The following is a 57,671-nucleotide window of genomic DNA, read 5'->3' on the forward strand; positions in this document are numbered from 1 at the left end:
GTCCTCCCAGAGCCAGTCCTTGTCGAGGCCCGAGTCGAGGTGGTCCCAGGGCAGGACCTCCTCGTAGGTGCGCTCGCGGGTGGTGTACCAGTCGACGTCCACGCCGAAGTCGGGGAGGGTCTTCTCGGCGCAGCGCATCCAGCGCTGGTACGAGAAGTGCTCGCGCCAGCCGTCGAAGCGGCCGCCGTCCTCGTAGACGGCGCGGATGACGGAACCGATGCGCCGGTCGCCGCGGCTGAGCAGGCCCTCGACGATGCCGGGCTTGCCGTCGTGGTAGCGGAAGCCGATCGAGCGGCCGTACTTCTTGTCGCCGCGGATCTTGTCGCGGAGCTTCGTGAGGCGGGCGTCCGTGTCCTCTGCGGAGAGCTGCGGCGCCCACTGGAAGGGGGTGTGGGGCTTGGGGACGAAGCCGCCGATGGACACCGTGCAGCGGATGTCGTTCTGGCCGGAGACCTTGCGGCCCTCGGCGATCACGTTCATCGCCATGTCGGCGATCTGCATGACGTCGTCGTCCGTCTCCGTCGGCAGGCCGCACATGAAGTACAGCTTCACCTGGCGCCAGCCGTTGCCGTAGGCGGTGGAGACGGTCCGGATGAGGTCCTCTTCGGAGACCATCTTGTTGATGACCTTGCGCATGCGCTCGGAGCCGCCCTCGGGGGCGAACGTCAGGCCCGAGCGCCGGCCGTTGCGGGTCAGCTCGTTGGCCAGGTCGACGTTGAAGGCGTCCACGCGGGTGGAGGGCAGGGAGAGGCCGATCTTGTCCTCTTCGTACCGGTCGGCCAGGCCCTTGGCGATGTCGCCGATCTCCGAGTGGTCCGCGGAGGACAGCGAGAGCAGGCCGACCTCCTCGAAGCCCGTCGCCTTGAGGCCCTTCTCCACCATCTCGCCGATGCCCGTGATGGAGCGCTCGCGCACCGGGCGGGTGATCATGCCCGCCTGGCAGAAGCGGCAGCCGCGCGTACAGCCGCGGAAGATCTCCACCGACATGCGCTCGTGGACGGTCTCCGCGAGGGGCACCAGGGGCTGCTTGGGGTACGGCCACTCGTCGAGGTCCATGACGGTGTGCTTGGACACGCGCCACGGGACGCCCGACTTGTTCGGGACCACGCGGGCGATCCGGCCGTCGGGGAGGTACTCGACGTCGTAGAAGGCCGGGATGTAGACGTTGCCCGTCTTCGCCAGGCGGAAGAGGACCTCTTCGCGGCCTCCGGGGCGGCCCTCCGCCTTCCAGGCGCGGATGATCTCCGTCATGTCGAGCACGGCCTGCTCGCCGTCGCCGATGATCGCCGCGTCGATGAAGTCGGCGATCGGCTCGGGGTTGAAGGCCGCGTGACCGCCGGCCAGCACGATCGGGTCGTCGAGCGTGCGGTCCTTGGACTCCAGCGGGATACCCGCCAGGTCGAGGGCGGTCAGCATGTTCGTGTAGCCCAGCTCCGTGGAGAAGGACAGGCCGAACACGTCGAAGGCCTTCACCGGGCGGTGGCTGTCCACCGTGAACTGGGGGACCCGGTGCTCGCGCATCAGCGCTTCGAGGTCCGGCCAGACGCTGTAGGTGCGCTCGGCGAGGACGCCCTCGCGCTCGTTCAGTACCTCGTAGAGGATCATGACGCCCTGGTTGGGCAGGCCGACCTCGTAGGCGTCGGGGTACATGAGCGCCCAGCGGACGTCACAGGCGTCCCAGGGCTTGACCGTGGAATTGAGCTCTCCGCCGACGTACTGGATCGGCTTCTGCACATGCGGGAGCAGAGCTTCGAGCTGTGGGAAGACCGACACGGCGGTTTCGGCAGGCATCTCGCGAACCTTCGTGAGCTGATGGGGGTGACCATCTAGCGTAACGCGACCGGAGCCACCCGCCGCACCGCCGGACGGACATCGGGCCCCGGCCGCCTCCCGGCCCACGGCAGCCCCGTCGGCCCCATGAGCCCCGTCAGTGCCCGTCAGTGCCTGTCGGACCCGTGGAACCTGCCGGACGTGTCGGACCTGTAGACCTGTCGGACCCGTCAGACCGCCGCCTGTGCCTCGATCGCCTCCCAGGCTCCCGGGAGCGCCGCCTCGGCCACCGCCGCGCGCTGTTCCTCGCGGCCGTAGAGCACCCCGTAGGTGAACGAGCTCTCCCCCGCCGCGTGCGCCAGCGCCGAGAGTTCCCGCAAGGCCTCGCGGGTCATCACGCTGTCCTGGTGGTCGCCGAGCAGGCTTTGCAGGGACTTCATCGACTTGACCAGGCCGGCGGCCGGTCCGCCCAGGGCGGGGGCGGCGGCCTCGGCGGCGTAGCGGGTGCGCTTGGCCTTCTTACGGGCCTCGTGCATCGCGTGGTCGCGGTCGGCGCCCGGCGGGCGGTCGAGGGCCTGGACGACGAGGTCGGAGACCTTGCCGAAGTCCTTGCGGACGGCTGTCGCGATCACCTTCGCGGGGTCGCCCGCGGCCGCCTTGAGCAGGGGCGGGTCGCTCACGAGCGCGTCGACCGCGGTCAGCAGCGCCATATAGCGCTTTCCGTCCAGGACGGCGATCAGGCGGCGCCGGGAGCCGCCGTGGCGGGCGTGCGCCCAGGTGCGCAGCCGGGTGCGGACGGGTCCGGAGAGCAGGGTGCGGGGCAGATGGCCGAGGGCCTCGGTGAGCCGCTCGGTGAGGACTTCCTGGTCGCGGTCGACGCCGAGCTCGCCTGCCAGCCATTTCAGCTCGTCGCCGATCGGGTCGGTGACGGCGCGGTCGAGGATCTTCCCGTACGAGCGGAAGGTGCTGCGCATCCGGCGGGTGGCGACGCGCATGCTGTGCACGGAGTCGTGGACGTCGCGGCGGACGGCCGGATCGAGTTCGACCATGGCGTCGTACTGGGCACGGAGGTAGGCGAGGACGTGGTCGCCCGCGGTGACCGGATCCTTCTCGGGGGCGGGCTTCTTGGCGCGCTTCCCGGTCTCGCCCAGCGCCTTCGCCAGTTTGGAGGGGGAGGCGGAGCGGTTCAGGCCGGCTCTGCGGAGTTTCTTCTCGACCTTGTCGAGGAAGGCGGGGTCGCCGTCGTCCGCGAGTTCCACCTCGATCTCGGTCCATACGGCGGTGCCCTTGCCGCCGCTGAGCCGCTCCGCGCGGACCCGGTCGAGGCTGACCTCGGCGAGCAGGGCGCCGGAGCCGTCGACGAGGTGGCGGATGTCGCGGGCCGACCGCAGGCGTACGAGGGGGACGAGCTCGGCTTCGCGCACGCGGGAGCGGACGAGGCCGGACAGTGCGCGGGGCACGGTGTCGGAGAGGGGGGCCTGGATCTCGTCGCGTACGCCCTCGGAGACGGGGAGCTTGAGGTGCCAGCCCGCGTCGGAGCCACCGGTGCGGCGGCGCAGGGTGAGGGAGGCGGCGGCGAGGCGCTGGTCGGGTGTGTCGTAGTAGGTCGCGTCGAGTTCGGCGACGCCCTTGTCGACGACGCCCGCGACTCCGGGGACGCCGCTCAGGTCCGGCAGGTCGGTGTCGCCTTCGGCCGCGGAACCTTCGTACTTACGCTCGATCTCGCGCTTCGTGTCCGCCATGACCCGAATCTAGACGCGTTTGCGGGCCGTGGGCAGTACCCGATCGGCCCCGGCTTGGCCGGAGGCCGTCTTTTCCCGTTGGGCCGGGTGTCACCTCGTGTTCTCCGAGGCGGCACCCGGCCATCGGCGCTCCAAGGCGGTCCTAGGCGGACATCGGGCGTTGCACTCTGATCGACTGCAGGAGGCCGATCGCCACCCAGACCGCGAACATGGAGGATCCCCCATAGGACACGAACGGGAGGGGCAGACCGGCGACCGGCATGATCCCCAGGGTCATGCCGATGTTCTCGAAGGCCTGGAAGGCGAACCAGGCGATGATCCCGGCGGCGACGATCGTGCCGTAGAGCTCGGTCGTCTCGCGGGCGATGCGGCAGGCGCGCCACAGGACCACGCCGAGGAGGAGCAGGATCAGGCCCGCGCCCACGAAGCCCAGTTCCTCGCCGGCGACCGTGAAGACGAAGTCCGTCTGCTGCTCGGGCACGAACTGGCCGGTCGTCTGCGAGCCGTGGCCGAGGCCGGTGCCGAAGAGGCCGCCGGAGCCGATGGCGATACGGGCCTGGTTGGTGTTGTAGCCGACGCCGGCCGGGTCGAGGTCGGGGTTGGCGAAGGCCGCGAAGCGGTTGATCTGGTACTCGTCGAGGACGTGCAGCCGCCAGGCGGCGACGGCCCCGAGGGCGCCCGCGCCGATGAGGCCGAACACCCAGCGGTTGGAGGCGCCGGAGGAGAGCAGCACACCGAGCACGATCACGACCGCGACCATGATGGTGCCGAGGTCGGGCATGAGCATCACGATCATCATCGGAACGGCGGCGAGGCCCAGTGCCTGTACCACCGTGCGGTGGTCGGGGTACGGCTTGTCGCCCGCGTCCACCCGTGAGGCGAGCAGCATCGCCATGCCCAGGATGATCGTGATCTTGATGAACTCGGCGGGCTGGAGCGAGAGACCGCCCGCGACGAGCCAGTTGCGCTGGCCGTTGATCGTCGCGCCGAGCGGGGTCAGGACCAGCAGGATCATGAAGACCGAGAAGCCGTACAGGATCGGCACGGCCGTGCGCAGGGTGCGGTGGCCGAGCCAGATCGTGCCGATCATCAGGCCGATGCCGATGCCGGTGTTCATCAGATGGCGGATGAGGAAGTAGTACGGGTCGCCCTGGTTGATCTCGGTGCGGTTGCGGGTCGCCGAGTAGACGAGGGCCGAGCCGATCAGCGAGAGCGCGACGGCCGACAGCAGTATCGGCCAGTCGAGCCGGCGGGCGAGCGAGTCGCGGGCGAGCAGACGGGTCCAGCCCGCGCGCTCGGGTCCGTACCCGGAGACGGAGAAGTTGTTGGCTCCGGTCATGTCAGGATCCTCAGCACCTTGGTCGCCGCCGTCGTCATGTCAGGATCCTCTTCCCCCGCCTCTTGGGCGGGTGGGCCGTCCGCCTTCGGGTGACGCGGTTGCCGGCGCTGGGTGAGGCGGTGGTGCCGGCGGGCAGGTTCGGGTCGGTGGTGCCGTTCTTGGGGGCCTGGCTGGCCTGCTGGTCCTTCGCCGGGTCCTTGGAGATGGCCGGGGCGTCGATCGAGCCGTCGGTCTGGATCTTCGGCAGGCTCTTCTGCGGGGTCGGCAGGAGGGCGGCCTTCTTGTCGATGGCTCCGTCGGCGGAGACTCCGTAGAGGGCGTTGTAGATCTTGCGCACGGCCTCACCGGACGCTCCCGAACCCGTACCGGCCTGGGAGATCGTCATGATGATCGTGTAGTCCTTGGAGTATGTGGCGAGCCAGGACGTCGTCTGCTTGCCGTAGACCTCGGCGGTACCGGTCTTGGCGTGCAGCGGGATCTTGTCCTGCGGCCAGCCGCCGAACTTCCAGGCGGCGGTACCCCGGGTGACGACACCCGCGAAGGCCTCGTTCATGCCCTTGAGGGTCGCCTTGCTGACCGGCAGCTTGCCGTTCACCTTCGGCTTGATCTCCTGGACGCTCTTGCCGTCGGCGCTGACGATCGCCTTGCCGATGGTCGGGGCGTACAGGGTGCCTCCGTTGGAGACCGCGGAGTAGATGGCGGCTTCCTGGACCGGGGTGACGAGGGTGTCACCCTGTCCGATGGAGTAGTTGATCGAGTCGCCCTCGCGCATCTTGTTGCCTTCGAGGCAGTTCTCGTACTCGATCCGCTGGACGTAGGTGCCGCCCTTCTTGCCGTTCTTGCACCAGGCGTCCTTGTTGGCCTTCCAGTAGTTCAGCTTCCACTTGCGGTCCGGGACGCGGCCGGTGACCTCGTTGGGGAGGTCGATGCCGGTCTCCTGGCCGAGTCCGAACTGGTGGGCCGTCTTGTAGAAGAAGTCCTTGGGGGTCTTCTTCGGGTTGATGCCGCCGTCCTTCTTCCACTCGTTGTCGGCGAGTCCGTAGAAGACGGTGTCGCAGGAGACCTCCAGCGCCCGGCCGAGCGAGATCGGGCCGAAGCTCTCTCCCTCGAAGTTCTTGAAGACCTGGCTGCCGACGGAGTACGAGCTGGTGCACGGGTAGTGCCCGTCGAAGGCGTATCCGGCCTGGACCGCGGCGGCGGTGGAGACCACCTTGAACGTCGAACCGGGCGCCGACTGGCCCTGGGTGGCCCGGTTCAGCAGCGGGTAGTTGGACTTCTTGCCGGTGAGCGCGGTGTAGTCCTTGCCGGAGATGCCGCCGACCCAGGCGTTCGGGTCGTACGTCGGCTGGGAGGCCATGGCGACGACTCGGCCGGTCTTGGCCTCCATCACCACGACCGCGCCCGAGTCGGCCTTGTAGTTCTCGCCGGTGATCTTGTCGAACTGGGTCCGGGCGACCTTCATCGCGTCGTTCAGTTCGTATTCGGCCACGCGCTGGACGCGGGCGTCGATGCTGGTGACGAGGTTGGCGCCGGGCTCGGCCTTGTCGCTCTTGGCCTTGCCGATGACGCGGCCGAGGTTGTCGACCTCGTAGCGGGTGACACCGGCCTTGCCGCGCAGCGCCTTGTCGTACTCGCGCTCCAGGCCGGAGCGGCCGACCTGGTCGGAGCGCAGGTAGGGCGAGTCGGTGTCCTTGGCCTTGGTGATCTCGTCGTCGGTGACGGGCGAGAGGTAGCCGAGCACCTGCGCGGAGTTGGCCTTGCCGGGGGCCGCGTAGCGGCGGACCGCCTCCGGCTCGGCGGTGATGCCGGGGAAGTCCTCGGAGCGCTCACGGATCTGCAGGGCCTGGCGCGGGGTGGCCTTGTCGGTGATGGGGATCGGCTGGTAGGGCGAGCCGTTCCAGCAGGGCTGCGGCGTCCTGGCGTCGCAGAGGCGGACCTTCTGGATGACGTCCGCGGCCTTGAGGCCCAGCACGCCGGCGAGCTTGGTGAGGACGGCCTTCCCGTCGTCCGCCATCTTCAGCAGGTCGGTGCGCGAGGCGGAGACCACGAGCCGGGTCTCGTTGTCGGCGATCGGAACGCCCCGCGCGTCCAGGATCGAGCCCCGTACGGCGGGCTGGACGACCTGCTGGACGTGGTTGCCGGACGCTTCCTTGGCGTACTGGTCGCCGTTGCGGATCTGGAGGAACCAGAGGCGTCCGCCGAGGGTGCCGAGGAGGGAGAGTACGAGAATCTGGATGACGACGAGCCGGATCTGGACCCGTGGGGTCCGACCGGTCTCGGGGATGTTGGTCATGGGCGCAGCCCATCCGCTGGAAGGGTGGTGGTGGGCGACGGGTGGGCGTTGGTCACTGGTGCTGCCTCCCCCTCTCAGTGTGCGTACGAGTCATACGAGTACACGGCGAACCTGTGCGCCCTGACACCGCCGTCGGTCAAGTCCCGCGATCCGTGCGGCGCTTGAGCCGTCGGCCGGACGGCGCTCGTCGCTGTCGTCACAGCCGCTTGACCCCCTTGATGCGTCCGGCGCGGGCGACCCGCGCCTTGGCCGCCTTCGCTCGCAGACCGCCGCGCTGGCTGCCGATGCGCAGACCGGTGCCGCCGGAGGACAGCCAGCCCGACGCGACGTCGGCCGCCTTGGACGCCGAACCGCCGTCGGCGAGCGGATCGTTCTCGGCGCGCCGGGCCAGCGCCATCAGCACCGGGACGACGAAGGGCGCGAGCAGCAGGTCGTAGACGGCCGCCGTGAGGAGCAGACTGCCGAGCCCGACATGGCGCGCTGCGGTGTCGCCGACGAGGGCGCCGACACTCGCGTACAGCAGGGTGGAGCCGATCGCGGCGGCGACGACCACGGCCATCGGTCCGGTCGCCGATTTGAGGCGGCCGTTGTCCGGTTTGGCCAGGCCGGCGAGATAGCCGATGACACAGAGCACCAGGGCGTAGCGCCCGGCGGCGTGGTCGGCCGGCGGTGCGAGGTCGGAGAGCAGACCGGCGCCGAAGCCGATGAGCGCGCCGCCGACATGGCCGTAGACCAGGGCGAGGGCGAGCACGGTCAGCAGCACCAGGTCCGGGACGGCGCCCGGGAGATGAAGTCGGGCAAGAACGCTCACCTGGATCACCAGGGCGACGACCACCAGGGTGACGGAGAGCAGCATCCGGTTGAAACGCATGGGATTCGGCTCCTCCTGCTACTGCTGCTGGCCGAGGACGGGGGCGCTCGCCGAGGGGGTGACCGTCACGGTCACGGTCGGCGTGGGCGTCGGTCGGGGTTTCGGTGGCAGCACGGTGTCGCGCGGGTCGCTCTTGGGTGCCGCGACGACGACACCGACGATGTCGAGCCGGGTGAACGAGACGAACGGTGTCACGTAGATCGTGCGGGTCAGGTCGCCGCCGGACGGGTCGACCCGGGAGACGACACCGACGGGCACGCCGGGCACGAACGGCTTGTCGGCCTGCGAGCCGAAGGTGACCAGCCGGTCGCCCTTCTTGATCTTCGCCTTGGCGTTGAGGAGTTCGACGCGCAGCGGGCGGTCGCCCTGGCCGGAGGCGAAGCCGAGTTCGTCGGTCGACTCCATGCGCGTGCCGACGGTGAAGTCGGGGTCGTTGGCGAGCAGGACGGTCGCGGTGTCCGGGCCGACGGTGGTGACCCGGCCGACCAGTCCGTCGCCGTTCAGGACGGTCATGTCGCGCTGGATGCCGTCGTTGGCGCCGACGTCGATGGTGACGGTCCAGGAGAAGCCCTGGGCCGCCCCTATGGCGATCACCTCGGCGCCCTTGATGCCGTACTGGCCCTCGCCCGCCACCTTGATCATCTTGTCGAGCTGCTTGAGGCGGCTGCGGTTGCGGTCGTTGCTGCCGAGCCTCGCCTTCAACGCCGCGTTGTCGTGCTCCAGTTGGGCGATGCGATCATGCCGTCCGCCCGAGTCGCGGACCGCGGAGATCGCGTTGCCGACGGGGTCGACCGCGGACGACACCCCGTTCTCGATCGGGCCGAAGACCGTCGCGGCGGCCTGGCGGGCACCGTCGACCGGTGAGTCCTGCCCGCCGCGGATGTCCACCGTGATCAGTGCGAACGCGATGGCGATCAGCAGCACCAGGAGCAGCCGGCTCTCTCGTGTGTCCCTCACGTGCGGCGGCCGTGCCTTCCTCGTCGTGTTGGGTCAACAGGGGCGCACCCTGGGCGAAAAGGAGGCCCACGGTGCGATGAGGCTGGGGTGTGGCGGGGGAGCTGTCATGGGGAGGTTTTGACTCTTATGTCGCAGGAGTTTATGCCTCCATACCAACGATCCGCCGCACGAGAAGGGGTGATCTCGTACGGCGGAATCGAAGTGTTACTTCATCTGCGCGGCTGGGCGTCCAGAACCTGCTGGAGCGCCTCGAACTCCTCGACACACTTGCCGGAGCCGAGCGCCACGCTGTCCAGCGGGTCCTCCGCGATGTGGATCGGCATGCCGGTCTCACGGCGCAGTCGCTCGTCCAGGCCGCGCAGCAGGGCTCCGCCGCCGGTCAGAACGATTCCGCGGTCCATCACGTCGCCGGAGAGCTCGGGCGGGCACTTGTCGAGCGTCGTCTTCACGGCGTCGACAATGGCGTTGACCGGCTCCTCGATCGCCTTGCGGACCTCCGACGCGGAGATGACGACCGTCTTGGGCAGACCGGACACCAGGTCCCGGCCGCGGATTTCGGTGTGCTCCTCGGTGTCGAGGTCGTACGCCGAACCGATCGTGATCTTGATCTGCTCGGCCGTCCGCTCACCGAGGAGGAGGCTGTACTCCTTCTTGATGTACTGGATGATCGCGTTGTCCAGCTCGTCACCCGCGACGCGGATGGACTGGGCGGTGACGATGCCGCCGAGCGAGATGACCGCGACCTCCGTGGTGCCGCCGCCGATGTCCACCACCATGTTGCCCGTGGCCTCGTGGACCGGCAGGCCGGCGCCGATGGCCGCGGCCATGGGCTCCTCGATGATGTGCACCTGACGGGCGCCGGCCTGGGACGACGCCTCGATGACGGCACGGCGCTCGACGCCCGTGATGCCGGAGGGCACGCAGACCACGACACGGGGGCGCGCGAGGTAACGTCGCTTGTGGATCTTCAGGATGAAGTAGCGGAGCATGCGCTCGGTGATCTCGAAGTCGGCGATGACGCCGTCCTTCAGCGGGCGCACGGCAACGATGTTGCCCGGCGTCCGCCCGATCATCTTCTTGGCTTCCGCGCCCACCGCGAGGATCCCGCCGGTGTTGGTGTTGATCGCGACGACGGACGGCTCGTTGAGTACGATCCCTCGACCCCTGACGTACACCAGCGTGTTGGCGGTCCCGAGGTCGACAGCCATGTCACGGCCGATGAACGACATTGAGTTCCCCATCAGGATTCGTCTGGCCTTCCCAAGTGGAGCTTTGACGGCTTTTTAGGACGGCGAGGTTGGTGCAGCGACGTGAACGCTTCCATCGTAGACGCGCCTGCACGAACACTGCGCGAGGGTCTTCGCCATTGTCAGCAGATGGCGGACCGACTCGCTTGTGGAGACGGTCCATCGGGGTCACGCGTTCCCTCGATCAGAGCGCATATGCCACGGGACGGCCGGATTTTTCACGGCCGTCCCAGGTCAGACTGTCAGAACGACGCTGACGCCGTCTCAGAAAATATCTTTTCGGTGTACTTACCGGCGCGCTCCGAAGGCCGTCCGGGTGACCTCGCCGAGGCCGCCCGCGACCTCGGACGCGACCGTCCGTAGGCGACTCCGTGACTGTGCGTGTGCGGGGGCGCGCACGCGGGGACGGACGTCCGTACGTTCAGGCGCGGCCGGGGAAGAAGATCTTCACCTCGCGCTCGGCGGACTCCTCGGAGTCGGAGGCGTGGATCAGGTTCTCGCGGACGATCACACCGTAGTCGCCGCGGATCGAACCGGGGGCGGCGGCGATCGGGTCGGTCGGGCCGGCCAGGGCGCGCACGCCCTCGATGACCCGCTCGCCCTCGACGATCAGCGCCACGACCGGGCCGGAGGCCATGAACTCCACCAACGGCTCGTAGAAGGGCTTGCCCTTGTGCTCGCCGTAGTGCTGCTCCAGCGTGTCCTGGTCCAGGGTCCGCAGCTCCAGCGCGGTGATCTGCCAGCCGGCCTTGCGCTCGATACGGCTGATGATCTCGCCGGTCAGGCCGCGACGGACGGCGTCGGGCTTGAGAAGGACGAGGGTGCGCTGGCTCACGGGATGGCTCCTTCGGGTCACACTTGTGCGGATGACCGAGGCTACAGGGCGTGTCCGGGTGACTGTCACACAGCGTCAGGTGATACCGGCACACCCTCTCGTCCGCCGGAGCCGCACGCCCTGGCGCCGCACGGGGCCGGCGCAAGCCCCCGACACGGGCCCGAGCCGGACTCCGTCACCAGAGCCTGGCCTTGAACCGAAGCCGACTTCGACACCGGGGCCGAGCCTGCCCCCGAAACCGAGGCCGACTTCGACACCCGGCCCGAACGTGACCCCGACACAAGCCCCGAGCCCGGCTTCGGCGCCGGGCCGGAGTACGCGCCTCGGAGGCTCCTCCGGGTCCGTCCGGCGTGCGCCTGCGGCCCGTTCGCGCGGGGCCGGCACGCGGCGCGCACGGCTATGCCGGGGTGCCGTCCGGCTCGGCCTGGGCCGAGGGCTGGGACTGCGCCTGCGCGGCGAACCTGGCCTTGGCCTCGTCGATCTTTCGGCCGTAGTGGACCGAGGCCCACCACAGGACGGCGAAGGCCACACCCAGGACGAACATCGACGGAACGACGAAGCCGCCGGCGATGAGCAGGATCTGCAGCGCCCAGCCGAGCTGGACACCGCCGGGCCGCGTGATCATGCCGCACAGCAGCACGCTCAGCGCCATGAGGATCCCGCAGACCGTCCAGACCGTGGCCGTGGACAGATCGGGTTCCTTCATGGCGACGAGCCCGGCGAAGCCGATGACGAAGAACTCGCCGATCAGAGTGGAAGCACAGAGCGTACGCACGAGAGTCAGCCCCTCCCCAGGAGCAGTCGGACCTCGCCGACCGTGATGACGGATCCGGTGACCAGCACGCCGCCGCCCGCGAACTCGCCCTCTTCCTCGGCGAGGGTGATCGCGGCCTCCAGGGCGTCGTCCAGCCGCGGTTCGACCTGGACCCGGTCCTCGCCGAAGACCTCGACGGCGATCCCGGCCAGTTCGTCCGCGTCCATCGCGCGATGGCTGGAGTTCTGCGTGACGACGACCTCGGCGAAGATCGGCTCGAAGGCCTCGAGCAGCCCCCGCACGTTCTTGTCGCCGCTCGCGCCGACGACCCCGATCAGCCGGCTGAAGTCGAACACCTCGCTCACCGCCTCGGCGGTCGCGCGGGCGCCCGCCGGGTTGTGCGCGGCGTCGAGCACGACGGTGGGCGAGCGCCGCACGATCTCCAGGCGGCCCGGCGAGGTGACCGAGGCGAACGCCTTGCGCACGGTGTCGATGTCGAGCCGCTGGGTGTGTGCCGAGCCGACGCCGAAGAACGCCTCGACCGCGGCGAGCGCCACGGCCGCGTTGTGCGCCTGGTAGGCGCCGTGCAGCGGCAGGAAGACCTCTTCGTACTCGCCGCCGAGGCCGCGCAGGGTGAGGAGCTGCCCGCCGACGGCGATCTGCCGTGCCACGACACCGAATTCGAGGCCCTCGCGGGCCACCGTCGCGTCGACCTCGACGGCCTTCTTCAGCAGCACCTGGGCCGCGTCGACCGGCTGCTGGGCCAGGATGACGGTGGCGTCCTGCTTGACGATGCCGGCCTTCTCGGTGGCGATCTCGCCGGGCGTCTCGCCGAGCCGGTCGGTGTGGTCGAGGTCGATGGGGGTCACGACGGCGACGTCCCCGTCGATCACGTTGGTGGCGTCCCAGCTGCCGCCCATGCCGACCTCGACGACGGCGACGTCCACGGGCGCGTCGGCGAAGGCGGCGTACGCCATGCCGGTGAGCACCTCGAAGAACGACAGCCGGTACTCCTGCTGCCCGTCGATCATCTCGACGTAGGGCTTGATGTCGTTGTACGTCTCGACGAACCGCTCGGCGGAGACCGGCGCCCCGTCCAGGCTGATCCGCTCGGTGACCGACTGGACGTGAGGGCTGGTGTAGCGCCCGGTCCGCAGGTCGAAGGCTCCGAGCAGCGCCTCGATCATGCGGGCGGTGGAGGTCTTGCCGTTCGTGCCCGTGATGTGGATCGAGGGGTACGCCCGCTGCGGCTCCCCGAGGACGTCCATCAGCGCCGCGATCCGGCTGACGGAGGGCTCCAGCTTGGTCTCGCCCCAGCGGGTGGCGAGCTCGGCCTCCACCTCGCGCAACGCCTTGTCGACCTCGGGGTCGGAGGGCCGCCCGGGTACGTCGGCCTGCGGCTCGCCGCCGCCCTGGGTGCGCAGGGTGCGGCTGCCGGCCGCGATGACCGCGAGGTCGGGGGTTGGGGTCTCCCCTGGTCGAGCGGAGTCGAGACCTTGGGGAAGGTCGGTCTCGGCCTCGACGATCTCCTCGAAGAGACCGAGCGGATCACGCTCCGAGTCGTCGGACGCGCTGCTGTCGTGCGGGGGGAGGTCGCTCACGGGGCCAGTCTACGGAGGCGGCGGGGGTGTGGGGGCGTGTGGGGCCGCATGGGGTTTTTCGCCCCCTCCGCCCCTACCCGTCCCGTACCTGGGGCTGCCGCCCCGGACCCCCGCTTCGGCCTACGGCCTCGTCCTCAAGCGCCGGACGGGCTGGAACTTTCCAGCGCCGTCCGGGAAAAGTTCAGCCCCTCCGGCGATTGAGGAGCGGGGGCCCGGGGGCAGCGCCCCGGGTACGGGACGGGTGGGAGCGGAGGGGCGAAGAAGGCCTGGCCGTCACGGCGGAAGGCCCCCGGGACTGGATGGTTCCGGGGGCCTTCGTTTGCGCAGGGGCGAGCGGCTACGCCTCGGGCAGCCGGTTCAGCTGCTCCTGGATACGGGCGATGTCCTCGTCCGCCTTGGCGAGCCGGCCGCGGATCTTGTCCACGACGTTGTCCGGGGCCTTGGCGAGGAACGCCTCGTTGCCGAGCTTGGCGTTGGCCTGGGCCTTCTCCTTCTCGGCGGCGGCGAGGTCCTTGGCCAGCCGCTTGCGCTCGGCGGCGATGTCGATCGTGCCCGACAGGTCGAGCGCGACCGTGGCACCGGCCACCGGCAGCGTCGCCGTGGCCGAGAAGCTCTCGCCCTCCGGCTGGAGACGCAGCAGCTGGCGGATGGCCGCCTCGTGCGGGGCCAGCGCGGTCCCGTCGAGGGTCAGCCGGGCCGGGACCCGCTGGCCCGGCTGGAGGCCCTGGTCGGCACGGAAGCGGCGGACCTCCGTGATGACCTGCTGGAGCTTCTCGATCTCCTGCTCGGCGGCGGTGTCTCGGAAGCCGCCCGCCGCGTCGGCGCCGGGGACCGAAACGGCCTTCGGCCAGTCCGCGATGACGACCGACTCGCCACCCGTGAGGGTGGTCCAGAGGGTCTCCGTGACGAACGGGACGATCGGGTGCAGCAGCCGCAGCGTCACGTCCAGGACCTCGCCGAGGACCCGGCCGGAGACCTTCGCGGGCTCGCCGCCGGCCATGAACGTCGTCTTGGACAGCTCGACGTACCAGTCGAAGACCTCGTCCCACGCGAAGTGGAACAGCGCGTCCGACAGCTTGGCGAACTGGAAGTCGTCGTACAGGGCGTCGACTTCGGCGACCGTGGCGTTCAGTCGCGACAGGATCCAGCGGTCGGTGGCCGACAGCTCATCGGCGGGCGGGAGTTCGCCCTCGACCGTCGCGCCGTTCATCAGCGCGAAGCGGGTGGCGTTCCAGATCTTGTTGGCGAAGTTGCGTGAGCCCTGGACCCAGTCCTCGCCGATCGGCACGTCGACACCGGGGTTGGCGCCGCGCGCGAGAGTGAAGCGCAGTGCGTCACTGCCGTACTTGTCCATCCAGTCCAGCGGATTGACCGCGTTCCCGAAGGACTTGGACATCTTCTTGCCGAACTGGTCGCGGACCATGCCGTGCAGGGCGATGGTGTGGAACGGCGGGGTGCCGTCCATCGCGTACAGGCCGAACATCATCATCCGGGCGACCCAGAAGAAGAGGATGTCGTAGCCGGTGACCAGGACGGAGTTCGGGTAGAACTTCGCGAGGCTCTCGGTCTGTTCGGGCCAGCCGAGCGTGGAGAACGGCCACAGGCCGGAGGAGAACCAGGTGTCGAGGACGTCGGTGTCCTGGTGCCAGCCCTCGCCCGTCGGCGCCTCGTCGTCGGGACCGACGCAGACGATCTCGCCGTTCGGCCCGTACCAGACCGGAATCCGGTGACCCCACCACAACTGCCGTGAGATGCACCAGTCGTGGAGGTTGTCGACCCAGTCGAAGTACCGCTTCTCCATCTCCTGCGGGTGGATCTTGACGCGGCCGTCGCGGACGGCGTCGCCCGCGGCCTTCGCCAGCGGACCGACCTTGACCCACCACTGCATGGAAAGGCGCGGCTCGATGGTGGTCTTGCAGCGCGAACAGTGGCCGACGGAGTGGCTGTACGGACGCTTCTCGGCGACGATCCGGCCGTCGGCGCGCAGGGCGGCGACGATGGCGGAACGGGCCTCGAGACGGTCCAGGCCCTGGAAGGGACCCGGGACCGTGATGACCGCGTGCTCGTCCATGACGGCGATGTTGGGCAGGTTGTGGCGCTGCCCGATCTCGAAGTCGTTCGGGTCATGGGCGGGCGTCACCTTGACGGCGCCGGTGCCGAACTCGGGGTCGACGTGCTCGTCCGCGACGACCGGGATGTAACGCTCGGTCAGCGGCAGCCGGATGAGCTTGCCGACGAGGTGCTTGTACCGCTCGTCGCCCGGGTGAACGGCGACGGCGGTGTCACCGAGCATGGTCTCGGCACGGGTGGTGGCGACGACGATGGAGTCGTCCCCCTCCCCGTACTTCATGGAGACCAGTTCGCCCTCGTCGTCCTGGTACTCGACCTCGATGTCCGAGATGGCGGTGAGGCAGCGCGGGCACCAGTTGATGATGCGCTCGGCGCGGTAGATCAGCTCGTCGTCGTAGAGCTTCTTGAAGATGGTCTGGACGGACTGGGAGAGACCCTCGTCCATGGTGAAGCGCTCACGCGACCAGGCGACGCCGTCGCCGAGGCGGCGCATCTGCCCGGAGATCTGCCCGCCGGACTCGTCCTTCCACTGCCAGACGCGCTCGACGAACGCCTCCCGGCCGAGGTCGTGCCGCGACTTGCCCTCCTTGCCGAGCTCCCGCTCGACGACGTTCTGCGTGGCGATGCCGGCGTGGTCCATGCCGGGCTGCCACAGCGTCTCGAAACCCTGCATGCGCTTACGGCGGGTGAGGGCGTCGATGAGGGTGTGCTCGAAGGCGTGTCCGAGGTGCAGGCTGCCGGTGACGTTCGGCGGCGGGATGACGACCGTGAACGGAGGCTTGTCGCTCTTCGCGTCCGCCTCGAAGTAGCCGCGCTCCACCCAGCGCTCGTACAGCGGCCCCTCTACATCGGCCGGCGCGTACTGGGTCGGCAGTTCGGCGTTGGGCTCTGGTGGCTGCTGCTGAGCGTTTTCGGTCACGGGATCAGTTTAGAGGCGTCACGCCCCTGTCCCGAAACGGGATTACTTCGTAACGGTGCGGTCCCCGGGGGCTTGGGGGCCTGACCTGTACGCCAGGATGTTCGGAACACATAAGTATCTGGAGGGGAACCCAGGAATGAGCTACAACCAGCCGGGCCCGTACGGCGGGCAGCCCGAGCAGCCCGGACCGTACGGTCAGCCGGGTCAGCCCGGCCCGTACGGCCAGCCGCCGCAGGCCCCGCAGCCCGGCTACGGCTACCCGCCCCAGGCTCCCCCCACGCCCGGCTACGGCTACCCCCAGCAGGCTCCCCAGGGCCCCCCGCAGACCCCTCCGTACGGCCAGCAGCCCGCCTACGGGCAGCAGCCCCCGTACGGCCAGCAGCCTCCCTACGGCACGGTCCCGTTGCCGCCCGAGCCGTCCGGCGGCAAGAAGCGGACGGGCCTGATAGTCGCCGGCGTCGCCGTGGTGGCGGCCATCGCGGTCGGGGCCGCCCTCCTCCTCGGCGGGAGCAAGAGCGGAAGCTCCGTCGCCGACGACGGCCCCCACAAGCTGACGACCCCGGCGACGGTCCTCGGCGGCGCGTACAAGAAGTCCACCGACGCCGCCGACAGCGGTGGCGGCATGACCAAGAACGACCTGAAGGACGCTCAGAGCTGGGGTGTGAAGAACCCCAAGGACGCCAACGCGACCTACCAGTCGGGCGACAAGAGCAACCCGCTCTCGATGAAGCAGGTCACGTTCGGCGGTGTCTGGGGAACCATCGACGACCCGGAGAAGACCGTCGACAACATGTTCGCCGGGATGAAGGCGAGCCAGCAGAAGGACGGCGCCAAGGACGGCTCGTTCGTCGGCAGCCCGAAGGCGTACACGCCGAGCGCGCTCGACGGTGCCGTCCTCAAGTGCCAGGAAATCAAAATCAAGAACGACTCGTCGACTTCCGGCGGCCCCGGCTCGTTCACGTTGCCGGTCTGCATCTGGGGCGACCACAGCACGATCGGTCTCGTGATGCCGTTCGACTACGCGAGCATGCTGGCCGGCAAGGGCAGCACCCCCGAGGCCGCGGCCGACATCGCCGCGAAGCTCCGCAAGGACGTCCGGGTCAAGGTCTCCTGACGCCGGCCGTCCTGGTGATGGGACGGACGGATCCTGACGGGTGGGGGCCACCGCGGAGAGCAGCGAACGCAACAGACAAGGGGCGCCCGGCGATTGTTCGCCGGGCGCCCCTTCTTCGTCAGTGCGTCGCCTACGCCGTCTTCTGCTCCCCCGGCCCGCGGCCCCGCGCGTCGCGCGGGATCAGGGTCGGGTTGACGTTGCGCAGGACCACGTCGGCGGTGATGACCACGCGGGCGACGTCCTTGCGGGACGGGACCTCGTACATCACGGCCTGGAGGACTTCCTCCATGATGGCGCGCAGGCCTCGGGCGCCGGTCTGGCGGAGGATGGCCTGGTCGGCGATGGCCTCCAGGGCCTCGCGCTCGAAGTCCAGCTCCACACCGTCGAGTTCGAAGAGGCGCTGGTACTGCTTCACCAGGGCGTTGCGCGGCTCGACCAGGATCTGCAGGAGAGCCTCGCGGTCCAGGTTGTGGACCGAGGTGATGACCGGGAGACGCCCGATGAACTCGGGGATCATGCCGAACTTGACCAGGTCCTCCGGCATGACGGCCTCGAACTGGTCCTTGGACTCCAGCTCGCGCTTCGAGCGGATCGTCGCGCCGAAGCCGATGCCCTTCGCGCCGGCCCGGGACTCGATGAGCTTCTCCAGGCCCGCGAAGGCGCCGCCCACGATGAACAGGACGTTCGTCGTGTCGATCTGGATGAACTCCTGGTGCGGGTGCTTGCGTCCGCCCTGCGGCGGCACCGAGGCCGTCGTGCCCTCGAGGATCTTGAGCAGGGCCTGCTGGACGCCCTCGCCGGACACGTCGCGCGTGATCGACGGGTTCTCGCTCTTACGAGCCACCTTGTCGATCTCGTCGATGTAGATGATCCCGGTCTCGGCCTTCTTGACGTCGTAGTCGGCGGCCTGGATCAGCTTCAGCAGGATGTTCTCGACGTCCTCGCCGACGTATCCCGCCTCCGTCAGAGCCGTCGCGTCGGCGATGGCGAACGGAACGTTCAGCATGCGCGCGAGAGTCTGCGCGAGGAGCGTCTTGCCGGAGCCCGTGGGGCCCAGCAGGAGGATGTTGGACTTCGCCAACTCGATGGCGTCCTCGCGGTTCTGGCCCGCGCTGTTCTCACCGGCCTGGACGCGCTTGTAGTGGTTGTACACCGCGACGGAGAGGGCCTTCTTGGCCGACTCCTGACCGACCACATAGCCCTCGAGGAACTCGTAGATCTCGCGGGGCTTGGGGAGTTCCTCCCAGCGCACCTCGCTCGTCTCCGCGAGTTCTTCCTCGATGATCTCGTTGCAGAGATCGATGCACTCGTCGCAGATGTACACACCGGGGCCTGCGATGAGCTTCTTGACCTGCTTCTGGCTCTTGCCACAGAACGAGCACTTGAGCAGATCGCCGCCGTCACCGATGCGTGCCACGGTGTGCTTCCCCTTCGCCTGGGAGACGCCTAGGTCCAGCGGCTCCTGGTGCTGCCTTATGTCCGACGGTACCTTGCCGAGCCCCTCGTCCGGGCCCCCCTTGGCACGGTTCACTTTGTCGTGAACCGTGCCAAGGAGCCGCAGACGATACAGCGATACGTCACACGACCGCGGAGTTGTTCATTTTCCGGGTGGAAATGATCTGGTCGATCAGGCCGTACGCCAGGGCGTCCTCGGCCGTGAGGATCTTGTCGCGCTCGATGTCCTCGCGGATCTTCTCGATCGGCGTGGTGGAGTGCTTGGCCAGCATGTCTTCCAGCTGAGCCCGCATCCGGAGGATTTCGTTCGCGGCGATTTCCAGGTCCGAGACCTGGCCGCGGCCGGTCTCGCTGTACGGCTGGTGGATCAGCACACGGGCGTTCGGAAGTGCCATGCGCTTGCCGGGGGTGCCGGCGGCCAGCAGGATCGCGGCGGCCGAGGCGGCCTGGCCCATGCAGACCGTCTGGATGTCCGGCTTCACGAACTGCATCGTGTCGTAAATGGCCGTGAGGGCCGTGAACGAGCCACCGGGGCTGTTGATGTAGACCGAGATGTCACGGTCGGGGTCCATCGACTCCAGGCACAGCAGCTGCGCCATGACGTCGTTGGCGGAGGCGTCGTCGATCTGCACGCCGAGGAAGATCACGCGCTCCTCGAACAGCTTCGCGTACGGGTCGTACTCACGCACGCCCTGCGAGGTGCGCTCGACGAAGCGCGGGATGACGTAGCGGGACTCCGCGCGAGGACCGGTGTACTCGGCCTGCGTGCGGGCGAAGAGGCCGCTGCCGGGGAAGTCGTTCACTGTGTCTCCTGAAAAACCTGAAAGGGCTGAGCGGTCGGCTGAGGGCACGCGGGGGGCCCGGGGCCACCGGGGGGCGGCAAGGAGCCCCGCGTCGCCCTCGGGGGCGCTGGAGGGGCTTACGCCGCCCCGGTGCCGCCGCCGCCCGGCATTCCGGCAGCGGTGGGCATGATGTCGTCGATGAGGCCGTACTCCTTGGCCTCGATCGGGTCGAACCAGCGGTCGCGGTCCGAGTCACGAGTGATCTGCTCGACGGTCTGACCGGTGTGGAAGGAGGTCAGCTCCGCCATCCGCTTCTTGGTGTGCAGCAGCCGCTCGGCGTGGATCTTGATGTCCGACGCGGAGCCCGCGAGACCCGCGGAGGGCTGGTGGATCAGGATCTCGGCGTTCGGCAGCGCGAAGCGCTTGCCGGGGGTACCGGCGCTGAGCAGGAACTGGCCCATCGAGGCCGCCATGCCCATGGCGATCGTCACCACGTCGTTCTTGATGTACTGCATGGTGTCGTAGATCGCCATGCCGGCCGTGATCGATCCGCCGGGGCTGTTGATGTAAAGGTAGATGTCCTTGTCCGGGTCGGAGGCAAGGAGCAGCAGCTGCGCCGTGATCTTGTTGGCGATGTCATCGTCGACCGCCTGGCCGAGGAAGATGATCCGCTCGCCGAGCAGTCGGTTGTAGACCTGGTCGCCGAGGCCACCACCGATAGGGTCGCCGGCAGCTGTGGGCATCAGATTCGTCACGTATCCACCTGCTCGTCTTGCGACGGCGCCGGGCCGTCTCACGTCTTCTGCAGGGCCTGGGACCCCGGGTTCCGCGCCGCCTCTCGACGGCGTCCGGAGACTCCCCTGCCCTCGTATTCATGGACCCTAACGCGCGGGTCCCTCCGGGGAATCCCGCAGAGGGAACTGTTCGCTGTGAGCGCATGCGCTGCGCTGGTCTCACCAGGGTTCCGGGCGCCCTGTTTCACGGGTGCGGGTCGGCGGCGCGCACCCTCGGAAAGCCGCACCCGTCGGGGCGCCGGGGGCCAGGAGCGCGGCTGCGGCGCGGTGGGGGTTGCTCGCGCGGTTCCCCGCCCCCTGAACAGCCGACGGGCCCCCGGGAACAAGTTCCCGGGGGCCCCGTCAGGCGTGGCAAATGAGGTGATCAGGCCTCGGGGGTCTCCTCGACCTCGGCCTCGGCCTCGGCGGCACCCTCGGTGGCCTCGGAGTCGTCGGCGGCCGCGGCCGTCTCGTCCTCCTCGTCGTCGAGGTCGACGACCTCGCCGTTGGTGTCCTTGACCGTGGCGGCCTCGACGACGACCGCGAGGGCCTTGCCGCGGGCGACCTCGCCGACGAGCATCGGGACCTGGCCGCCCTCGACGACGGCCTGGGCAAACTGGTCGGGGGACATGCCGGAGGAGGCCGCGCGCCGCATGAGGTGCTCGGTGAGCTCCTCCTGGTTGACGTTCAGCTTCTCCTTGTTGACGAGCTCGTCCAGGACGAACTGCGTCTTGATGCCCTTGACCGCGGCTTCCTTGGTCTCGGCGTCGAACTCTTCCTCGGTCTTGCCCTGGATCTCCAGGTACTTCGCGAGGTCGAGGCCCATCTGGCCGAGCTGGTGGTGCTCGAGGTTGTGCTTACGGGTGTTGATCTCGTCCTCGAGCAGCTTCTCGGGGACGGGCACCTCGACCAGCTCGAGCAGCTTCTCCAGGACGCGCTCCTGGGCCTGCGTGGCCTGGTCGTACTGCTTCATGTTCTCGAGGCGCTTGCGGCTGTCCGCCTTGAGCTCGTCGAGGGTGTCGAACTCGGAGGCGAGCTGCGCGAACTCGTCGTCCAGCTCGGGCAGTTCACGGGCGGCGACCTGGGTGACCTTGACGGTGACCTCGGCCTCCTTGCCGGCGGCGGAGCCGCCCTTGAGCTCGGAGGTGAAGGTGGTCTCGCCACCGGCCTCCAGGCCCTTCACGGCCTCGTCGATGCCGTCGAGCAGCTCGCCGGAGCCGATGGTGTACGAGACGCCGCTGGCGACGCCGTCCTCCAGGATCTCTCCGTCGACCTTGGCCTCGAGGTCGAGGGTGACGACGTCGTCGTCCTGGGCGGCGCGCTCGACCGGGGAGGTCGAGGCGAAGCGCTCGCGCAGGTCGGTGACGGCCTTCTCGACGTCCTCGTCGCTGACCTCGATGGCGTCGACCTCGACCTCGATGCCGGAGTAGTCCGGGATCTCGATGGCCGGGCGGACGTCGACCTCGGCGGTGAAGTTCAGCGTCTCGCCGTCCTTCAGCTCGGTGATGTCGACCTCAGGCTGTCCGAGGACATTCAGCTCAGCCTCGTTGACCGCTTCGGTGTAGAACTTCGGGAGCGCGTCGTTGACGGCCTCTTCGAGCACGGCGCCGCGACCGAACCGCTGGTCGATGATGCGCGCCGGGATCTTGCCCTTCCGGAACCCCTTCACCGTGACCTGCTGGTTGATCTTCTTGTACGCCGCGTCGAGGCTGTCCTTGAGCTCCTCGAAGGGCACCTCGACAGTGAGCCGAACCCGAGTCGGGTTCAGGGTCTCCACGGCGCTCTTCACGGTTCGGTCTCCTTGTGGCTGACTTCTTGGGGGGTTCTGCTGCGTGCTGCTGCCGGTCGGGCAGAGCCTGGGCGGATTCGCGGCCCTTGAGAGACGTAACACTGCAGACATACGGGCACGCAGCTTGCATAGTAACCGCAGGCGGTACACGCCCCAAAAGGTGATCTTGATCCGGGCGGATCCCTGCGGGTCCTGCCGGTGGTCGGGGTGGCGGGATTTGAACCCACGGCCTTCCGCTCCCAAAGCGGACGCGCTACCAAGCTGCGCCACACCCCGTCGGTGCGACACGTAGGGTACATGCCCGCAGGCAGCACGGCTGCCGCATTTCGTGAGCGCCGACGCGGGCGGGAACGGGGTGTGCGATGTGGGCGGTCGACCCGCTACGATGCATTCTGTGCCGCGGTCGCTGACCTGCGGCGCACCCTGTGCGGGCGTAGCTCAATGGTAGAGCACTAGTCTTCCAAACTAGCTACGCGGGTTCGATTCCCGTCGCCCGCTCCAGATGACGTAGGGCCAGGCCGGAGGTTCATTCCTCCGCCTGGCCCTAGTCGTTTCCGGGGCCCCGATCAGCCCTCCGTGCCCGCCGCGTGCCCGGCCGTGCGCCCCCACCCGGGGGAACGCGCCGCGGTTCCGTCAGGTGGTGCAACCAGTGAGTCCCCCGAGAAGTCCTACGCGGCATGATCAATTCACGCGCACGGCACACTCTCGGCGCCCCCACGCTCGTCGTGGCCCTGGCGTCATTGCTGCTCTCCTGCTCCGGCACGCCGGGCACGGCTTCGAGCGATGCGGCACCGTCCGTCCGCGATGCCCGCAAGACGGCATCGGCCTCCGCGGCCGAGGCGCCGGCCGCCCCGAGCGCGGCCGAAACGACACCGGACGTCACGGCGGAACCGACACCGGGAGTCGAGAAGGTCCGCGATGTGTTCGCGCGGCTTCAGGCCACCTACAACGACGGGTGCACGACTCCGGGCAACTGCGAGTACTTCCTGGGGCGGGTGCGCGATGAACTCGGCAGCCTCGACGAGTCGATGAGAGCCGACCCCCAGGGCCCTGGACACTTCAAGGAACCGCTCGCGTGGATCGCGAAGCTGCGGGCCGAACTGGGCGGCGACAAGTCGTTCGCGAACCTCGAGAAGCACCAGGCCCTGCTCACCGGAACGCGGGACAGGATCAACACCTGGATGCAGGGCCACCCGGAGGACTACCGCTAGGACCGGCCGGGGCCGGCCCCGGCCTCACACGACGGCCGTCGGCCTGGCAGGCAGCAGTGCGCGGGCGTCGGGGCGGACCTTCGTCATGACGGCCGCCCCTTCGGGCGCGGAGTTTCGGGCGCAGTGGGGTCCGTGACCGGCGTGCGGAGTCGGCGGCGTGCGCCCGGCGGAGGGCGCGCCGCGTGTCCCGGGCTCGTCCGTGAGCCGGTGCGGGCGCCTTTCGCCGTGTCCCGTTCAGAAGCTGATCGAGTTGATGGTCTGCGCTATCGAGTCGAGGAACCGGTTGATGGACGGAGCCATGCCGGTCGACGCGAGGAAGAAGCCGAAGAGCACCGCGACGATGGCAGGTCCCGCTTTGATCGATCCTCCTCGGATCAGCACCACGAGGATGATCGCCAACAGCAGCACCACTGACAGCGAAATGGCCACAACTGATCACACCCTACGGTCGGTCCGCTCTCCCGGCCCGGAGGTGCAGCCCCGCACACCCCCGCCAGAACCATCGTGCCACCAACTGGCCGCTCGTATGCGACAGGTGACGCATCGTTGGCCAGAGGCAGACCCCGGATCGGTCCGAGAACCCACCGGGACAGCGCGGCACCACCTTCTCCCGACCCCCTGAAACAGGTCAACCACGCAGCCCCGCACCGCAATTCAAGGATGCGGCCGCCCAGGGAATTCAGCGGGACCGTTGCCGTGTCCACACATCCTGTTCGCAGGCAATTCGAATTGTTGTCACAAGTACACCGCAAGCACGAACCCGGTCGTCCAAAATCCATCTAACCGGACATAACGCCAGAGTCGCCCGCGGGCGTTATGCACTACTTAGTCGGCATGAAGCAGGACAGAACACCCGTCACCGGTAAGCGAATCGATATGCGGAAGCACTTGCGGATCGGCAGGCACACATCTCCGAATCCGGGGTAGCCGCAGACGATAAGCAGGAATGCGTTCGGACGTTTCACGAGAACGCACAGACGACGCTAGGGTGCCTCAAATGTTCCACGCCGCCACTCCCCCCGTACGCGCAGCGCGGTCCAGGATCGTCCCCCGGAATTCTTGGTGGGAGAGCCTGTGACCAACTCGCTCCGACCCCTCGGCAACGACGGATCACACAGATCTCCACTCCCGCCGGCGCAGCGGCCCGCGGACGGAGTGCCGAGCCCGCGCTCGCCCCGGACCGCCGCGGCGGCCGGTGCCGCAGCACCGGGCGGCCCGCCCGCCAAGCAGCGCGACGCCTTCTTCGACAACGCCAAGTACCTGGCGATCCTGCTCGTGGCCATGGGTCACTCGTGGGAGCCGCTGAAGGGCCAGAGCCGCATCCTGGAAACGGCTTACACGATCGTGTACGCCTTCCACATGCCGGCCTTCATCATCATCTCCGGCTACTTCTCGCGCGGCTTCGACATGCGCCCCGACCGGCTGAAGCGGCTGGTCACCGGCATCGTCGTGCCGTATGTCCTGTTCGAGACGGCGTACTCCCTCTTCAACCGCTGGGTCGGGGGCTACTCGAACCAGGCGATCAGCCTGCTCGACCCCTACTACCTCACCTGGTTCCTGATCGCGCTGTTCGTCTGGCGGCTGACGACCCCCCTGTGGAAGCTCGTCCGCTGGCCGATTCCGCTGGCCCTGTGCATCGCCCTGCTCGCGTCCGTCTCACCGCAGATCGGTGATGACCTGGACCTCCAGCGAGTCCTGCAGTTCCTGCCGTTCTTCGTCCTCGGCCTGTTCATGAAGCCCGAGCACTTCCAGCTCGTGCGCCGCCGCGAGGTGCGCATCCTGTCGGTGCCGATCGTCGCCGCGGCGCTGGTCGTCGGCTACTGGGCGGTGCCCCGGATGAACGGCTCCTGGTTCTTCCACCGCGACAGCGCGCAGGAACTGGGCGTCCCCTGGTGGACGGGTGTCCTCATGATGCTCGCGCTGTACAGCTGCTCCCTGGTGCTCACCGCGTGCTTCTTCGCCTGGGTGCCGCGGCGCGCGTTCTGGTTCACGGCGCTCGGCGCGGGCACGCTGTACGGCTATCTGCTGCACGGCTTCGTCCTCAAGGCGTCCCAGTACGGGGGCTGGTTCGACCACGGGTGGCTGCACAAGCCGCTCGGCGAGATCCTCGTGACGCTCGGCGCGGCCGTGCTCGTCACCGCCCTGTGCACCCGGCCCGTCCAGCGGATCTTCCGCTTCGCGATGGAGCCGGACATGGCGTGGGCGTTCAAGCGCGACGCGGCGGAAGTCGCCCGGGAGCGGGCGAGGGCCACCGCGTAACCGGCCGCGCGCGACCGGCCGAGCGCAACCTGCCCGATCGGCGTACGAAACCCGGTCGGCACAGGAAGAGGGCGGGCCCGGAGACTCCGGGCCCGCCCTTTTCGGCGCGGGCTCACACGGACGACGGCGAAGGGGGGCGAAAAACGCCGGCGTTCAGCTCGGCGGCAGCCCCAGCAGGGTCCGCATCGTCGCGTACTTCTTCGTCAGGCGGGCCCGGGTGTGCTCGTCGAGGACCGCGAGGCGGCCCGGGTCCGCGTTGTGGGCCAGGTCGGACGCCTTGACCAGCAGGGCGCCCCGGGTGGTGCGGATGCGTCGCGCGTACGACTCCGGGGACTCGCCGTCCTGTTTGGTGAGCGCCAGCACGATGTCCTTCGTACGAGGGGTCAGGGCGGCTTCGTTCAGCCAGTCCTCGGAGAGGGCGTCGTCCTCGACGGCGTCGTGCAGCCAGGCCGCCGCTATCTGGTCGTCGTCGCCGCCGCGCTCGCGGACGCCGTCCGCCACGGCTTGGAGGTGCTCGGTGTACGGCCGGCCGGCCTTGTCGGTCTGGGCGGCGTGCGCCGTGCGGGCGAGCGCCTCGACTTCGGCCAGGGTCAGGAGAGGTTGCGTCACGCGATCAGTGTCTCCTCGGTACGGGCCGCTGCCGCCGCGTTGCCGGAAACAATCGCATTGCCGGACGCGGCCGTGGGGCGCGGTCAGCGTACCGGGGTCAGGCCCTCGCGACAGATCAGGAGGAGGGCCCGGTCGTCGTTGACGTCCCTGGCCACCGCCTCGATGAGGTGCCAGGCCGCGCCGTGGAAGCCGCCGGCGACGAAGCGGTCGGCCGCGCCGGTGAGCCGGTCGATGCCCTCGACGATGTCCCGGTCGGCGGTTTCGACCAGACCGTCGGTGAACAGCATCAGCACGTCCCCGGGCCGCAGTGAGCCCTTCACCGGATCGAACTGGGCGCCGTCGTACACCCCCAGCAGCGGGCCTTCCGCCGCCTTCTCCTCCCAGCGGCCGCTGCCCGCGCTGAGCTGGAGGCCCGGCGGGTGTCCGGCCGAGAAGAGTTCGTAGTCGCCCGAGTCGAGATCGAGCACCAGATGGATCGAGGTGGCGAAGCCCTCGTCCCAGTCCTGGCGCAGCAGATAGCCGTTCGCGGCGGGCAGGAAGGCGTGCGGCGGCAGGGAACCGAGGAGGCCGCCGAAGGCTCCGGACAGCAGCAGGGCGCGTGATCCCGCGTCCATCCCCTTGCCGGACACGTCGGTGAGGACGACTTCGAGGGTCCGGCCGCCGTTCGTCCGCGCGGCCACGACGAAGTCCCCGGAGAAGGACTGTCCGCCCGCCGGGCGCAGCGCCATCTCGCGGTGCCAGCCCAGCGGCAGTTTCGGCAGCTTGCTCTGCACCCGGATGCGTTCGCGCAGGTCGAAGAGCATGGTGCCGCCGCGCCGCCAGGGCACACCCACCCGGCTGCGGAACTGCGCGATCAGCAGTCCGAAGAAGCCGCAGGCCGCGACGACCAGGACCACGCCCGGAGTGACGCGGGACGGGCCCTCCGTGTACGGGCCGAGCTTCACGGACTCCACTATCAGCGCGGTGGCGGCGGCCGCGTACAGCCCGAGCAGGCTGGCGGGCCGGAGCAGCAGTCCGCCGGCCACGATCGGCAGGACCAGGGCGGAGGGCGAGCACCACACCGAATTGACCAGAGTCGTGGAGGCGATCACCGGGATCGTGATCAGCAGACCGGCGAGCGCGATCCAGTCCGAACCGTCCCCGCGGAAGTAGTCGACAGCGGATCTGCGCAGCCCTGTGCGGGCCCGGTGCCATTGCTTCTTCAACCGGGCCGTGAACGTATCGGCCGCCGCGCGCCGCTCTCGTCCTGCTGCCATTAGTTCGGGACCCTATCCATCGGACCAGGTGCTTGGCACGGGAGGTCCCACTTGTCCCCCCTCCGAGCGCTCAACTTCACGGAGATCTGCACGGACACGTTCCGGTCGGGGGCCGTGACGGCCGGGCGAAAATCTCTCGCTCGTACCGCATTGCCCTGGTAGGCATGGGCTATGACGACTGACGTTCGGGTGCTGCGGCAGGCCGATTGGGACCACTGGTACGAGAACCTGATCCGCGCGTTCGGAGGTGTGGCGGAGTCGTCCGAGGAGCGCGAACTGTGGAACGCGCTCACAGAGTACGACCGTTCGCTGGGCGTGTGGGACGGGCAGAGTTGTGTGGGTACGGCGGGGGCTTTCTCCTTCCGGGTCACGGTCCCGGGCGGCGCCTCGGTGCCGGCCGCCGGGATCACGATGGTGAGCGTCGCGGCCACGCACCGGCGGCGCGGGGTGCTCACCGCGATGATGCGCCGCCAGCTCGACGACATCCGTGCCGGGGGCGAGCCGCTCGCCGTCCTGACCGCGTCGGAACCGGCGATCTACGGGCGGTTCGGCTACGGCATCGGGACCCTGCAGATCCGCGCGGAGATCGACACCAGCCGCGTGCGGCTGTCCGTGCCGCCCGGGACCGACGACGTACGGCTGCGCTACGCGGTGCCCAGGGAGGTACTGGACGCGTGCGAGGCGGTGTACGCGCGGCTCGTGCCGGAGCGTCCCGGAATGCTCGCCAGGCAGCCCGGCTGGCAGCAGCTCGGGGTGCTCGACACGGAGGACCAGCGCGGCGGTGCCTCGCCGTTGCAGTGCGTGGTGGCCGAGCGGGACGGCGAGGTCGTGGGCTACACGCGCTTCCGGGTCAAGCCGGAGTGGGGTCCGTCCGGACACAACGGGGCGGTCATGATGGTGGATCTGGAGGGACTGGACCCGGCGGTGCGGGCCGCGCTGTGGCGGTTCCTCTTCGACATCGACCTGACGACCGCGCTGCACACCCGGGGCCGTCCCGTGGACGAGGCCTGGCAGCACATGGTCTCCGACATCCGCCGCTGCCGGCTGCAGTTGAAGGACGCGCTGCACGTACGGCTGGTCGACGTCGGGGCCGCGCTGAAGGCGCGGACCTATCAGGCGCCGGTGGACGTGGTGTTCGAGGTCGAGGACTCCTTCTGCCCCTGGAACGAGGGGCGTTGGCGGCTCACCGGCGAAGCGAAGGGTGCGACTTGCGTCCGGACCGAGGACGCTCCCGATCTCGCCTTGTCCGTACGGGAGTTGGGGGCGGTCTATCTCGGCGGGGTGACGTTGGCCTCGCTCGCGGCGGGCGGCCTGGTGCGTGAACTGCGGCAGGGAGCCTTGGCGGAGGCGTCGATGGCGTTCACGTCGGTGGTCGCGCCCTGGCTGCCGCACGGGTTCTAGGACCCGGTGGGCGTCCCGCCCGCGGTGGTCCCGACTCGGCCCGGATTCAGGCCTTTTGGCACGTGGGGCACCAGAAGAGGTTGCGGGCGGCGAGATCGGCGGTGCGGATCTCGCCGCCACAGATGTGACAGGGCAGGTTCGCCCTGCGGTAGACGTAGACCTCTCCCCCGTGGTCGTCCACGCGCGGCGGCCGGCCCATCGCCTCGGGGGTGTGTTCCGGGCGGACCGTGTCGATGCGGTTGTTGCGGACGCCCTCCCGCATGAGATCCACGAGGTCGGTCCAGATCGCGTCCCACTCCGTCGCGCCGAGGTCCTTGCCCGTGCGGTACGGATCGATGCCGTGCCGGAAGAGGACTTCCGCGCGGTAGACGTTGCCCACGCCGGCGACGACCTTCTGGTCCATGAGGAGCGCGGCGATCGTCGTACGGCTGCGGGAGACGCGACGGTAGGCGGCCGACGGGTCGGCGTCCGGGCGCAGCGGGTCCGGGCCGAGACGGTCGTGTATGGCGCGCTTCTCGTCGTCCGTGATCAGGGCGCAGGCGGTGGGGCCGCGCAGGTCGACGTACGCGGTGTCGTTCGTGAGGCGGAGGCGGACGGTGTCCGTGGGCGGCGGGGCGGGCGTGCCGCCGAAGCCGACCTTGCCGAACAGGCCCAGGTGGATGTGGATCCACCGCGCCGGGCGGAAGCCGAGGAAGAGGTGCTTGCCGTGGGCCTGTGCCGCGGTCAGGACGGCTCCGTCGAGGAGGGCCGCGGCGTCACCGAACCTGCCCTGGGGGCTGGTGACGCGGACGCCGCGGCCACCGAACGCGGCGAGGTAGTCCTCCGCGAGCCGGTGAATGGTGTGCCCCTCGGGCACCGTTCCTCCTGCTGTTCGTCTCTCGTCCGACGGCCGGATGGCCGCGTCGACAAGCCGACCGGTCGGCCTGTCGAACCTTCGACCCGACCCGTCGGCCGTCGGTGCTACGCCTGCGGCTGCTGCGGGTGGTGGGCCGGAATCGGCGGGAGTTCCCGCGTCTTCTCGTAGTCCGCGAGCATCTCGATGCGGCGGACGTGGCGCTCCTCGCCCGTGAAGGGGGTGTCGAGGAAGGTCTCGACGAACTTCGTCGCCTCTTCCTCGGTGTGCATGCGGGCGCCGACGGAGATGACGTTCGCGTTGTTGTGCTCACGGCCCAGCGCCGCGGTCTGCTCGCTCCAGGCCAATACGGCCCGTACGCCGGCGACCTTGTTCGCGGCGATCTGCTCGCCGTTGCCGGAGCCGCCGATCACGACGCCGAGGGCGCCCGGGTCGGCCACGGTGCGCTCCGCGGCGCGGAGGCAGAACGGCGGATAGTCGTCCTGGGCGTCGTAGATGTGGGGCCCGCAGTCGACGGGCTCGTGGCCGGCGGACTTGAGCCACTCGACGAGGTGGTTCTTCAGTTCGAGACCGGCATGATCGGAGCCGAGATACACGCGCATGGTCCGAGTGTGACACGACCGTTTCCGGTCGGCCTCGCCGGGGGCTGCCCCCGAAATCGGCGAGCAATCCTACAGAACCTCAAGGAAACCTCAAGTAACGATCTGGATTCAAAGGTTCACGAATTCCTTTGCCTCCGTTTCACTGGACCAACTCGTACGCCGGTCCACACGATGGATCAGTGCGTGCCCCGTACACCGCTCGTACGGGTTGGGCGCTCTGTACGGGAATCTGCTCATCCGGCGCAAAGGAATCCCCCTCATGACCTCGCAGCCGACCCCCACGAAGGCCGCACAGGCCCCCGGAGGTCCCGGAGAACCCGGTGGCGGCCTCCAGGCCGGACTCAAGAACCGTCATCTGTCGATGATCGCCATCGGCGGTGTCATCGGCGCCGGGCTCTTCGTGGGCTCCAGTACCGGCATCGCCACCGCGGGCCCCGGCATCCTCCTCTCGTACGCCCTCGTCGGCACCCTCGTGGTGCTGGTGATGCGGATGCTCGGCGAGATGTCCGCCGCCAATCCGACCTCGGGCTCGTTCTCCGCGCACGCCGACCGCGCGCTCGGCCGCTGGGCGGGCTTCTCCATCGGCTGGCTGTACTGGTTCTTCTGGGTGGTGGTGCTGGCCGTGGAGGCCACCGCCGGTGCCAAGATCCTCGAAGGATGGATGCCCGGCGTACCGCAGTGGGGCTGGGCGCTCATCGTGATGGTGGTGCTGACGGCCACCAACCTGGTCTCGGTCGGCTCGTACGGCGAGTTCGAGTTCTGGTTCGCCGGGATCAAGGTCGTGGCGATCGGCGCGTTCATCGTGGTCGGCGCTCTCGCGATCTTCGGAGTGCTGCCGGGTGTGGACGCCCCGAAGGCCGGCCTGGGCAATCTGACCGACCACGGCGGCTTCCTGCCGCACGGTCCCGGCGCGATCCTCACCGGTGTGCTGCTGGTCGTCTTCTCCTTCATGGGCAGCGAGATCGCGACCCTCGCGGCCGGTGAGTCCGAGGACCCGCAGCGGGCCGTCACCAAGTCGACGAACAGCATCATCTGGCGTATCGCCGTCTTCTACCTGGGCTCGATCCTCGTCGTCGTCACCCTGGTGCCGTGGAACGACCCGTCGATCAAGGACAAGGGCTCGTACGTCGCCGCGCTCGACTCGCTCGGCATCGCGCACGCCGGTCAGATCATGAACGTCATCGTGCTGACGTCCGTGCTGTCCTGCCTCAACTCCGGCCTCTACACCGCCTCCCGGATGGCCTTCTCGCTCGGTCAGCGCGGGGACGCGCCGAGGGCGTTCGCCCGGACCACGCGGCGCGGTGTGCCGATGACCGCCATCGTCGTCTCGGTCGTGTTCGGCTTCGTGGCCGTCTTCTTCAACTACAAGTTCCCGGACTCGGTCTTCCTCTTCCTGGTCAACTCCTCCGGTGCGGTGGCCCTGTTCGTGTGGCTCGCCATCTGCTTCTCGCAGCTGCGGATGCGGAAGATCATCGAGCGGGAGGCGCCGGAGAAGCTCGTCGTGCGGATGTGGCTGTACCCGTATCTGACCTGGGCCACCGCGGCGATGATCGTCTTCGTGCTCGGTTACATGCTGACCGACACCGAGCACGACGGCCGGGAGACCGTGCTGCTGTCGCTGCTCGTGGCGGCGATCGTGCTGGTCATCGCGTTCGTCCGGCAGAAGACCGGGGCGGGTGCCCGGTCGGCCGCGCAACCGCTCGCGGACGGCTCCCGCGACGAGACCCGGGCCGAGGCGCGCGCCTGACCCGCCGCCTGAGCCTGAGTGAGGAGGGGCCCGCGGCACATCGCCGCGGGCCCCTCCTCATTCCCTGTGCCTCTTCCGCCTTTCCGCCTCCTCCGCGTCCCCCCGTCGGGCGGCTCAGAGCACGGTGAAGCTGTTCTTGACCTGGTTGTAGACCGTGAGGGCCTGGTCCTCGATCTCCTGGTGGTACCAGGTGTTGATCTGGTACGACTTCCCGTCGGCGTCGAAGCCGAGCAGCCGCGCGTGCCAGCTCACCCCCTTGAGCGTGAAGGTGTACTCCCAGACGACCGCAGTCCGGCCCCGGAACGTCGTCTCCTCCAGCCGGATCTTCCGGTAGTCCTGCCCCTGACGGGCGTTCTGCTCGGAGGTCGTCCAGGTGTCCATCAGATTCCCCTTGGCGAGGGAGGACTTGGCCGCCAGTTCCTGGGCGCCGTCGGGCGAGGTGTAGTGCACCTCGGAGCCGGTCTGCAGATCGCGCCGCCAGCCTCTGGGCGTCACCCACGCGTATCCGCCGGCCTCCCGGTGCGCTCCCGGGGGGAGGCTGGGCGGGCGTGAGGTGCCCTCGACGGTGGGCGCCGGGGACGCCGGGCCTCCGGCGGTGGAGGCCGTCGACGCGGACGAGCCCGCGGACGCACCGGTGCTGCCGCCGGGCGATCCGCCGGTCAGGGCGACGACGGCCCAGACGACGGCTCCCGCCGCGACGACCCCGGCGGCGGCGAATCCGCTACGCCGCCCGGCGCGACCCCGGCTCCGGCCCGCTCCGGGGCCGGACGACGCGGCGGGGTACGGGAGTTCGCCCTGCGGCCGCACTACGGGCACGGGTTCCGTGGGCAGTTGGGAGGGAGGACGCGAGCCGGGCTCCGCGCGCGGTGCGGACGGTGTCAGCGAACTGGGCTCCGCGCGCGGTTCGGAGGGGATTTCGGTGGAGGCGTTGGCGGTCGCCGACGGGTCGGGACTCCCGGGGGTGGAAGGGACGGAAGGGACGGATTCGGGTGCGAGTCCCGGTCCGGATTCGGGTGCGAGTCCCGGTCCCGGTCCCAGTCCGGGTCCGGGTCCGGGTCCGGGTCCGAGTCCGGGTCCGGGTCCGGGTCCCGGTCCGGGTCCGGGTCCGAGTCCCGGTCCGGGTCCGAGTCCCGGTCCGGGTCCGGGTCCGTGTCCGAGTCCCGGTCCGAGTCCCGGTCCGAGTCCCGGTCCGAGTCCCGGTCCGAGTCCCGGTCCGAGTCCCGGTCCGAGTCCCGGTCCGAGTCCCGGTCCCGGTCCCGGTCCCGGTCCGGGTCCCGGTCCGGGTCCAGGTCCGGGTCCGGCGGCCGCCGAATGGTCCGGGGAGTGCTTCGGGGAGCGCCTTGGGATGTGTTCCGGGGAGCGTGCCGGTGAATCCATCCGGAAGTCGGGCGGGCTCTTCCGGGTCGGAGTGGGCCGGATCGGGACGGCGTCGTACACGGAGTGGTACTCCGGCTCGGGTTCGGACGGGGGTTCCGACTCGGGCTCGGGTCCTGGCTCGGGCTCGGGTCCTGGCTCAGGCTCGGGTCCTGGCTCAGGCTCGGGTCCTGGCTCGGGCTCGGGCTCGGGTCCTGGCTCGGGCTCAGGCTCGGGTCCTGCCTCGGGCTCGGACCCGGGTTCAGGCTGGGACTCGGGTTCCGGCTGGGGTTCGGGCTCCGGCTGGGGCTCCGCTGGAGGCACAGGCCCTGGCGTTCGCGGATCGCTCGTGCCGGCGGGCTGTGCGTCCCGAGGCGGAGGGGCCTCGGGAGGAACCGTCGGGGGCTGCCGCGCCGCCCCCGCGAACCGGGCGTCGAGCAGAGCCGCCGTGGGCAACTCCGGGCTGCCCTGCCCCGCGACGGCAGCCCGATCCACCCCTGCGGCCGGCTCACGCCCCGGAGTTGGACCAGCCGCCGGACCAGCCGCCGGATCGGATGCCGGCGCCGGAACCAGATCGGACACCGGGGCCGACTCGGACACCGGGACCGGAACCAGATCGGACACCGCGGCCGACTCGGACACCGGGACCGGAACCAGATCGGACACCGCGGCCGACTCGGACACCGAGGTCGGATCGGATGCCAGGGCCGGATCGGACACCCGCCCGGATGCCGGGTCGGAACGCGGACCGCCGTCCAGAACACGGTCTGAGCCGCCGTCCGGAACACGGTCCGGACCGCCGTCCAAAACGCGATCCGGGTCACCGTCCGGAACGCGATCCGGGCCAAGCGCGCGCGTCGACAGGTGCTCGGGTTCAGGGCGGGGTGGGTGCGCGGGACGGCTCTCAGGCGCAGGTTCGCGTACGGTCCCGGAGCGGACCCCGGGAACAGGTTCGCGTACGGTCCCGGGGCGGACCCCGGGAGCAGGTTCGCGTACGGTCCCGGAGCGGACCCCGGGCGGGCCTTCGCGTTCGGGCCCACCTGTCGGCGGTCCGAGGGGACCCGGAGTGCTCGTCAGTGGCGGACGGACGAGTTCCGCGAGCCCTGCCTCCAGTTCCTCCAGGCCCGGTCGTGTGGTCGGGTCCTTCTCCAGGAGGGCTGCCAGGATCTCCCGCAGCTCGCCTGCCCCGGCCGGGAGTTCGGGCTCCTCGTAGAGAACCGCGTGCAGGGTCGCGAGGGTGGTGGAGCGGGAGAACGGGGAGCGGCCGCCGAGGGCCGCGCAGAGCGTGGCGCCGAGGGACCACACGTCGGAGGGCGGGCCCTGCGGGCGGCCGGAGATCCGCTCGGGGGCCATGTAGTCGGGGGAACCGACCAGCATGCCGGCCATGGTGAGCGCCTCGGCGTCCTGAATCGCGGCGATGCCGAAGTCGGTGAGGACGACACGGTGCCGTCCGGCGCGCTCGACCAGGACGTTGCCCGGCTTGATGTCGCGGTGCAGCACTCCCTGGGCGTGCACCTGGCGCAGTGCCCCGACCAGTTCGAGGCCGACGCGGGTCGCCTCGCGCGCGTCCAGCGGGCCGTCCTCGACCACGATCCGTTCGAGGGAGCGGCCCGCGACGAGCTCCATGACGATCCACAGCCGCTCGCCCGCGTCCACGACGTCGTAGATGCGGACGACGCCTGGATGGTCGATCCGGGCCGTCGCCCTCGCCTCGCGCAGGGTGCGTTCCCGGCGCGTGCGGGTGTCCTCGGGATCGAGTCCGTCGATGCGCATTTCCTTGACCGCGACTTGCCGGTCGAGCATTTCGTCGGCGGCTCGCCACACCCGCCCCATTCCCCCCTGACCAATACTCTCGACCAGTCGATAACGTCCGGTCACCAATAATCCCGGAACACCACCCCGTACGTTCGCCGACAATCTCTGCACCCCCTCAACATCAGCCACAATCGCTCGTCACAACAGAAACACAATGGTCACGCTTCAGGCCGTACCAGCATAGTGCGGAGAAATCTTGTGGTACCTCTTCAAGTACTGCGAATTCAGGCGCAGCGAAGGGGGACGAACATGAGTTCTCGTCGGACGACGACCATTACGGGATCGCTGCTCACGGCATGCTTCTCGACCGTGATGATCCTTTCCTACACCGCCGTCGCGGACGACCAGGGGCCGGGGAGCGGCAAGGGCGGAAAGGCGATGGACAAGCCGCCGGCGGGCGTGAAGGTGACCACGCTGCTGCCGGAGAGGATCTCGGTCGACAACAGTACTCAGAAGACGGCGATGACCGCCACGGTGAAGAATGAGGGGACCAAGGAAAGCGGCGACATCAGGCTGTTGGTGGTCGGATTCGACGGCCTGAAGGTCACGAACGTCAAAGGCTGCACCGCCATGGCCGAAAAGGATCTCCCCAAGGGGTCGAACAGCGGTTTCATCTGTTCCACGGGAAATCTCGCGGCGGGTGCGTCGAAATCGTACGACGTCGACGCGACGTTCGATATGAGCAGGACCGGAAAGATCTGTCTCCCGGTCCAGACGAGCGACGGGAAGAAGACCTACTGGCAGCAGGGCCCGGTTCCGTTCGGCACGACGAACCCGTCGCCGAACGCCCCGGCGACTCCGTTGCTGCTGGGCACCGACAACAAGCCGGTGGCACCGGGCGGCGACCAACTGCCGAGGACCGGGGCCGGAAGCGGGGCCCTGCCGCTCGGTGTGGCGGGCGCGGCACTGATGTCGGCCGGAGCGGCGGGGCTGTGGTGGGCCGGCCGCAGGCCCCGGCAGGAGCGCTGACCGCCGGGCACGCCACGGGGTGAGAACGCGCAGAGGCTCGCCGGGTGAGGTCGGAACACGACCCGGCGAGCCTCTTGTTCGGAACGACGCCGTCACGGACGCGGGTGCCGTCCGGCGGAGGGCACCGCTACGTCACGGACGCGGGCGTCACTTCTTGTCGATGAGCTTCCACGCCGTGGGCAGGACGCCCATGGCCAGGGCGGCCTTGAGGACATCACCGATGAGGAACGGGGTGAGGCCCGCCGCTACGGCCGCGCTCGCCGACATGCCGGTGGCCAGGGCCAGGTAGGGGACGCCGACCGCGTAGACGATCGCCTCGCCGAGCAGCATCGTGCCCGCCATGCGCAGCACGGAACGGTCGGCGCCGCGGTGGGCCAGCGCACCCACGACGGTGGACGCGAGCAGCATGCCGAGGATGTAGCCGAAGGACGGTGCCGCGGCGCCGGAGCCGCCTTCCGCGAACCACGGGACCCCGACCATGCCGACCAGCGCGTACACCGCGAGCGACAGGAAGCCGCGGCGCGCGCCGAGCGCCGTGCCGACGAGCAGCGCGGCGAAGGTCTGGCCGGTCACCGGCACCGGGGAACCCGGGACGGGCAGCGAGATCTGGGCGGCGAGGCCGGTGAGGGCGGCACCGCCGAGCACGAGGGCGACGTCACGGACGCGGGAGGCCGGAAGAAGGTCGGCGAGGACCTCGCCGGGTCGGGAGGGCGTGGCGACAGCGGTGCTCATGAGGACTCCGGCGAACGGGGATACCCCCTTGGCTCACGGGGAGCTCGGGGGGAGGACAGGTCGGGACACGGTGACGCTATCCCAGGGGCATACGGGTGATCACCGTCAGCGCTCGACAAAGCACGGATCCGGAGATTGGTGGGCTCCTTACAAAGAGCGCCCGGCACACCTGCGCGAAGGTGATGCTGGTCACTGAGGTGACGTCGTTTCCGCTACAGGACGGTTCAGGTCCGGCACTGTGGAGAATCACCAAAGCGGCTTGCGCGGCACCGGCCTCCGCCCCGCCCTCGTCGGCCGCTCGCCGGGGCTCGCACGCCGCTGGGTCCGGTGGGCTCACGCCGGGTCCGGTGGGCTCTCCCCTTTCGGGCCGCGAGCGGGAACGGGCCCTGCCTGTCCGGTCCTTGGGCGTACCTGGCAGGCCCCAGGGCCAACCCCCTACCCTTCACCCCATGGTTCCCCAGGCCCTGAACTTCTCGTCGCGTCGCTATGTCGACCTGCGCCGCCAGGGCACCGCCACCTGTCGCCGTCCGTCCTGAGGCGGGGCGGAGCGGATCCGGCTCGCCGAGACGCGACCACAGCGGACCACACCAGGCGCACCTCGCACCCGAGGTGACGTGGCGTACGTGACGGCGCAGTGCCGGACCAGCTCCCGAGGAAGAACCCCATGGCCAGTACCGTGGCACCCCCTTCGACGTCCCCGCCCTCCCCCGTACTCGACCGGCGCCGGGCCAGCGCCAGCGTGATCCTGCGGTCCGTGCTGGAGCACGGACCGGTCGCCCGCAGCACCATCTCCCGGCTGACCGGACTCTCCCCGGCGTCGGTGACCGACTACTGCGCCCGGTTCACCGAACGGGGTCTGATCCGGGAGGCCGCCGCGCCCCTCCGGTCGGGCGGGGTCGGGCGTCCGCATCTCCCGGTCGACCTGGACCGCTCCCGGTTCGTGGTCGGCGGAGTGCACGTGGCCGTGCCGTACACGACCGTCGCGCTGCTGGACCTGCGCGGGCGCGTCCTCGCCGAGAGGCGTCTGCGGCACGACCGCACCGAGCCGGGCCCGGTTCTCGCGAACGCCGCGGACGGGATCACCGCCCTCCTCGCGGGCTTCCCCGGCCGTACCGCCCTGGGCGTCGGGGTGGCGGCCGGCGGCTGGGTCGACCCGGACTCCGGCACGATCGTGGAGCACACGCTGCTGGGCTGGCGCGACGTGGCTGTCGCGGAGGCCATCGCGGCCCGCACCGGACTGCCGGTCCATGTGGACGGCCACGCGCGGGCGTTGGTCAACGGGGAGCGGCTGTTCGGGCGGGCCCGGGGCAGCCGGAGCGTGCTGCATCTCTTTGTCGGCAATGTGGTGGATGCCGCCTTCGCCACCCACGACCAGGTGCACTACGGGCCGCGCTCGCAGGCCGGCGCGATCGCCCATCTGCCCCTGACGGGAGGGTCGGAGCGCTGCGACTGCGGGCGGACGGGGTGCCTCCAGGCCGAACTGAGCGAACGGACCCTGTGCCGGCGGGCCCGGGAGCTGGGTGTCATCGGCGGCTCGAATCCCCAGCACGTGCTCTCCGCTGCGGCCGACGGCGACCCGATGGCCGTACGGCTGCTGCTGGAGCGGTCCCGGATGGTCGGACGGGCGGCGGGGCTGCTGCTCGACGTGCTCAACCCGGAGACGGTCGTCGTCACCGAGATCGGTGCCGTGCACCGGGAGGACTGCCTCGGCGCGCTGCGCGAGGCGGTGGGCCCGGAGCGGGCGTCCGCTGTCGTCCCGACCAGCTTCCCGGATTCGGTGCTGGCCGTCGCGGGCGGTTCGGTCGTGCTCGACGTCCTGTACCGCGATCCGCTGGGCTCCTCGGGCTCGCGCCCGGGCTCCTAAGGGCTGTCCCGTCATCCCCGGCGGGCGCACGTCCGGGCTCTTCGGGCTCCCCACCGGGAGCGAATTAATTCAGGAAGTCGGAATGTTGACAGGGCTCGTTCCCGGACAGGAGCATCATGGGCATGAGCAGCGCGCGGGTGCAGGTTCCGCTCACCAAGTGCCGTGTGGTCGACCTGATGCGGGTCGCACGCACACGTTGTTGCTGACCCCTTGTCGCCGACCGGTCGCCCCTGACGTCTCGTCACCGGCACCGTGTCGCCGATCTTTTGAGACGCCGACGAGCTGAGGCGCCGATCCGTCGGCCGGCCGTTCCGCTCTCCGGCTGATCCGCGAGAGCGCGGGGTCCACCCGACGGCCTTCACCTGAAGGCCACCCGGCCTCGTCACGCCCTCACGCCTCGCACGCTCCACGGAGCGGCCGGCCGACGCCCTCCGCCGCGCGTGCCGTCCGGCTGCCGTCTCCCTGGTCGCCCGTCTCCTCAGGCACGCCACCGGCGTGTGTCCTCCCGGCGCGCTCGCCATCCCTCCGGCTTCGCCCTGCCCGGAACTCCGCGCGCCCTCCCGCCACTTGGAATCCCCGGAGTCTTTCCATGCCACCACGGTCGTCGCAGTCGCCCTTGTCCTCCTCGTCCCCCTCCAGGTCCGGTCTCGACCGGCGTGTGTTCCTGTCCTCCCTGCTCGGTGCGGCCGCCGCGGCCGGGCTGAGCGGTTGCGCCGGTGCCAGTGCGGCCGACGCCCGCTCCCAGGGAGACCTGTCGGCGCCCCTGTCCGAGAAGGTGCCGCGGGGGACCAAGCTCTCCATCGCCTCGTACCAAGGCGTCCAGGAACTCCAGTTGAAGCTGGCGGGGCTGGCCGGGCTGCCGTTCACCGTCTCCGACTGGGTGAACATCGGCGCCGGTCCCGACGTCATCAACGCCTTCCGCGCCAAGTCCCTGGACGTCGGGAACAACGCGGGCATCCCGCCGATCCAGGCGCACTTCCAGGGCTTCGACGCGAAGATCGTCGCGATCAACATCACCCGCAAGCCCAACTACCTGTTCGCCACCAAGCCCGGCAGCGACATCCGGGACGTGCGGGACTTCAAGGGCAAAAAGCTGGCCTTCTCACAGGGCCAGGCGCAAGGTGTCGTCCTGCTGCGCGCCCTCAAGCAGGCCGGCATCGCCTACGACGACGTGAACCTCGTACCGCTGACCAGCAACCAGTTCCTCACCGCGCTGCAGGCCGGCCAGGTGGACATCGCGCCACTCGCCAACAGCCAGAGTCCGGCCTACCTCAAGCAGTACGGACCGAAGGGCGCCCACGCCATCGCCACCGACGTGGTGGACCTGCTCAACCTGCTCTGGGCGCCGGCCTCGGTGCTGGCCGACCGCGCGAAGGCCGCCGCGGTCGCCGCGTACATCCCGAGCTGGGCGAAGGGCCAGGTGTGGGCGTACGAGCACCCCGACGCCTGGAACGAGGAGTTCTACGTCAAGACGCAGAACCTGACGCTCGCCCAGGCGCAGTCGATCACCGCGCTCGCCAACAAGCCGCTGTTCCCCCCGAGTTGGGACGAGGCGATCAAGTGGGAACAGGAGACCGCCGATCTGCTGGCAGCGGGCGGCTTCGTGAAGGGGTTCAAGGTCGGCTCGCTCTTCGACCGGCGCTTCGAGGCCATCGCGGCCAAGTCCGTACCCGCGGAATACCGGAGGTGACGGCCATGACGACCAGGACCGAACAGGCCCCGGCCCGCGCCCCGGCCGCGAGGACAGCGACCGCGCCGGTCGAGACGGAGGCGGCCGGGACGGGGGCGGAGGCGGCCGGGACGGACAGTCGTCGGTTCCGTCGGGCCCCTCGTCCCCGGCGTCGCGGCCTCGCGCCCGGCAAACGGCTGCCCGCTTCCCGGCTCATCGGCCCCGCCCTGTTCCTCGCCCTGTGGGCCGTCGCGTCCGCCGCCGGACAACTGGACCCGGGCGCGATTCCCGCGCCCTGGACGGTCCTGAGGACCACCGGTCATCTGTGGACCGACGGCACCCTGCCCACCGATGTGCTGACGTCCCTGGAGCGCGCGGGATACGGGTTCGCGTTCGGCCTGGCCGCCGGGGTCGTCCTCGCCCTCGCGTCCGGGCTCAGCCGGGTCGGGGAGGCGCTGATCGACGGGACCGTGCAGCTCAACCGGGCGATCCCGACCCTCGGTCTGATCCCGCTGTTCATCCTCTGGCTGGGCATCGGCGAGACCTTCAAGATCGCGATCATCGCCATCGTCGTCTACATCCCGATCTACCTGAACCTGCACTCCGCCCTGGCCGGCATCGACCACCGGTATGTGGAACTCGCCGAGGTGCAGGGGCTGTCGAGGATCCGTTTCGTGCGGGAGATCGTGATCCCCGGCGCGCTGCCCGGCTTCTTCGTCGGGCTGCGGCTCGGGGTGACCGGCTCCTGGCTCTCCCTCGTCGTCCTGGAGCAGATCAACGCCACCAGCGGCCTCGGCTACATGATGTTCCAGGCCCAGAACTACGGCCGGACCGACATCATCCTCGTCGGTCTGCTGATCTACGGCATCTTCGGGCTCGTCTCCGACAGCGCGGTTCGTCTCATCGAACGAAAGGTGCTGTCGTGGCGACGCACACTCAGCAGCTGACCCGCTCCCATACGGTCCAACTGCGTGGCCTCACCAGGTCGTTCGAGGGTCGCACGGTCCTCGACGGAATCGACCTCGACCTCCCGGCGGGCCAGTTCACCGCCCTGCTCGGACACAGCGGCTCCGGCAAGAGCACGCTGCTGCGCGCCATCGCCGGCCTGGATCACGGCGTCGCCGGGAGCGGGCGGCTCACCGCCCCGGACCGGGTGTCCGTCGTCTTCCAGGACTCCCGGCTGCTGCCCTGGCGCCGTGTCCTCGACAACGTCCTGCTCGGCACGGACGGCCGGGAGGCGGCGGAGAAGGGCCGCTCCGCCCTCGCCGAAGTGGGACTCGCGGGGCGTGAACGGGCCTGGCCCAACGAGCTGTCCGGCGGTGAGGCACAGCGCGCCGCCCTGGCCCGTTCCCTCGTACGGGAACCCGAACTGCTCCTCGCCGACGAACCGTTCGGGGCGCTGGACGCGCTCACCCGGATCCGGATGCACGTACTGCTGCGCGAACTGTGGGAGCGCCACCGGCCGTCCGTGCTGCTCGTCACGCACGACGTGGACGAGGCGATCGTGCTGGCCGACCGGGTGCTCGTGCTCGACCGCGGCCGCATCGGACTCGATCTGCCCATCGACCGCCCGCACCCCCGCTCGTACCGCGATCCGCTGCTCGGCGAGTACCGCGAACGCCTGCTGAACGCCCTCGGGGTGACCGAGGACGTGACGGGGCCACCGGAGCCGTCGAAAAGCGGAGGAACGGCGGCGAACCCCACCGCGGAACCGGACCGGGCGACGGCACGGCCCGCCGCGGGACCGGACGGAACGGCGGACGACGTCGCCGGGCACGACGTGTCCGAGCACCGGAAGGAGAAGCACCCGTGACCAGCCCGCGCAGACTCCATCTCAACGCCTTCCTGATGAACACCGGTCACCACGAGGCCTCCTGGCGGCTCCCGGAGAGCGACCCGTACGCCCATGTCGAGACGGCCCACTACGTACGTCTCGCGCGGATCGCCGAACGCGGCACCTTCGACTCCCTCTTCCTCGCCGACGGCCCGGTCCTCTTCAACAGCGTGGGCCAGCGCCCGTCCGGCGCGCTCGAACCCATCACCCTGCTCACCGCGCTGGCCACCGCGACCGAGCACATCGGCCTGATCGCCACCGCCTCCACGTCCTACAACTCCCCCTACAACCTGGCCCGCAGACTCGCCTCCCTCGACCACATCAGCGGTGGCCGCGCGGGCTGGAACATCGTCACCACCGCAGGGGCGGAGGCCGCCCGCAACTTCGGTCTCGACGACGAGCCCGCGCACGCCACCCGCTACGAGCGCGCCGCCGAGTTCCTGGACGTGACGCTCAAGCTCTGGGACAGCTGGGAGGACGACCTGGTCCTCGCCGACAAGGCGGCGGGCGTCTGGGGCGACCCGGGCAAGATCCATCCCGCGCGCCACAAGGGGACGTACTTCAGTGTGGAGGGCGCCCTCAACGTGCCGCGCACACCGCAGGGTCACCCGCTTCTCGTGCAGGCGGGCTCCTCGGAGGACGGCAAACGGTTCGCGGCCCGGTACGCGGAAGCGGTGTTCACCGCCCAGCAGACCCTGGCGGACGCCCAGGAGTTCTACGCCGACCTCAAGTCCCGTACCGCACGGGCCGGCCGGAATCCGGACCACATCAAGGTCCTGCCCGGCATCGTCCCGGTCATCGGCTCGACCGAGGCGGAGGCGCGCGCCCAGGAACGCGTCCTCGAGGACCACATCGTGTACGAGCACGGACTGAACCGCCTGGAGCATCTGCTCCACCTGGAGCCGGGCACCCTCGGCCTCGACGCACAGCTGCCCGCCGACCTTCCGCCGGAGAGCGCGATCGAGGGGGCCAAGAGCCGCTACACCCTCGTCGTGGAGCTGGCCCGGCGCGAGCGGCTGACCGTGCGCGAGCTGATCGGCCGGCTCGGCGGCGGGCGGGGCCATCTGACCTTCGCCGGCACACCCGAGCAGGTCGCCGACGCGATCGAGGAGTGGTTCCGGGGCGGCGCCGCCGACGGCTTCAACATCATGCCCGCCGTGCTGCCCTCCGGCCTCGACCTCTTCGTGGACCACGTGGTGCCGATCCTGCGCGACCGGGGTCTGCTGCGCCGGGAGTACGGACCCCGGCAGACCCTGCGGGAGCGCTACGGCCTCCCGCGCCCGGCCAACCAGTACGCGCTCCCGTCCCTGGCCACCGCTCCGGCCCCCACCGCGGAACCGACACCCGCGACCGCCCACGCCTGACCGCACGCCCGCCCGTCCGATCCGCCGTTCCGAAAGGACCCGCACCCCATGACAGACATCGAGATCCAGAAGGTCACCGCGCACATCGGTGCCCGTGTCTCCGGCGTCGACATCTCCAAACCCCTGGACGACATCACCACCGCCGCCCTGCGCACCGCGCTCAACCAGCACAAGGCGCTGGTCTTCGACGACGTCGACCTGGACGACGAGGGCCAGCAGGCCTTCGCACGCCACTTCGGCGACCTCACCACGGCGCACCCCACGGTTCCCGCGGTGGCCGGCGCCCCGAACGTACTGCCCGTCGACAGCGAGCGGGGCCGCGCCAACCACTGGCACACCGACGTGACCTTCGTGCTCAACCCGCCGCAGGCCAGCACCCTGCGCAGCATCACCGTGCCGCCGTACGGCGGTGAGACGCTCATCGCCAACTCCGCCGCCGCCTACCGCGATCTGCCCGAACCGCTCCGCGCGCTCGCCGACACCCTGTGGGCCGAGCACACCAACGACTACGACTACGCGGTGCCGGACGAGAACATCGACGAGGAACAGGCCGCGCAGCGGGCCCAGTTCACGTCCATCACGTTCCGCACCGTCCACCCGGTCGTGCGGGTCCACCCGCTGACCGGTGAACGCGGGCTGTTCATCGGCGGGTTCGCCCAGCGGATCGCCGGGCTGTCGGTGGGCGAGTCCCGCAAGATCCTCGACCTGCTCCAGTCGTACGTCACCCGGCCCGAGAACATCCTGCGCTGGCGCTGGTCCCCGAACCAGCTCGTCCTGTTCGACAACCGGATCACCCAGCACTACGCGATCGACAACTACGACGGTCTGCCGCGCCGGCTGCACCGTGTGACGGTCGCCGGTGACGTGCCCGTCGGCATCGAGGGCAAGGAGAGCCACTCGATCGCGGGCGACGCCTCGCACTACACCTCGGTGGCCGCATGACGTTGTTCCCGGCGACGGCCGACCCGGTCCGGCGGCGGGCGCGTGCCCGCGCCTGACCGGTGTGCCACCTCACCGAAGGGGCCCTCGCGTGACGCCGTTCGTCACGCGAGGGCCCCTTCGCGCGTCCGGACGCGAATCCCCGGACGTCACGGGGCGCACGGCACATGGAGCGAGAGCAGGGCGGCCGCACCGTCCTCCACCCGGAGTCCGGTGATCGCCGCGTTGCCGAGGCTCGGCAGGACCCGGCGGTACTCGCCCAGCGGGATGGACGGGACCGTGCACAGCACCAGGCGCAGCAGGGTGTTGTGACCCCACCGCCGGCCCCGCGAGCGCATACGCTCGCGGGGCCGGCGTCCGGCACCCGGACGCTTCTCGTACGGAGGTGTCGCCGTGGATGTGCGCTGCCCGAACTGCGGAGGACCGCTGCAGACGTTCCGCAGGCTGACCAGGGACGAGGAGGCGGCCGTACGACGGATCAAGCAGGTGGACGACCCCGCCGCCTACCATCGCTGCACCCGTCCGGGCTGCCGCCGCTTCCAGCGCTGGAGCAACTGGCGCGACGGCGACAACTTTCCCGAGCCCAAGACCACGTAGTCCGAGGCCACGTAGCCCAAGACCACGTAGCCCAGGACCACGTAGTCCAGGACCGCCCGGGGTCGAGGTCCCCTACAGGTTGCTGAAGTCCGGTCCCGCCGTGCGCGTGCGCTTGATCTCGTAGAAGCCCGGCACCGAGGCGACCATGAGCGTGCCGTCCCAGAGCTTGGCGGCCTCCTCGCCCTTGGGGGCCGGGGTGACGACCGGGCCGAAGAAGGCGAGCTGCTCGCCGTCGGAACCGGGGACGGCGATGACCGGGGTGCCGACGTCCTGGCCGACCTTGTCGATGCCCTCCTTGTGGGAGGCGCGCAGCTCGGCGTCGAACTCGAAGTTCTCCTGGTCGGCGTAGTCGATCAGGTCGGCGGGAAGCCCGACCTCCTGGAGGGCGCCGGCTATCGCCTCCTTGGTCGGACCCGCGCCGTCGTTGTGGAAGCGGGTGCCGAGCGCGGTGTACAGCGGGCCGAGGACGTCGTCGCCGTGCTTCTGCCAGGCGGCGGTGACCACCCGGACGGACTGCCACGCCGTGGTCGCGAGCATCTCGCGGTAGTGGTCGGGAAGCTCGTCCAGCTTGGGCTCGTTCAGTACGGCGAGGCTCATGATGTGCCAGCGGACCTCGATGTCGCGGACCTTCTCCACTTCCAGCACCCATCGCGAGGTCATCCAGGCCCAGGGGCACAGCGGATCGAACCAGAAGTCGACGGGGGTCTTGCCGGAACTGGTCTGAGCGGTCTGCTCGGGCATGGCTCTCCTCGGAACGCGGTGTTTCTCCTGGCAACACCGGCACGCGCCCGCGTCATTCCCGCGTGTCCGCGCGATTCCGACGGGGCCGAGGGATTCCCCTGCGTCTGCGCCGTGACAGCGCCCGCCGTAAGGAGCACATGGCAGGATCGGCCCTGTTCGCACATGTCTATGACGCCATGAGGGAGTGCCGCCGTGCCCGGTGAGAATCTGTCCCGCGACGAGGCCCAGGAACGGGCGGCACTGCTGTCCGTCGACAGCTACGACGTCTTCCTCGACCTGCGCTCGGCCGTCGGGGGGACGGAGCCCGGCGCGGCGGCCGGCGAGCCCCGCACCTTCCGCTCGGTCACCACGCTCCGCTTCCGCTGCGCCGAGCCGGGCGGCACGAGCTTCGCGGACCTCATCGCCCCGCGTGTGACGGCCGTCTCACTGAACGGCCGGGACCTCGACCCGGGCGAGGTCTTCGACGGCTCCCGGATCCTGCTGGAGGACCTCGCCGCCGAGAACGAACTCGTGGTGGACGCCCAGTGCGCCTACTCCCGCACCGGCGAGGGCATGCACCGCTTCGTCGACCCCGAGGACGGCGAGGTGTACCTGTACACGCAGTACGAGCCCGCCGACGCCCGGCGCGTCTTCGCGAACTTCGAGCAGCCCGACCTCAAGGCGCCGTTCCGCTTCGAGGTGCAGGCCCCCGAGGGCTGGACCGCCTGGAGCAACGGCCTCGGTGAACTGGCCGACGGGGTCTGGAAGTTCGCCGAGACGAAGCCGATCTCGACGTACATCACGGCGGTCGTGGCGGGCCCGTACCACTACGTGACCGACTCCTACACCCGCACCTTCGACGACGGTACGAAGCTGGAGATCCCCCTCGGCGCCATGTGCCGCAAGGGCCTGGCCCCCCACTTCGACGCCGACGACGTGTTCCTGGTGACCAAGCAGGGGCTGGACTTCTTCCACGACCACTTCGACTACCCGTACCCCTTCGGGAAGTACGACCAGGCGTTCGTGCCCGAGTACAACCTCGGCGCAATGGAGAACCCGGGTCTCGTCACCTTCCGCGAGGAGTACATCTTCCGCGGCAAGGTGACGCAGACGTCGTACGAGGCGCGGGCGAACGTCATCCTGCACGAGATGGCGCACATGTGGTTCGGCGACCTGGTCACGATGGTGTGGTGGGACGACCTGTGGCTGAAGGAGTCCTTCGCCGACTTCATGGGCACGTTCGCGAACGTGGGCGCGACCCGCTTCACCGACGCCTGGATCACGTTCGCCAACCGCCGCAAGGCCTGGGCCTACCGCGCGGACCAGCTGCCGTCCACCCACCCGATCACGGCCGACATCCGTGACCTGCAGGACGCCAAACTGAACTTCGACGGCATCACCTACGCCAAGGGCGCCTCGGTCCTGAAGCAGTTGGTGGCGTACGTCGGGCAGGACGCCTTCCTGGAGGGCGCCCGCCGCTACTTCAAGCGGAACGCGTACGGCAACACGCGCGTCGGCGATCTGCTGTCGGCCCTGGAGGAGACGAGCGGGCGGGACATGGCCGCCTGGTCCCGGTCCTGGCTCCAGACCGCGGGCGTCAACTCCCTCACCCCGCAGGTGATCCTGAGCGCCGAAGGACGCGTCGCCGAGCTGGGAATCGTCCAGGAGGCCGCCGAGTCCCATCCCGAACTGCGCCCGCACCGCGTGGCCGTGGGCCTGTACCGGCGGTCGCCGGGCGAGGGCGGGGACGGCTCGCTCGTCCGTTACGCGCGCGCCGAGGTGGATGTCGACGGGCCGCGCACGATCGTCACCGAACTGGCCGGCGCGGCGGCCCCCGATCTGGTCCTCGTCAACGACGACGACCTCACGTACTGCAAGATCCGCTTCGACGAGGGCTCGCTGGCCACCCTGCGGGACGCGCTCGGCGAGATGACCGACCCGCTCGCCCGGGCCCTGTGCTGGTCCGCGCTGTGGAACCTCACGCGCGACGCGCTGCTGCCCGCCCGGGACTTCATCGCTCTGGTGCTGCGTTTCGCGGGCCGCGAGTCCGACATCGGTGTGCTCCAGATGCTGCACGCCTGGGCGAACTCCGCGCTCGTCAACTACGTGGCGCCCGACTGGCGCGCGCAGGGCGCCCAACTGCTCGCCGAGGGCGCGCTGAAGGAGCTGCGGCTGGCCGAGCCCGGTGGCCAGCATCAGCTCGCCTGGGCCCGCTTCTTCGCCGACGTGGCGTCGAGCGAGGCCGATGTCCGGCTGCTCCAGGGCCTGTTGGAGGGGACGGCCGAGATCGACGGCCTCGAGGTCGACCAGGAGCTGCGCTGGGCGTTCCTGGAGCCGCTGGCCGCGCGGGGCGCCGCCGACGAGTCCGTCCTCGCCGCCGAACTCGCCCGCGACGACACGGCGTCCGGCAAGCGGCACCAGGTCCGCTGTCTCGCCGCCCGCCCCTCGGTGGCGGTCAAGGCCCAGGCCTGGGCGGCCGTCGTGGAGTCCGACGCGCTGTCCAACGCGCTCGTCGAGGCGACCATCTCGGGCTTCGCCCAGCCGTCCCGGCGGGACCTGCTCGCGCCGTACGCCGCCAAGTACTTCGCCGCGATCGAGCGCGTCTGGGCGGAGCGGTCCATCCAGATCGGCATGGACGTGGTCCGGGGACTGTTCCCCTCGCTCCAGGACTCCCCGGAGACCCTGGAGGCGACCGACGCCTGGCTCGGGTCGCACGAGGACGCGCCGCCCGCGCTGCGCCGGCTGGTGCTGGAGGCGCGGGACGATCTGGCGCGGGCGCTGCGCGGGCAGGCCCGCGACATCGCCGCGGCGGGCTGATCGGCCCGCCCACGCGAACCGCGTCCGGGCGGACCGATCACCCGCCCCACGCGAACCGCGCACGAGAGGGCACCGGCGCCATCCGCGTCCGGTGCCCTTTCGTATGATCCGATCCGCCGCGTACGCCGGTGAACCGATCGGATGCGCGCACTGGTTACGAAATGCAGGTATTCAGAGCCGTAACCCCTATTAATTCCCCTCCGGACCAGCATCTTCCGGCAGTCGAACGCCCGTACTTCGGGGCCCGCATGTCCCGATTCGCCGACGGGCGGGTAACAGCGGTTAGAGGGCGGCTCCGGGGCGGGAATCCCCGGTACATGAACCCCAGCACCCCGCTCTCCCCCCACACTCTCCGCCCCTCGTCCCCCGTGCGGAACCGGGTCGTGACCGCCGCCGAGTTGCGCGGCCACGGCGTGACCACCGCGGACGCCAACGAGCGGTGCCGGCCCGGCGGGCCCTGGCAGCGGATCCTTCCCGGCGTCTTCCTCCTGCGTCCCGGCCCGCCCACACCCGAGGAACGACTGCAGGCGGCGCTGCTCTACGCCGCCCGCACGGTGGCCGGCATCCCCGCCCAGCCGGGGTCCGAGGAGCCGCGCGCCCCCCGGCCCCACCCGGACGCGCTGATCACCGGCCTGGCGGCGCTGGCCCTGCACGGCTTCGCCGCCGCCCCGCCGCTGCTCTCCCTCGACACGATCGACGTACTGGTCCCCCGGCTGCGCCGACTGCGCTCGACCGGCTGCGTCCGCATCGTGCGGACGACCGTGCTGCCGGAGCCCGTGTTCGTGGCGGGGGTCCCGGTCGCCGCCGTCCCCCGCGCGCTGGCCGACGCGGCCGCCGAGCTGACCGACGCGGCGGCCGTGCGCGAGCTGCTGACGGAGGCGGTGCGCCGCGGCCGCTGCGAACCGCGCGCCGTCGTGGAGGAGTTGACGGCGGCCCGGCTGCTCGGCCGCCCGCACCTGGTGGACGCCGTGGACGCGCTGGTGGCGGAGGGCAGGGCGATCGCGGAGAACCGGCTGTACCGGATGGTCCTCGAGCACGGGCTGCCGGACCCGGTCTGGAACGTCGACCTGCGGCTGCCCGGCGGCCCGTACCTCGGCAGCCTGGACGCGTACTGGCCCGAGCAGGCGGTGGCGGTCGAACTGCGGACCCGCACCCCGCGCCAGGACGCGGACGCCGTGCGGTGCGAGTACGCCCGTAAGCGCGAGTACCTGGAGAGGCTGGGCATCACTGTCGTCCACATCACCCCCCGGAAACTCAGGGACGCGATGGAGCAGCAGGCCACGATCGTGCGCACCGCGCTGATGGCCGCGAACGACCGCGATCCGGCGGCGTATGTCGTGGTGCGGCCCCGGTAGTGACGGACCGGGCGGCGCCAGAGGGGAGGGAGGGGTCCGCGAGGTGTTCTCACGGACCCCTCCCCGTAATTCCGGTGGCGTTGTCAGTGCCCCGATCTAGTGTGGGTCGAGCAGGAGATCCATGACCTGACGCGAGTGCCGTGCCGAGCAAGACGAGAGACAGGAGACCCTGATGACGACCCTGCCCGATCGCCCGAACACCGCGCTGCTGGTGATCGAGCTCGTACCGGGCTCATACAGTGTTTTCCATGAGCCGACCTAAGTTAGCCAAGGCTGCGATCACCCCGGGTGAGCCCGCCGCCATCTACTGCCGGATCTCGCACACCAAGGACGAGGATCAGACCGGAGTCGACCGGCAGGAGCGCATCTGCCGCGAGATCGCCGAACGCCTTCAACTCGGTGTCGAGTCGGCCCACATCTACGTCGACAACAACCGTTCGGCGTGGCAGCGCAACCGCAAGCGGCCCGGGTGGGAGGAAATGCTGCGCGCGATGGCGGACGGAGAGATCCGGCACGTCATCGTCTACCACCCCGACCGCCTCATGCGGCAGCCCAAGGACCTCGAAGAGCTTCTCTCCATAGCTGACGACAAGCGCGTGCTTCTGCACGGCGAGGCGAACCGGCGCGATCTCTCGGACCCCGACGACCGGTTCATCCTCCGCATCGAGGTGGCCCACGCCTGCCGCTCGTCCGACGACGCGTCACGTCGGCTCAAGGACGCCCTGAAGGACAAGGCCCGCGAGGGCAGGCCGCATGTGGGCAGCCGTCCCTACGGCTACACGGGCAACGGTCAGGCGATCATCGAAGAAGAGGCGGAGATCGTCCGCGAGGTCTTCCGGCGGTACCTGGACGGCGAGTCACCCATGCACTTGGCCCAGGATCTGACCGCGCGGGGAGTGGCGACGTCCAAGGGCAGGACCTGGCAGCCGGAGCACGTCCGTCGTCTGCTGTCGTCCAACTTCGTGGCGGGTGTCCGCATCCACCAGGGCGAGGAAGTGGGAACCGGGACGTGGCCGGCCATCATCGACCGCGGCCAGTGGGACGAGGTGCAGCGAGTCAGGGAGTACCGGGCCCAGCAACACAGAGACGACCAGAAGCGACCGAGCCGCTTCTACCTGCTGCGCGGAGTCGCGACGTGCTCATGCGGAGCCCGCATGGCCGGTACGAACAGCATGCAGTACGCCTACTACCGGTGCATACGAGCCGACGAAGTCGGACAGCAGAAGTGCGGACGCTCCGTCTCCGCCGTTCCTCTCGAAGCGTTCGCCCGCGATGTGGCGGTCAGGGTCCTCACGAAGCTGGACACGTCCGGCTACGAGCCCCCGACGACCACACGTCCCGAGGCCGACGTGACCGCGGACGAGAAGGACCGCGCGAAGCTGGAGGAACTGAAACAACTCTGGCTCACGGACGACGACTTCACGACCGCCGAGTTCCACGCCATGCGCGCCGTCGTACTCAAGCGGATGAAGGAGCGCCAGCGAAAGACGGTCAAGCGGCCCATCGCCGTCCTGGACGGCATTGCCGGACCGGAGGCCGAAGCCAACTGGAAGAAGCTGGAGGAGGCTGAGGACTACGAGCGTATGAACGCGATCTACCGGTTCCTGTTCGCGGCCGTGGTCGTACTCCCGGCGACGAGGAAGGGCAGGGGGTTCGACACCAACCGCGTGGAGATCAAGCCGAACCCGCTGGACTAGGGTCCGCCGTATGCACTCCTACCCTTGACGGCACTGTCCGCAGGGCTTCCCGGGCGAGTTGGGTGTTGTCATGATCTAGCCATGACTCGCAACACCTCGCCCGTGTATGAGGCGCGCTACGGCTGGGACCCCAAGACCATAAGAGTCGCGGTGTTCTCCATCATCTTCACTGCGGCCCTGCTGCTCCCAGGCATGCCATTGCTCGCGCGGATACTGGGCCTGCCGCTGTTCGGCGCGGGAGGATTGTTCATGGCGTTCGTGGCAATGAGCCGCAAGGTCGCGTTCCGGGTGGACGAGACAGGCGTGCTCCTCGGCGGGAGCCCCGCCCGGTACAAGGCCACCACCGCCCACGTGCCCTGGGAAGACATCACGGGCTTCGTACTGTGGCGCCAGGTCATAGCCACTGCCTCCCTGCCCTACGTCGGAGTCACCCGGCGGGAAGGAGCCCCAGCCCTGCCTGGTGACGGCCCGAAGTCCCGTGCTGTCCTGGAGATTCTGGCTCCGGTGCCGCCAGATACGGTGATGTCCTCGCGGGCAGTGACCGGGTGGCACTTCGACAAGGGCCAGCTGATCGCCGCCATCGCCCACTTTGCGCCCGGTACCCCTCTGCAAGACGACCTTTAGACGAAACGGTCATGACGGTTGTTGGCTCCGTAGTCCCGCGCTAAGAATCCCTCTGCCCAGGGCCGAGGAGCCGTGCGAGTCGCGCAGCGCTCTTCGGCCCCATCCGTGTCGGGAACTTGGCCGCCTGACGCTCGACTGCCCGAGCCCACTGCTCGCTGCGGTGTCTCGTCACCGGGGCGCCTCACGCTCTTCACGGGCGATCTCACGGTTCGTGGCGATGTCTTCGGCGACTCCGGCGGCCAGGAGCGCCGCGCCGCGAGTGTGGCCGGAGCCGACGTAGCGCCAATGCGCTTCAGTGGCTGTGCCGGGGATGTCCCCCTCACAGTGGCCCTGGTGTTCTGCGCGTTCGGCGCGCAGCGCTGCGTAGGTCGTCGAGTAGGCACGGGACTTGGTCAGGATGTGGCCCCGGTAGCCCAGGGTGTGGGCCCAGGTGCGCAGGCGTAGCGGCGCGTACTCGGGGAGACCGCCGAGGCGCCAGCAGGTGCGTATGAGTATCCGAACATGGTCAGACACACGGGCCGCCTCGATGTCGTCCCAGGCCGTGAGGCGGCAGTCGGTCCCGGCGCCTGTCTCGCTCGCGCCCTTGGTGACGTACTTCGCGACGTACGCGGCTACGGCGTCGTCGTCCGGGCCGAGTCCGTCGGTGCGCAGGGGCCGGGCATCGATCTGAGCGCCCCAGCGGAGATCGAGTTCGCCGACGGCGGGACTGCGGAGGGTGCGGACCAGGACCCGCCTAGCGGAGGCGCGTACGGCGTCGATGAGCAGTTCCGCGGTGCCCCAGGTCGGGGGTTCGTCGTCGGGTCCGTTCGGGCCGTCGAGGCGGACGACGGCATGCACGTGAACGGCAGCCCGTTTCTGGTACTCGGCGACCCGTGCGAAGGACAGCCGGGCGTGCTGGGCGAATCGGGACTGTACGAGGCTGGCCGAGGAGGCGAGTTGGCGCCGGACGCCGATGACGAAGCGGTCCCAGAGCTTGCCCGCGTGTGCGTGCCAGAGGACGTGGGCCGGGTAGTCGTAGCAGTCGGCGCAGAGGGGTTGGCCGACGAAGGGATCGGTCGTGGCGTGGACGGCGCCGCAGCCGACAGGGTGTCCGTGCTCGCAGCGTCCGCGGTCGCGACGGGGGCGACAGCGCTCCCCGGCACGGTGCACCGGTCCGAAGGAAGGTGCGGTCAGGGTGATGAAGAGCCGGGGACGGTTCCGGACCGTGGCGGGGACGTTCTTGCCGCCGAGGAGGCCGGCGCGGACCAGGTGATAGGTGTCGCCCGCGTGGAGTCGGGAGCAGGGCGCGCAGACGGTCGCGCGTCGGTTGCGGCAGCGGATGAGCAGGCGTTCACCGGGTTCTGTGCGGGTGTCGTAGTGGTGCAGGATCTCGCCGGTCACACCGTCAAGGGTGGTCGTCGAGCCCGAGAGGTGCACGGGGTGGGCACAGCCGCCCGTGGCTGCGATCTGGTCGAGCCAGCGCGCGTACTGCGGATCTTGGGCGATGTGAATGGCGTCTCGGTCTGCTTCGGGGAGCTGACGCAGGCGCGCCGCGCGGTCGAGGACGGCGCGCCTGTCAGCTGAGGTGAACTCGGGTGTGATGGTGGTGACCTTCCGGGGTGGGCCGCCGAAGCGGCTCGGTTGGTGGTTGGTGGCGCGCTGTCGTTCATGGGGATCACTCCTTGGGTCGTTGGGGGTGGTGGGGTGGGTCAGCGGATCGTTCCGGTACCGCGGCAGACGCGGCAGCGGTGAAGGCGTCCGGTCCAGGTTCTGCGGGCTCCGTCGCCCTTGCAGACGGGGCACCTCACGCGAGGCATGGGCATGGTGTTGCTCCTTTCTGCCGGTCTAGAAGTGGGAGAAGCCGCTCAAGACCCAGGTCATGAAGCCGTTGATGGTGAGGCTGACCGGGGTCTGGCCGAGGTACATACCGAAGAGGGCGATGCAGACCGCTTCCCAGGCGCGGACGTCGCGGGACCGGACGAGGAGGAAGGTGATGATCCCGAAGACGACCACGAGGGACACGGCGGTACCTGTGCTGATCACTTGTCGTCTCCTTCGAGCGCTGCGAGGGCATGGACGATGGCGGGCAGTTCGGGGGTCACGGCGCTGTACTTCTTGGAGGTTGCTGCGGCCTCTTCGGTTGAGGTGAGGTGGGAGCGGGCACGGCTCCAACCGCCGTCCGGGCCGGTACACACGGCCACGCCCTGTTCCCCTGCGGTGATCGACTGGGCGACGACGACGGCGTCCTTGTTGAGATCGCCCAGCGTCATCTCTGCGGTGCCGGGATCGTTGACCCGGTGGCAGATACGACCGCCTAGCTGCGCCCGCAGAGCGGTGACTCCAGGGCCGAGGTCGGAGCCGACGCGCTGGCCGGCAACGACCAGGTGGAAGCCGAGCGCGGCACCGAGCTGGGCGAGCCGGAGCAAGAGGGTCGAGCACTGTTCGGCTTCCGCCTTGCTCTCGCGTCGACCGTCGGACAGGTAGAGCTCCGCGAGTTCGTCGACGATGACCACGACCGGCACCGGCCGCAGCTTGTCCGGCAGCTCCCAGATCGAGCGGACCCCCGCCGTGCGGCAAACACTCATGCGGTCCTGCATGTCGACGGCGAGCGCGGTGAGTACGACGACTGCCTCACGACGGCAGGTGGTGAGGGCGCTGAGTCGTTCGGCGAAGAGGCCGAGTTCCATGCCGCCCTTGCAGTCGATGCCGACCAGGGCGACGGGTTGCGGAGCGAGCTGGGTGATCAGCCGGGCGAGCAGGGTGGACTTGCCGGACCGGGTGGCGCCGGCGATGAGCCAGTGCGGAACGAGGCGCAGGTCCATGACCCAGGCGCCGCCACTCTCCAGTACGCCGATCAGCGCGGACAGGAGTACGGCGGGCGCCGAGGCTAAGCCCGGCCGGGCCAGCGGATCGCTTGCCGTTGCAGTCAGCAGCACGAGACCGCGCTCGGGTGAGGTGACCCGCACGGCATGGACCTTCCACGCGTGCACGAGCGCGTCCGCCGCCTTCATGTACGTCGCCGGGGTCTGACCCGCGTGCAGCCGGACGGTCGCCGTCAGCCCCATCCGGTTGGCCCGCGGGAACGAGAGCCGGGGCATGACCGGCCGCAGCGGATCGCCCTTGACGACCAGGTCCCCGAGCAGCCCGCGGGGCGGACGCCTGGAGACGGAAAGGTCGTTGAGCAGCGCGACCTTTCGCCAGGTGAACACCACCCGGCACACAGTGACCGGGTACCCGGCGAGGTACCAGTGCCAGGCCGGGCGGTGCCGGCGCAGCAGGTCACCGACGACGAGCACCCAGGCCAGCAGGGCGAGCCCGAAGGCGAGTGCGATCGGCCCCATCACGCACCACTGGCCTTGCTCGGCGCGGGGGTGGCGTGAACGGGGGTGATGGCGTCGGCGCGGAAGCTGATTCCGTGCCGGTCGCCCATGGCCCAGGCGAACGCGGTCAGTCCGGTGACCTTGAGGATCTGTCCTTCCTCGATGCCCTTGGGCTCACCGGCGACCGCGATCTCGATGACGGAGATACGCCGTCCGTCCTGCCGCACCGTGACGGCGACGGTGTAGATGGTGTTGCCGTCCCGGTCCTTCTTCACCTCCTGTGTCTCGAAGTTGCTGATCTTCGCTTCGGGTGTGATGGCGCACCGCAGTACGCCCAGTCGTGCCGTGTCCACGGGAATGGACTGCATTGCGTGGCCTCCCTGGCCAGTCGGGACGCCCGACATATTCAGACGTCACTTGTCCTTACGAGTGATGACTATGCGGCTCTGTACGGCGAGGGTGCAACTACTTATGCTGACGAGTGATGTCGCGCGTGCGACGTGCCTACGACCTCACCCGGAGATGCCGAGATGACCGAGATCCAGCGCCCCGGAGCCCTCTACCAGCAGGTGGCCGCCGCGATCCGCGAAGCGATCCTCACCGGCGAATACGAACCTGGCGCCCCGCTCCCCTCGGAAGCGCAGCTCATGGAGCGCTACAAGGTCTCGCGACCGACTGTCCGCAACGCGGTCGCTGCTCTGCGGGCGGAGGGACTCATCGACGTCCACCATGGCAAGGGCAGCTTCGTACGCTCCGCCAGTGGCCCCGTCGCCGCGATCTCCCGTCACATCGGCAGGACACCGGCTGGGCATTTCAGGCTGTACGGCGTGGCCACGTGGCAGCAGGCCGAGGAACCGCACACCTACCGCACCCACACCACCCAAGCCACGGCCCATCTGCTGGGACTCCAGACGGAGGAGGCCCTGTTCGGCTGTGACCAGCTGCTCGCCGACCCGGACACCGGAGCCCGCGCGATGCTCCGCACCCTGATCCCTTTCGCCACCGTCGAAGCCGTGCCCGATCTCGGCAAGAGGCCGGACGCAGCGCCCGCCGCGATCTACGCCATGCTGACGGCGGCCGGGCACGAGCTGTGGTGGTCGGAGTCGGTACGGGCCCGCATGCCGCTGCCCGACGAGCGCACCACTCTGCGCCTGCCCGACGCGACCCCGGTCCTGCACGTCTCCCGCGTCACCTGCGGCACCGACGACCAGGCCCTGATCCTCGAAGAACTCCGCATCGGAGCAGACCGCGCCGAACTCACCTACCGGATCGACGCCACCAAATAGCCCGCGCGGCGCGTCCGCGGCCAAGGACCGATGACGATCGGTCGAATGCGTCTTCACTTCCTCAAGGGCGCGCCTGCGGCGCGCCGGGCAGCCCGGCCGCCCCGGCCGGGCGTGCGGCGTGGCCGCCGGTCCCGTCCGGTCGCCCGACTGCCCGCACCACAGCACGCCCAAGGAGTCGAAGCACCGACCCACCGTTGTCGGCCAGGCTCCGCGGGGCTGGGGGTCGCCGGCCACCGAGACTTTAGACAGCTCCCATGGGGCGAGCCTCGAAGAACAGGGGGCCGATCGGGCTGTTGCGGGCAGCTCCAAGGACTGCCCGATCCGCTGGCGAGCGTAAGGCCCCCTGTTCACTCGCCCTATGGCAGCTACCGTCCAAAGTCTCAGCGACCGACGACGTGCCCACGCGCGCCACTCACCAGCCAAAAGGCGCCTCACGACGCACCGCCGTCGCCGCCCGCAACCCCCTCCAGAAGCACGGTGAGCCGATC

Annotated in this window: 47 protein-coding genes, 2 tRNA genes and 1 pseudogene (2 of these 50 running past the window's edge); 20 read left to right on the forward strand and 30 right to left on the reverse strand. The window is 69.8% G+C overall.

The genetic code is table 11. The features are described 5' to 3' along the window. The 11 genes from ACIQRL_RS04710 to ACIQRL_RS04760 form a co-directional block, all read right to left on the reverse strand. Nucleotides 1-1,791, reverse strand: partial view of a TIGR03960 family B12-binding radical SAM protein gene (locus tag ACIQRL_RS04710; RefSeq protein ID WP_401326971.1) — the 5' portion only. The gene continues 174 nt to the left of window position 1, outside the view; the window shows 1,791 of its 1,965 coding nt (coding positions 1-1,791); its start codon is at nt 1,789-1,791; its stop codon lies off the left edge, out of view. A gap of 209 nt (nt 1,792-2,000) precedes the next feature. Further along, nucleotides 2,001-3,512: a CHAD domain-containing protein gene (locus tag ACIQRL_RS04715; RefSeq protein ID WP_401326974.1), complete on the reverse strand. Its 1,512-nt coding sequence runs from the start codon at nt 3,510-3,512 to the stop codon at nt 2,001-2,003. A gap of 142 nt (nt 3,513-3,654) precedes the next feature. Then, a complete protein-coding gene (gene rodA, locus ACIQRL_RS04720; RefSeq protein WP_401326977.1) occupies nt 3,655-4,851 on the reverse strand; it encodes a rod shape-determining protein RodA in 1,197 nt (398 codons plus the stop codon). Nucleotides 4,852-4,885: 34 nt separating this feature from the next. After that, nucleotides 4,886-7,144, reverse strand: coding sequence for a penicillin-binding protein 2 (gene mrdA / locus ACIQRL_RS04725; protein WP_401326979.1), 2,259 nt, complete (start codon nt 7,142-7,144; stop codon nt 4,886-4,888). A 196-nt stretch (nt 7,145-7,340) separates the two neighbouring features. Next, on the reverse strand, nt 7,341-8,015 hold the full coding sequence (mreD, locus tag ACIQRL_RS04730) for a rod shape-determining protein MreD (protein WP_401326981.1): 675 nt from the start codon (nt 8,013-8,015) through the stop codon (nt 7,341-7,343). Nucleotides 8,016-8,033: 18 nt separating this feature from the next. Further along, nucleotides 8,034-8,972 (reverse strand): rod shape-determining protein MreC, encoded by a 939-nt coding sequence (mreC, locus tag ACIQRL_RS04735; RefSeq protein ID WP_401326983.1) that lies wholly within the window; start codon nt 8,970-8,972, stop codon nt 8,034-8,036. 209 nt (nt 8,973-9,181) lie between these two features. Next, entirely contained in the window at nt 9,182-10,201 is a 1,020-nt protein-coding gene (locus ACIQRL_RS04740; RefSeq protein WP_355851969.1) for a rod shape-determining protein, read from the reverse strand. A 439-nt stretch (nt 10,202-10,640) separates the two neighbouring features. Further along, nucleotides 10,641-11,054, reverse strand: a complete 414-nt coding sequence (ndk, locus tag ACIQRL_RS04745; RefSeq protein WP_057615965.1) for a nucleoside-diphosphate kinase — start codon at nt 11,052-11,054, stop codon at nt 10,641-10,643. 397 nt (nt 11,055-11,451) lie between these two features. After that, nucleotides 11,452-11,829, reverse strand: a complete 378-nt coding sequence (locus ACIQRL_RS04750; protein WP_401326987.1) for a DUF4233 domain-containing protein — start codon at nt 11,827-11,829, stop codon at nt 11,452-11,454. Nucleotides 11,830-11,834: 5 nt separating this feature from the next. Further along, nucleotides 11,835-13,409 (reverse strand): bifunctional folylpolyglutamate synthase/dihydrofolate synthase, encoded by a 1,575-nt coding sequence (locus ACIQRL_RS04755; RefSeq protein WP_401326990.1) that lies wholly within the window; start codon nt 13,407-13,409, stop codon nt 11,835-11,837. A gap of 337 nt (nt 13,410-13,746) precedes the next feature. Then, nucleotides 13,747-16,398 (reverse strand): valine--tRNA ligase, encoded by a 2,652-nt coding sequence (locus tag ACIQRL_RS04760; RefSeq protein ID WP_401326992.1) that lies wholly within the window; start codon nt 16,396-16,398, stop codon nt 13,747-13,749. Between the two features lie 136 nt (nt 16,399-16,534). On the opposite strand from ACIQRL_RS04760, the gene ACIQRL_RS04765 reads away from it, so the two are divergent. Then, complete coding sequence (locus ACIQRL_RS04765; protein ID WP_401326995.1) at nt 16,535-17,512, forward strand: hypothetical protein; 978 nt, start codon at nt 16,535-16,537, stop codon at nt 17,510-17,512. A gap of 130 nt (nt 17,513-17,642) precedes the next feature. On the opposite strand, the gene clpX is transcribed toward ACIQRL_RS04765, so the two are convergent. From clpX to ACIQRL_RS04790, 5 genes are all read right to left on the reverse strand, one after another. After that, the gene (clpX, locus tag ACIQRL_RS04770) at nt 17,643-18,929 is read right to left on the reverse strand and encodes an ATP-dependent Clp protease ATP-binding subunit ClpX (protein WP_261708796.1); all 1,287 of its coding nucleotides are present in this window, start codon (nt 18,927-18,929) and stop codon (nt 17,643-17,645) included. A 160-nt stretch (nt 18,930-19,089) separates the two neighbouring features. Further along, nucleotides 19,090-19,770: an ATP-dependent Clp protease proteolytic subunit gene (locus ACIQRL_RS04775; RefSeq protein ID WP_266758730.1), complete on the reverse strand. Its 681-nt coding sequence runs from the start codon at nt 19,768-19,770 to the stop codon at nt 19,090-19,092. 116 nt (nt 19,771-19,886) lie between these two features. Further along, on the reverse strand, nt 19,887-20,492 hold the full coding sequence (locus ACIQRL_RS04780) for an ATP-dependent Clp protease proteolytic subunit (RefSeq protein ID WP_060897745.1): 606 nt from the start codon (nt 20,490-20,492) through the stop codon (nt 19,887-19,889). A 415-nt stretch (nt 20,493-20,907) separates the two neighbouring features. Beyond that, complete coding sequence (gene tig / locus ACIQRL_RS04785) at nt 20,908-22,311, reverse strand: trigger factor (protein ID WP_401326998.1); 1,404 nt, start codon at nt 22,309-22,311, stop codon at nt 20,908-20,910. Nucleotides 22,312-22,510: 199 nt separating this feature from the next. Continuing rightward, nucleotides 22,511-22,587: transfer RNA gene (locus ACIQRL_RS04790), tRNA-Pro, on the reverse strand. Between the two features lie 151 nt (nt 22,588-22,738). Here ACIQRL_RS04790 and ACIQRL_RS04795 point away from each other — a divergent pair. Together ACIQRL_RS04795 and ACIQRL_RS04800 are read left to right on the forward strand one after the other, a co-directional pair. After that, nucleotides 22,739-22,812, forward strand: a tRNA-Gly gene (locus ACIQRL_RS04795). Nucleotides 22,813-22,988: 176 nt separating this feature from the next. After that, complete coding sequence (locus tag ACIQRL_RS04800; protein ID WP_401327000.1) at nt 22,989-23,522, forward strand: hypothetical protein; 534 nt, start codon at nt 22,989-22,991, stop codon at nt 23,520-23,522. Between the two features lie 234 nt (nt 23,523-23,756). Here the strand turns inward: ACIQRL_RS04800 and ACIQRL_RS04805 are convergent, their stop codons facing one another. Next, complete coding sequence (locus ACIQRL_RS04805; RefSeq protein ID WP_037618829.1) at nt 23,757-23,951, reverse strand: hypothetical protein; 195 nt, start codon at nt 23,949-23,951, stop codon at nt 23,757-23,759. Between the two features lie 645 nt (nt 23,952-24,596). On the opposite strand from ACIQRL_RS04805, the gene ACIQRL_RS04810 reads away from it, so the two are divergent. Further along, on the forward strand, nt 24,597-25,781 hold the full coding sequence (locus tag ACIQRL_RS04810; RefSeq protein ID WP_401327003.1) for an acyltransferase family protein: 1,185 nt from the start codon (nt 24,597-24,599) through the stop codon (nt 25,779-25,781). 153 nt (nt 25,782-25,934) lie between these two features. Here ACIQRL_RS04810 and ACIQRL_RS04815 read toward each other — a convergent pair whose 3' ends face one another. Together ACIQRL_RS04815 and ACIQRL_RS04820 are read right to left on the reverse strand one after the other, a co-directional pair. After that, nucleotides 25,935-26,390, reverse strand: a complete 456-nt coding sequence (locus ACIQRL_RS04815; protein ID WP_401327006.1) for an HD domain-containing protein — start codon at nt 26,388-26,390, stop codon at nt 25,935-25,937. A gap of 83 nt (nt 26,391-26,473) precedes the next feature. Continuing rightward, nucleotides 26,474-27,646 carry a PP2C family protein-serine/threonine phosphatase gene (locus tag ACIQRL_RS04820; RefSeq protein WP_401327008.1) on the reverse strand — a complete coding sequence of 391 codons (1,173 nt, stop codon included), beginning with the start codon at nt 27,644-27,646 and terminating at the stop codon, nt 26,474-26,476. Nucleotides 27,647-27,817: 171 nt separating this feature from the next. Between ACIQRL_RS04820 and ACIQRL_RS04825 the strand changes: the two genes are divergently transcribed. After that, nucleotides 27,818-29,047 carry a GNAT family N-acetyltransferase gene (locus ACIQRL_RS04825; RefSeq protein ID WP_401327011.1) on the forward strand — a complete coding sequence of 410 codons (1,230 nt, stop codon included), beginning with the start codon at nt 27,818-27,820 and terminating at the stop codon, nt 29,045-29,047. A gap of 46 nt (nt 29,048-29,093) precedes the next feature. On the opposite strand, the gene ACIQRL_RS04830 is transcribed toward ACIQRL_RS04825, so the two are convergent. Beyond that, the gene (locus tag ACIQRL_RS04830; protein ID WP_401327012.1) at nt 29,094-29,903 is read right to left on the reverse strand and encodes an Fpg/Nei family DNA glycosylase; all 810 of its coding nucleotides are present in this window, start codon (nt 29,901-29,903) and stop codon (nt 29,094-29,096) included. A 104-nt stretch (nt 29,904-30,007) separates the two neighbouring features. Beyond that, nucleotides 30,008-30,502 carry a ribose-5-phosphate isomerase gene (locus ACIQRL_RS04835; RefSeq protein WP_401327014.1) on the reverse strand — a complete coding sequence of 165 codons (495 nt, stop codon included), beginning with the start codon at nt 30,500-30,502 and terminating at the stop codon, nt 30,008-30,010. A 259-nt stretch (nt 30,503-30,761) separates the two neighbouring features. Here ACIQRL_RS04835 and ACIQRL_RS04840 point away from each other — a divergent pair, with 259 nt between their 5' ends. Beyond that, the gene (locus ACIQRL_RS04840; protein WP_401327017.1) at nt 30,762-32,249 is read left to right on the forward strand and encodes an amino acid permease; all 1,488 of its coding nucleotides are present in this window, start codon (nt 30,762-30,764) and stop codon (nt 32,247-32,249) included. A 114-nt stretch (nt 32,250-32,363) separates the two neighbouring features. Here ACIQRL_RS04840 and ACIQRL_RS04845 read toward each other — a convergent pair whose 3' ends face one another. Continuing rightward, a complete protein-coding gene (locus ACIQRL_RS04845; protein WP_401327020.1) occupies nt 32,364-35,435 on the reverse strand; it encodes a protein kinase in 3,072 nt (1,023 codons plus the stop codon). Between the two features lie 231 nt (nt 35,436-35,666). Here ACIQRL_RS04845 and ACIQRL_RS04850 point away from each other — a divergent pair, with 231 nt between their 5' ends. Continuing rightward, nucleotides 35,667-36,386 carry an LPXTG cell wall anchor domain-containing protein gene (locus ACIQRL_RS04850; protein WP_401327023.1) on the forward strand — a complete coding sequence of 240 codons (720 nt, stop codon included), beginning with the start codon at nt 35,667-35,669 and terminating at the stop codon, nt 36,384-36,386. 147 nt (nt 36,387-36,533) lie between these two features. On the opposite strand, the gene ACIQRL_RS04855 is transcribed toward ACIQRL_RS04850, so the two are convergent. After that, on the reverse strand, nt 36,534-37,118 hold the full coding sequence (locus ACIQRL_RS04855; protein WP_401327025.1) for a biotin transporter BioY: 585 nt from the start codon (nt 37,116-37,118) through the stop codon (nt 36,534-36,536). 664 nt (nt 37,119-37,782) lie between these two features. Here ACIQRL_RS04855 and ACIQRL_RS04860 point away from each other — a divergent pair. The 6 genes from ACIQRL_RS04860 to ACIQRL_RS04885 all read left to right on the forward strand — a co-directional run bounded on the left by ACIQRL_RS04860 (nt 37,783) and on the right by ACIQRL_RS04885 (nt 44,791). Further along, on the forward strand, nt 37,783-38,982 hold the full coding sequence (locus ACIQRL_RS04860; RefSeq protein WP_401327028.1) for an ROK family protein: 1,200 nt from the start codon (nt 37,783-37,785) through the stop codon (nt 38,980-38,982). 589 nt (nt 38,983-39,571) lie between these two features. Beyond that, nucleotides 39,572-40,672, forward strand: coding sequence for an ABC transporter substrate-binding protein (locus ACIQRL_RS04865; RefSeq protein ID WP_401327030.1), 1,101 nt, complete (start codon nt 39,572-39,574; stop codon nt 40,670-40,672). A 5-nt stretch (nt 40,673-40,677) separates the two neighbouring features. Further along, complete coding sequence (locus ACIQRL_RS04870) at nt 40,678-41,598, forward strand: ABC transporter permease (RefSeq protein ID WP_401327032.1); 921 nt, start codon at nt 40,678-40,680, stop codon at nt 41,596-41,598. Beyond that, complete coding sequence (locus ACIQRL_RS04875; RefSeq protein WP_401327034.1) at nt 41,574-42,464, forward strand: ABC transporter ATP-binding protein; 891 nt, start codon at nt 41,574-41,576, stop codon at nt 42,462-42,464. The genes ACIQRL_RS04870 and ACIQRL_RS04875 overlap by 25 nt, the downstream gene beginning before the upstream one ends. Next, nucleotides 42,461-43,849: an LLM class flavin-dependent oxidoreductase gene (locus ACIQRL_RS04880; RefSeq protein ID WP_401327036.1), complete on the forward strand. Its 1,389-nt coding sequence runs from the start codon at nt 42,461-42,463 to the stop codon at nt 43,847-43,849. Before ACIQRL_RS04875 ends, ACIQRL_RS04880 begins: the two co-directional genes overlap by 4 nt. A 48-nt stretch (nt 43,850-43,897) precedes the next feature. Further along, nucleotides 43,898-44,791, forward strand: a complete 894-nt coding sequence (locus ACIQRL_RS04885; protein WP_401327039.1) for a TauD/TfdA dioxygenase family protein — start codon at nt 43,898-43,900, stop codon at nt 44,789-44,791. A 146-nt stretch (nt 44,792-44,937) separates the two neighbouring features. On the opposite strand, the pseudogene ACIQRL_RS04890 reads toward ACIQRL_RS04885, so the two are convergent. Further along, nucleotides 44,938-45,099, reverse strand: a pseudogene (locus tag ACIQRL_RS04890) (histidine phosphatase family protein); the annotation flags it as partial. 82 nt (nt 45,100-45,181) lie between these two features. On the opposite strand from ACIQRL_RS04890, the gene ACIQRL_RS04895 reads away from it, so the two are divergent. Further along, complete coding sequence (locus ACIQRL_RS04895) at nt 45,182-45,385, forward strand: hypothetical protein (protein WP_401327040.1); 204 nt, start codon at nt 45,182-45,184, stop codon at nt 45,383-45,385. A 72-nt stretch (nt 45,386-45,457) separates the two neighbouring features. Here the strand turns inward: ACIQRL_RS04895 and ACIQRL_RS04900 are convergent, their stop codons facing one another. Then, nucleotides 45,458-46,126: a DsbA family protein gene (locus ACIQRL_RS04900; protein ID WP_401327043.1), complete on the reverse strand. Its 669-nt coding sequence runs from the start codon at nt 46,124-46,126 to the stop codon at nt 45,458-45,460. Between the two features lie 192 nt (nt 46,127-46,318). Between ACIQRL_RS04900 and pepN the strand changes: the two genes are divergently transcribed. The 4 genes from pepN to ACIQRL_RS04920 all read left to right on the forward strand — a co-directional run bounded on the left by pepN (nt 46,319) and on the right by ACIQRL_RS04920 (nt 52,598). After that, entirely contained in the window at nt 46,319-48,922 is a 2,604-nt protein-coding gene (gene pepN / locus ACIQRL_RS04905; RefSeq protein WP_401327046.1) for an aminopeptidase N, read from the forward strand. A 317-nt stretch (nt 48,923-49,239) separates the two neighbouring features. After that, a complete protein-coding gene (locus ACIQRL_RS04910) occupies nt 49,240-50,277 on the forward strand; it encodes a hypothetical protein (RefSeq protein WP_401327048.1) in 1,038 nt (345 codons plus the stop codon). A gap of 248 nt (nt 50,278-50,525) precedes the next feature. Further along, the gene (locus ACIQRL_RS04915) at nt 50,526-51,974 is read left to right on the forward strand and encodes a recombinase family protein (RefSeq protein WP_401327050.1); all 1,449 of its coding nucleotides are present in this window, start codon (nt 50,526-50,528) and stop codon (nt 51,972-51,974) included. Nucleotides 51,975-52,055: 81 nt separating this feature from the next. Next, entirely contained in the window at nt 52,056-52,598 is a 543-nt protein-coding gene (locus ACIQRL_RS04920; protein WP_389288050.1) for a hypothetical protein, read from the forward strand. A 168-nt stretch (nt 52,599-52,766) separates the two neighbouring features. On the opposite strand, the gene ACIQRL_RS04925 is transcribed toward ACIQRL_RS04920, so the two are convergent. Further along, nucleotides 52,767-54,083: a replication initiator gene (locus ACIQRL_RS04925; RefSeq protein ID WP_401328099.1), complete on the reverse strand. Its 1,317-nt coding sequence runs from the start codon at nt 54,081-54,083 to the stop codon at nt 52,767-52,769. On the opposite strand from ACIQRL_RS04925, the gene ACIQRL_RS04930 reads away from it, so the two are divergent. After that, a complete protein-coding gene (locus tag ACIQRL_RS04930; protein WP_401328174.1) occupies nt 54,018-54,161 on the forward strand; it encodes a hypothetical protein in 144 nt (47 codons plus the stop codon). The two genes, ACIQRL_RS04925 and ACIQRL_RS04930, sit on opposite strands and share 66 nt — an antisense overlap. Before the next feature lie 261 nt (nt 54,162-54,422). Here ACIQRL_RS04930 and ACIQRL_RS04935 read toward each other — a convergent pair whose 3' ends face one another. Genes ACIQRL_RS04935 through ACIQRL_RS04945 form a run of 3 tightly spaced genes read right to left on the reverse strand, consistent with a single transcriptional unit; the run spans nt 54,423 to nt 56,265 of the window. Next, complete coding sequence (locus tag ACIQRL_RS04935) at nt 54,423-54,620, reverse strand: hypothetical protein (protein WP_153290618.1); 198 nt, start codon at nt 54,618-54,620, stop codon at nt 54,423-54,425. Then, nucleotides 54,617-55,918, reverse strand: coding sequence for an FtsK/SpoIIIE domain-containing protein (locus ACIQRL_RS04940; protein WP_401327053.1), 1,302 nt, complete (start codon nt 55,916-55,918; stop codon nt 54,617-54,619). The genes ACIQRL_RS04935 and ACIQRL_RS04940 overlap by 4 nt, the downstream gene beginning before the upstream one ends. Beyond that, nucleotides 55,918-56,265, reverse strand: coding sequence for a hypothetical protein (locus ACIQRL_RS04945; RefSeq protein WP_401327056.1), 348 nt, complete (start codon nt 56,263-56,265; stop codon nt 55,918-55,920). Before ACIQRL_RS04945 ends, ACIQRL_RS04940 begins: the two co-directional genes overlap by 1 nt. 162 nt (nt 56,266-56,427) lie before the next feature. Between ACIQRL_RS04945 and ACIQRL_RS04950 the strand changes: the two genes are divergently transcribed. Further along, complete coding sequence (locus tag ACIQRL_RS04950; RefSeq protein WP_401327058.1) at nt 56,428-57,183, forward strand: GntR family transcriptional regulator; 756 nt, start codon at nt 56,428-56,430, stop codon at nt 57,181-57,183. Nucleotides 57,184-57,614: 431 nt separating this feature from the next. On the opposite strand, the gene ACIQRL_RS04955 is transcribed toward ACIQRL_RS04950, so the two are convergent. Beyond that, nucleotides 57,615-57,671, reverse strand: partial view of a hypothetical protein gene (locus tag ACIQRL_RS04955; protein WP_401327061.1) — the end only. Its footprint extends 240 nt past the window's final position; 57 of the gene's 297 nt are visible here — the last part of the coding sequence; the start codon falls outside the window, past its right edge; the stop codon is at nt 57,615-57,617.

Source organism: Streptomyces sp. NPDC091209, from assembly GCF_044757755.1.
Classification (GTDB): domain Bacteria; phylum Actinomycetota; class Actinomycetes; order Streptomycetales; family Streptomycetaceae; genus Streptomyces.

What these genes read in the sequence shown, in the direction of transcription:
- ACIQRL_RS04715 (WP_401326974.1), bottom strand. Translation starts at nt 3,512, where the DNA reads ATGGCGGACACGAAGCGCGAGATCGAGCGTAAGTACGAAGGTTCCGCG.
- rodA (WP_401326977.1), bottom strand. Translation starts at nt 4,851, where the DNA reads ATGACCGGAGCCAACAACTTCTCCGTCTCCGGGTACGGACCCGAGCGC.
- mrdA (WP_401326979.1), bottom strand. Translation starts at nt 7,144, where the DNA reads ATGACCAACATCCCCGAGACCGGTCGGACCCCACGGGTCCAGATCCGG.
- mreD (WP_401326981.1), bottom strand. Translation starts at nt 8,015, where the DNA reads ATGCGTTTCAACCGGATGCTGCTCTCCGTCACCCTGGTGGTCGTCGCC.
- ACIQRL_RS04740 (WP_355851969.1), bottom strand. Translation starts at nt 10,201, where the DNA reads ATGTCGTTCATCGGCCGTGACATGGCTGTCGACCTCGGGACCGCCAAC.
- ACIQRL_RS04765 (WP_401326995.1), top strand. Translation starts at nt 16,535, where the DNA reads ATGAGCTACAACCAGCCGGGCCCGTACGGCGGGCAGCCCGAGCAGCCC.
- ACIQRL_RS04780 (WP_060897745.1), bottom strand. Translation starts at nt 20,492, where the DNA reads ATGCCCACAGCTGCCGGCGACCCTATCGGTGGTGGCCTCGGCGACCAG.
- ACIQRL_RS04800 (WP_401327000.1), top strand. Translation starts at nt 22,989, where the DNA reads ATGATCAATTCACGCGCACGGCACACTCTCGGCGCCCCCACGCTCGTC.
- ACIQRL_RS04820 (WP_401327008.1), bottom strand. Translation starts at nt 27,646, where the DNA reads ATGGCAGCAGGACGAGAGCGGCGCGCGGCGGCCGATACGTTCACGGCC.
- ACIQRL_RS04825 (WP_401327011.1), top strand. Translation starts at nt 27,818, where the DNA reads ATGACGACTGACGTTCGGGTGCTGCGGCAGGCCGATTGGGACCACTGG.
- ACIQRL_RS04835 (WP_401327014.1), bottom strand. Translation starts at nt 30,502, where the DNA reads ATGCGCGTGTATCTCGGCTCCGATCATGCCGGTCTCGAACTGAAGAAC.
- ACIQRL_RS04840 (WP_401327017.1), top strand. Translation starts at nt 30,762, where the DNA reads ATGACCTCGCAGCCGACCCCCACGAAGGCCGCACAGGCCCCCGGAGGT.
- ACIQRL_RS04845 (WP_401327020.1), bottom strand. Translation starts at nt 35,435, where the DNA reads ATGGGGCGGGTGTGGCGAGCCGCCGACGAAATGCTCGACCGGCAAGTC.
- ACIQRL_RS04850 (WP_401327023.1), top strand. Translation starts at nt 35,667, where the DNA reads ATGAGTTCTCGTCGGACGACGACCATTACGGGATCGCTGCTCACGGCA.
- ACIQRL_RS04855 (WP_401327025.1), bottom strand. Translation starts at nt 37,118, where the DNA reads ATGAGCACCGCTGTCGCCACGCCCTCCCGACCCGGCGAGGTCCTCGCC.
- ACIQRL_RS04860 (WP_401327028.1), top strand. Translation starts at nt 37,783, where the DNA reads ATGGCCAGTACCGTGGCACCCCCTTCGACGTCCCCGCCCTCCCCCGTA.
- ACIQRL_RS04865 (WP_401327030.1), top strand. Translation starts at nt 39,572, where the DNA reads ATGCCACCACGGTCGTCGCAGTCGCCCTTGTCCTCCTCGTCCCCCTCC.
- ACIQRL_RS04870 (WP_401327032.1), top strand. Translation starts at nt 40,678, where the DNA reads ATGACGACCAGGACCGAACAGGCCCCGGCCCGCGCCCCGGCCGCGAGG.
- ACIQRL_RS04885 (WP_401327039.1), top strand. Translation starts at nt 43,898, where the DNA reads ATGACAGACATCGAGATCCAGAAGGTCACCGCGCACATCGGTGCCCGT.
- ACIQRL_RS04900 (WP_401327043.1), bottom strand. Translation starts at nt 46,126, where the DNA reads ATGCCCGAGCAGACCGCTCAGACCAGTTCCGGCAAGACCCCCGTCGAC.
- ACIQRL_RS04910 (WP_401327048.1), top strand. Translation starts at nt 49,240, where the DNA reads ATGAACCCCAGCACCCCGCTCTCCCCCCACACTCTCCGCCCCTCGTCC.
- ACIQRL_RS04915 (WP_401327050.1), top strand. Translation starts at nt 50,526, where the DNA reads ATGAGCCGACCTAAGTTAGCCAAGGCTGCGATCACCCCGGGTGAGCCC.
- ACIQRL_RS04920 (WP_389288050.1), top strand. Translation starts at nt 52,056, where the DNA reads ATGACTCGCAACACCTCGCCCGTGTATGAGGCGCGCTACGGCTGGGAC.
- ACIQRL_RS04940 (WP_401327053.1), bottom strand. Translation starts at nt 55,918, where the DNA reads ATGGGGCCGATCGCACTCGCCTTCGGGCTCGCCCTGCTGGCCTGGGTG.
- ACIQRL_RS04945 (WP_401327056.1), bottom strand. Translation starts at nt 56,265, where the DNA reads ATGCAGTCCATTCCCGTGGACACGGCACGACTGGGCGTACTGCGGTGC.
- ACIQRL_RS04950 (WP_401327058.1), top strand. Translation starts at nt 56,428, where the DNA reads ATGACCGAGATCCAGCGCCCCGGAGCCCTCTACCAGCAGGTGGCCGCC.